At 72.3% G+C, this 40,798-nt stretch carries 38 protein-coding genes, 1 tRNA gene and 1 pseudogene; 24 read left to right on the top strand and 16 right to left on the bottom strand.

From position 1 onward, the window contains the following. The first annotated feature begins 145 nt into the window (after positions 1-145). Together ACTVAJ_RS27640 and ACTVAJ_RS27645 are read left to right on the top strand one after the other, a co-directional pair. Positions 146-775 carry a class I SAM-dependent methyltransferase gene (locus ACTVAJ_RS27640; RefSeq protein WP_470391221.1) on the top strand — a complete coding sequence of 210 codons (630 nt, stop codon included), beginning with the start codon at positions 146-148 and terminating at the stop codon, positions 773-775. Between the two features lie 286 nt (positions 776-1,061). Continuing rightward, entirely contained in the window at positions 1,062-4,097 is a 3,036-nt protein-coding gene (locus ACTVAJ_RS27645; RefSeq protein ID WP_470391222.1) for a transglycosylase domain-containing protein, read from the top strand. Between the two features lie 85 nt (positions 4,098-4,182). On the opposite strand, the gene ACTVAJ_RS27650 is transcribed toward ACTVAJ_RS27645, so the two are convergent. The 4 genes from ACTVAJ_RS27650 to ACTVAJ_RS27665 form a co-directional block, all read right to left on the bottom strand. Beyond that, the gene (locus ACTVAJ_RS27650) at positions 4,183-5,223 is read right to left on the bottom strand and encodes a prenyltransferase (protein WP_470391223.1); all 1,041 of its coding nucleotides are present in this window, start codon (positions 5,221-5,223) and stop codon (positions 4,183-4,185) included. Beyond that, positions 5,223-5,933, bottom strand: a complete 711-nt coding sequence (locus tag ACTVAJ_RS27655; protein ID WP_470391257.1) for a class I SAM-dependent methyltransferase — start codon at positions 5,931-5,933, stop codon at positions 5,223-5,225. Before ACTVAJ_RS27655 ends, ACTVAJ_RS27650 begins: the two co-directional genes overlap by 1 nt. A gap of 10 nt (positions 5,934-5,943) precedes the next feature. Continuing rightward, positions 5,944-7,284, bottom strand: a complete 1,341-nt coding sequence (locus ACTVAJ_RS27660; protein ID WP_470391224.1) for a glycosyltransferase family 4 protein — start codon at positions 7,282-7,284, stop codon at positions 5,944-5,946. 169 nt (positions 7,285-7,453) lie between these two features. Beyond that, on the bottom strand, positions 7,454-8,482 hold the full coding sequence (locus ACTVAJ_RS27665; protein ID WP_470391225.1) for an MBL fold metallo-hydrolase: 1,029 nt from the start codon (positions 8,480-8,482) through the stop codon (positions 7,454-7,456). A 360-nt stretch (positions 8,483-8,842) separates the two neighbouring features. On the opposite strand from ACTVAJ_RS27665, the gene ACTVAJ_RS27670 reads away from it, so the two are divergent. Continuing rightward, the gene (locus ACTVAJ_RS27670; protein WP_470391258.1) at positions 8,843-9,478 is read left to right on the top strand and encodes a TetR family transcriptional regulator; all 636 of its coding nucleotides are present in this window, start codon (positions 8,843-8,845) and stop codon (positions 9,476-9,478) included. A gap of 151 nt (positions 9,479-9,629) precedes the next feature. On the opposite strand, the gene ACTVAJ_RS27675 is transcribed toward ACTVAJ_RS27670, so the two are convergent. Beyond that, positions 9,630-11,075: an RNA polymerase sigma factor gene (locus ACTVAJ_RS27675; RefSeq protein WP_470391226.1), complete on the bottom strand. Its 1,446-nt coding sequence runs from the start codon at positions 11,073-11,075 to the stop codon at positions 9,630-9,632. Positions 11,076-11,242: 167 nt separating this feature from the next. Further along, on the bottom strand, positions 11,243-12,241 hold the full coding sequence (gene nadA / locus ACTVAJ_RS27680; protein WP_470391227.1) for a quinolinate synthase NadA: 999 nt from the start codon (positions 12,239-12,241) through the stop codon (positions 11,243-11,245). Positions 12,242-12,409: 168 nt separating this feature from the next. Between nadA and ACTVAJ_RS27685 the strand changes: the two genes are divergently transcribed. From ACTVAJ_RS27685 to ACTVAJ_RS27710, 6 genes are all read left to right on the top strand, one after another. Then, complete coding sequence (locus ACTVAJ_RS27685; protein ID WP_470391228.1) at positions 12,410-13,108, top strand: NUDIX hydrolase; 699 nt, start codon at positions 12,410-12,412, stop codon at positions 13,106-13,108. 62 nt (positions 13,109-13,170) lie between these two features. Beyond that, complete coding sequence (locus tag ACTVAJ_RS27690; RefSeq protein WP_470391229.1) at positions 13,171-13,842, top strand: HAD family hydrolase; 672 nt, start codon at positions 13,171-13,173, stop codon at positions 13,840-13,842. Positions 13,843-14,000: 158 nt separating this feature from the next. Then, positions 14,001-15,116 carry an ABC transporter ATP-binding protein gene (locus ACTVAJ_RS27695; protein WP_470391230.1) on the top strand — a complete coding sequence of 372 codons (1,116 nt, stop codon included), beginning with the start codon at positions 14,001-14,003 and terminating at the stop codon, positions 15,114-15,116. Beyond that, positions 15,113-15,874, top strand: coding sequence for an ABC transporter permease (locus tag ACTVAJ_RS27700; RefSeq protein WP_470391231.1), 762 nt, complete (start codon positions 15,113-15,115; stop codon positions 15,872-15,874). Before ACTVAJ_RS27695 ends, ACTVAJ_RS27700 begins: the two co-directional genes overlap by 4 nt. 2 nt (positions 15,875-15,876) lie before the next feature. Continuing rightward, positions 15,877-16,557: an ABC transporter permease gene (locus ACTVAJ_RS27705; RefSeq protein WP_470391232.1), complete on the top strand. Its 681-nt coding sequence runs from the start codon at positions 15,877-15,879 to the stop codon at positions 16,555-16,557. A gap of 32 nt (positions 16,558-16,589) precedes the next feature. Continuing rightward, positions 16,590-17,492 (top strand): ABC transporter substrate-binding protein, encoded by a 903-nt coding sequence (locus ACTVAJ_RS27710; protein WP_470391233.1) that lies wholly within the window; start codon positions 16,590-16,592, stop codon positions 17,490-17,492. 526 nt (positions 17,493-18,018) lie between these two features. Here the strand turns inward: ACTVAJ_RS27710 and ACTVAJ_RS27715 are convergent. Both ACTVAJ_RS27715 and sppA read right to left on the bottom strand, forming a co-directional pair. Continuing rightward, positions 18,019-18,477 carry a flavin reductase family protein gene (locus ACTVAJ_RS27715; protein WP_470391259.1) on the bottom strand — a complete coding sequence of 153 codons (459 nt, stop codon included), beginning with the start codon at positions 18,475-18,477 and terminating at the stop codon, positions 18,019-18,021. A 20-nt stretch (positions 18,478-18,497) separates the two neighbouring features. Beyond that, the gene (sppA, locus tag ACTVAJ_RS27720; protein ID WP_470391234.1) at positions 18,498-20,225 is read right to left on the bottom strand and encodes a signal peptide peptidase SppA; all 1,728 of its coding nucleotides are present in this window, start codon (positions 20,223-20,225) and stop codon (positions 18,498-18,500) included. 157 nt (positions 20,226-20,382) lie between these two features. Here sppA and ACTVAJ_RS27725 point away from each other — a divergent pair, with 157 nt between their 5' ends. The 4 genes from ACTVAJ_RS27725 to ACTVAJ_RS27740 all read left to right on the top strand — a co-directional run bounded on the left by ACTVAJ_RS27725 (position 20,383) and on the right by ACTVAJ_RS27740 (position 25,463). Beyond that, positions 20,383-21,081 carry a hypothetical protein gene (locus ACTVAJ_RS27725; protein ID WP_470391235.1) on the top strand — a complete coding sequence of 233 codons (699 nt, stop codon included), beginning with the start codon at positions 20,383-20,385 and terminating at the stop codon, positions 21,079-21,081. 138 nt (positions 21,082-21,219) lie between these two features. Then, entirely contained in the window at positions 21,220-22,542 is a 1,323-nt protein-coding gene (locus ACTVAJ_RS27730; protein WP_470391236.1) for a M16 family metallopeptidase, read from the top strand. Between the two features lie 41 nt (positions 22,543-22,583). Next, the gene (locus tag ACTVAJ_RS27735) at positions 22,584-23,930 is read left to right on the top strand and encodes a M16 family metallopeptidase (protein ID WP_470391237.1); all 1,347 of its coding nucleotides are present in this window, start codon (positions 22,584-22,586) and stop codon (positions 23,928-23,930) included. Between the two features lie 354 nt (positions 23,931-24,284). After that, a complete protein-coding gene (locus ACTVAJ_RS27740; protein WP_470391238.1) occupies positions 24,285-25,463 on the top strand; it encodes a serine/threonine-protein kinase in 1,179 nt (392 codons plus the stop codon). 180 nt (positions 25,464-25,643) lie between these two features. Here ACTVAJ_RS27740 and ACTVAJ_RS27745 read toward each other — a convergent pair. Together ACTVAJ_RS27745 and ACTVAJ_RS27750 are read right to left on the bottom strand one after the other, a co-directional pair. Continuing rightward, positions 25,644-25,717: transfer RNA gene (locus ACTVAJ_RS27745), tRNA-Leu, on the bottom strand. Between the two features lie 82 nt (positions 25,718-25,799). Next, positions 25,800-26,282, bottom strand: a complete 483-nt coding sequence (locus ACTVAJ_RS27750; protein ID WP_470391239.1) for a peroxiredoxin — start codon at positions 26,280-26,282, stop codon at positions 25,800-25,802. A 328-nt stretch (positions 26,283-26,610) separates the two neighbouring features. Between ACTVAJ_RS27750 and ACTVAJ_RS27755 the strand changes: the two genes are divergently transcribed. After that, the gene (locus ACTVAJ_RS27755; protein WP_470391240.1) at positions 26,611-27,735 is read left to right on the top strand and encodes a CDP-alcohol phosphatidyltransferase family protein; all 1,125 of its coding nucleotides are present in this window, start codon (positions 26,611-26,613) and stop codon (positions 27,733-27,735) included. 16 nt (positions 27,736-27,751) lie between these two features. Next, positions 27,752-28,147 (top strand): DUF3618 domain-containing protein, encoded by a 396-nt coding sequence (locus ACTVAJ_RS27760; RefSeq protein WP_470391241.1) that lies wholly within the window; start codon positions 27,752-27,754, stop codon positions 28,145-28,147. A gap of 284 nt (positions 28,148-28,431) precedes the next feature. Here ACTVAJ_RS27760 and ACTVAJ_RS27765 read toward each other — a convergent pair whose 3' ends face one another. Beyond that, positions 28,432-29,664, bottom strand: a complete 1,233-nt coding sequence (locus ACTVAJ_RS27765; protein WP_470391242.1) for an alanine racemase — start codon at positions 29,662-29,664, stop codon at positions 28,432-28,434. 169 nt (positions 29,665-29,833) lie between these two features. Between ACTVAJ_RS27765 and purU the strand changes: the two genes are divergently transcribed. The 8 genes from purU (at position 29,834) to ACTVAJ_RS27805 (ending at position 34,332) form a co-directional block, all read left to right on the top strand. Then, complete coding sequence (purU, locus tag ACTVAJ_RS27770; protein WP_470391243.1) at positions 29,834-30,724, top strand: formyltetrahydrofolate deformylase; 891 nt, start codon at positions 29,834-29,836, stop codon at positions 30,722-30,724. A 390-nt stretch (positions 30,725-31,114) separates the two neighbouring features. After that, the gene (locus tag ACTVAJ_RS27775; RefSeq protein ID WP_470391244.1) at positions 31,115-31,597 is read left to right on the top strand and encodes an Asp23/Gls24 family envelope stress response protein; all 483 of its coding nucleotides are present in this window, start codon (positions 31,115-31,117) and stop codon (positions 31,595-31,597) included. Positions 31,598-31,599: 2 nt separating this feature from the next. Beyond that, positions 31,600-31,917: a hypothetical protein gene (locus ACTVAJ_RS27780; protein WP_470391245.1), complete on the top strand. Its 318-nt coding sequence runs from the start codon at positions 31,600-31,602 to the stop codon at positions 31,915-31,917. Positions 31,918-31,963: 46 nt separating this feature from the next. Beyond that, the gene (locus tag ACTVAJ_RS27785) at positions 31,964-32,137 is read left to right on the top strand and encodes a hypothetical protein (protein ID WP_470391246.1); all 174 of its coding nucleotides are present in this window, start codon (positions 31,964-31,966) and stop codon (positions 32,135-32,137) included. Between the two features lie 8 nt (positions 32,138-32,145). Beyond that, complete coding sequence (locus ACTVAJ_RS27790) at positions 32,146-32,505, top strand: Asp23/Gls24 family envelope stress response protein (protein WP_470391247.1); 360 nt, start codon at positions 32,146-32,148, stop codon at positions 32,503-32,505. 1 nt (position 32,506) lies between these two features. After that, the gene (locus ACTVAJ_RS27795; RefSeq protein ID WP_470391248.1) at positions 32,507-33,112 is read left to right on the top strand and encodes a DUF6286 domain-containing protein; all 606 of its coding nucleotides are present in this window, start codon (positions 32,507-32,509) and stop codon (positions 33,110-33,112) included. Position 33,113: 1 nt separating this feature from the next. Continuing rightward, positions 33,114-33,704, top strand: coding sequence for an Asp23/Gls24 family envelope stress response protein (locus ACTVAJ_RS27800; protein ID WP_470391249.1), 591 nt, complete (start codon positions 33,114-33,116; stop codon positions 33,702-33,704). Positions 33,705-34,083: 379 nt separating this feature from the next. Further along, the gene (locus ACTVAJ_RS27805; RefSeq protein WP_470391250.1) at positions 34,084-34,332 is read left to right on the top strand and encodes a hypothetical protein; all 249 of its coding nucleotides are present in this window, start codon (positions 34,084-34,086) and stop codon (positions 34,330-34,332) included. A 31-nt stretch (positions 34,333-34,363) separates the two neighbouring features. Here ACTVAJ_RS27805 and ACTVAJ_RS27810 read toward each other — a convergent pair whose 3' ends face one another. Continuing rightward, positions 34,364-35,029: a DNA-binding response regulator gene (locus ACTVAJ_RS27810; RefSeq protein ID WP_470391252.1), complete on the bottom strand. Its 666-nt coding sequence runs from the start codon at positions 35,027-35,029 to the stop codon at positions 34,364-34,366. 93 nt (positions 35,030-35,122) lie between these two features. Between ACTVAJ_RS27810 and ACTVAJ_RS27815 the strand changes: the two genes are divergently transcribed. Further along, positions 35,123-36,025 carry an oxidoreductase gene (locus ACTVAJ_RS27815; RefSeq protein WP_470391253.1) on the top strand — a complete coding sequence of 301 codons (903 nt, stop codon included), beginning with the start codon at positions 35,123-35,125 and terminating at the stop codon, positions 36,023-36,025. Positions 36,026-36,087: 62 nt separating this feature from the next. Here ACTVAJ_RS27815 and ACTVAJ_RS27820 read toward each other — a convergent pair whose 3' ends face one another. From ACTVAJ_RS27820 to ACTVAJ_RS27835, 4 genes and pseudogenes are all read right to left on the bottom strand, one after another. Beyond that, positions 36,088-36,723, bottom strand: coding sequence for a hypothetical protein (locus ACTVAJ_RS27820; RefSeq protein ID WP_470391254.1), 636 nt, complete (start codon positions 36,721-36,723; stop codon positions 36,088-36,090). A 300-nt stretch (positions 36,724-37,023) separates the two neighbouring features. Then, positions 37,024-38,685: an ATP-binding cassette domain-containing protein gene (locus tag ACTVAJ_RS27825; protein WP_470391255.1), complete on the bottom strand. Its 1,662-nt coding sequence runs from the start codon at positions 38,683-38,685 to the stop codon at positions 37,024-37,026. A gap of 416 nt (positions 38,686-39,101) precedes the next feature. After that, positions 39,102-40,514 (bottom strand): L-serine ammonia-lyase, encoded by a 1,413-nt coding sequence (locus tag ACTVAJ_RS27830; RefSeq protein WP_470391256.1) that lies wholly within the window; start codon positions 40,512-40,514, stop codon positions 39,102-39,104. A gap of 72 nt (positions 40,515-40,586) precedes the next feature. Next, positions 40,587-40,798, bottom strand: a pseudogene (locus ACTVAJ_RS27835) (serine hydroxymethyltransferase); the annotation flags it as partial.

Genomic DNA, 40,798 nt, shown 5'->3' on the forward strand with positions numbered 1-40,798 from the left:
GCTGCCACGGTTTTTCTTGGAGGGGGTCGTCCTTGTGGGGACGGCCCCCTCTTTTGTGTGCGCGGGTTCGTGCGATTGTGAATTCTATGTTCGAAACCCCCTGGTCGGGGGAGGAGGCCTCCGTGCGGGCTGGGAGAATCGAACCATGACGACGATTCCCGCCGAACTCCTGGCGGCCGCCGAGGCGGCCAAGGGCTTCATGCCCACCGATGAGGGCACCGCCCTCTACGAGACCGCGCTCGCCCACGCCCATCTCGGTCCGATCGTGGAGATCGGAACCTACTGCGGAAAGTCCACGATCTTCCTCGGTGCCGCGGCGCGCCGGACGGGTGGGAGGATCCACACCGTGGACCACCACCGGGGATCCGAGGAGCACCAGGTGGGGTGGGAGTACCACGACGCCACCCTCGTGGACGAGGTCACCGGGAAGTTCGACACCCTTGCGCACTTCCGGCGCACGATCACCCTGGCCGGCCTCGACGACGAGGTCATCGCCCTCGTCGGTCGCTCGGCCGACGTCGCCGCTGTGTGGGGTGCCGCCCTCGGGATGCTCTTCATCGACGGCGGCCACAGCGAGGAGGCGGCCCAGACCGACTACGCGTCCTGGAGCCCGCACGTCGCCCCGGGCGGTGCGCTCGTGATCCACGACGTCTTCCCGGACCCCGCGGACGGTGGCCGCCCTCCGTACAACATCTACTGCCGCGCCCTCGAATCGGGCCAGTTCAAGGAGGTCCGGGTGGTCGGCTCCCTGCGTGTCCTCGAACGTGTGCTGTGACCGCCCTCCTTCCCCAAGGGAGGGGAGCCCTGGCCCAGGCCGCCCGAACGCCCCGCGGACGTGCGGATCCCGCGGCCTCGACGAGGTGATGACACGCCGGTCGAACGTTAAGCCTTCGGTAAGAACTTCCGGCTGGCTCGGCTGACCGACGATCACGCTGTTACGCCCCGGTATCGTGTGGGAGAGGGTTGAGCGAGCGTGGCGGTATTCCCCGAGTCACCGCTTCAGTCCTGATTCTTACCGAACCGATCCGGGGCACAGGCGCGTCAAACATCTGGACGGCACCGTGCCGGACGTGATTTGCCATGGGGGCGGGGAACTGAGCGAGAGCACACACGGCGACGGCGGGGCGGACGGGCAGCGTCCTGAGACTGAGAAGCCGGACACCAACACCTCTTCCGAAGAGCTGCCCACTGATCCGACGTCCGAGGGTGGCCTACCCGTTACCGACGAGGAGCAATCCTCCGAGGAGGTAACCCCGACGGATCCGGGCGTTTTCAAGACCAGCGGCTCCTTCCTCCGCGAGCGGGTGGCCCAGCATCTGGAGGAACGGGGTTTCGGCTCCGGCGATGAGTCCGAGGACACCGACGACCCGGACGCCTCCGAGAGCGCGGCCGGGTCGTCCGCCGACACCGGCGGAAACGGGGGGTCGACACCCGACGAGGGCGACGGCGAGCCCGCCGCCGTGGAAACGGAGGCCGCGGTCTCTCCCGCCGATGCCGCGCCCTCCGACGACCACGCGCCCTCCTCCGAGGAGCCCGACGACACCGCGTCGTCGGCCGACGACGTTCCCGCCGCGGCCGGGCAGGCCCCCGGCGGGGCCTCTCCGGAGAGCGGGGAGGACACGGCGGAGAGCGGCCCCGCGACGCGCCCCCTCCCACCGGCGGACGAACCGACGGTCGAGGACGAGTCGATGTGGCCGACCCCCCGGCGGCTCTCCGACGTCATGTCCCAGGACGGCGACCGGACCGAGACGACTGAGACCACCGGGGCGGTCGGCGCCGCCGGTGCCCAGGCCGAGCACGGGGACCGGTCCGGGGTTCCCGTGCCGGTGCCCGTCACCGCCCCGGGACAGAACACCGGCGGGGGACGGGAGCAGGAGCAGACCACCGGGGCCTCGGCCGCGGCCGCCTCCGGTGCGGTGGCCACCGAGGCCGAGGCCAGAGCCGGTGCCGGGGGCACGAAGGGGAAGAAGGCCAGGAAGAAGGCTCCGCTGTGGTGGCGGATCCTCCGGGTCTGCCTCGTGCTGATCGGGGTCGGCATCATCGCCGGGTGCGGTGTGTTCGCCTACTTCTACACCACGGTCGAGGTCCCCGACGCGGCCCAGGCCGACGCCGTCGACGAGGGGTCCACCTTCTACTTCGCCGACGGTGAGACCGTGTTCGCCGAGCGCGGCGTCGCCCGCGAGATCGTCTCCTACGACGAGATGACCGCCGGTGGCGACCACGTGGTCGAGGCCGTCATCTCGGCGGAGGACCGGGGCTTTTGGACCGAGCCGGGCGTCTCCGTGCGCGGTACCACGCGCGCGGTCTGGTCGACCGTCACCGGCCAGCAGGTCCAGGGCGGATCCACCGTCACCCAGCAGATGGTCCGCAACTACTTCGAGGGCGTCTCCAACGACAGAACCGTCGCGCGCAAGATCCAAGAGATCATCATCGCCATCAAGATCGACCAGAGCGAGTCGAAGGAGTGGGTGATGCAGCAGTACCTCAACACCATCTACTTCGGTCGCCAGGCGTACGGGATCCAGGCCGCGGCGGAGGCCTACTACCACAAGGACGTCGACGAGATCACGCCGGAGGAGGCCGCCTTCCTGGCCGCCGCCATCCAGCAGCCGACGCCCTTCGGCCAGGCCGACGTCGAGACCACGCCCGAGATGGAGCAACGCTGGCAGTACGTCGTCAACGGCATGGTCACCACCGGGGCCATCACCCAGGACGAGGCCGACGCGATGGAGTTCCCGGCCCCCGAGCCGGCGCGCCAGACCACCGACCTCAGCGGCTACCGGGGCTACATGTTCCAGGAGACGATGAGCGAGCTCGAGCGGCTCGGCTACACCGAGGACATGGTCAACCGGCAGGGCTACCGGATCGTCACCACGTTCGACCAGGACATGATGGAGGCCGCCTACACGGCCGTCGACGAGAGGGTGACGCAGGAGGAGCTCCCCGAGGGCATCAACATCGGCCTGAGCACGGTGGACCCGGCGACCGGCGAGGTCCTGGCCTTCTTCGGCGGACACGACTACAACGCCAACCAGTACGACAGCTCGTTCCTGGGCACGGCGCAGGCCGGGTCGGCGTTCAAGCCGTACGTGCTGGCCACCGCGCTGGAGCAGGGGCACAGCTTCGACTCCACCGTGGACGGGCGCGGGCCGCAGACCATCAACGGGTCCCGCATCCAGAACGCGGGCAACTCCTCCGGCGGCATCATGACGATCCGCCAGGCGACCGAGGTCTCCAACAACCTGGGGTACATCAACCTCGCCCAGGAGGTGGGCTTCGAGGAGATCCGCGACACCGCCTACGCCGCGGGCCTGCCGGAGGGCAGCATCCTCGACGACCAGCTCGTCCCGGTCATGGCGCTGGGCCCGAACAGCGTCCGGCCGGTCGACCAGGCCAGCGGGTACGCGACCTTCGCCAACGGCGGGACGCACGTCGAGGCGCACGTGGTCCGGGAGATCGTCAACCGCGAGGGCGAGAACGAACGCCCGGAGGTGCAGAGCAACCAGGCCGTCTCCGAGTCCACCGCGGCGGACCTCACGTACGTCCTGGAGGGCGTGGCCAACAACGGAACCGGCCGCAACGCGAACCTGTGGGACCCGGACCACCCCGTCGCGGGTAAGACGGGGACCGTCAGGGACGAGGTCAACGGCGGTACCGCCGCGGCCTGGTTCGTGGGGTACACACCGCAGCTGTCGACGGCCGTCGGGGTGTACAACGACGCCAACCGCGGTTTCACCGTTCCCGGGGAGAACATCTCCAGCACGGGTCTGCCGTCGCAGATCTGGAACAGTTACATGACGGCGGTGATGGAGAACTACGAGCCCGCGTCCTTCCCGGACCCGGCCTTCGGCGGGGACGACGAGTACTGGGCGCCCGAGGTGACGCCCGAGGCCCCGCAGGCCCCGGTCGACGACGCGCCCACCACCCCGGAGGTCCCCCAGGTTCCGGAGGTGCCGGAGGTTCCGGAGGTGCCGACCATCCCGGACCCGCCGGACCCGGGCAACCCGGGGGAGCCCACCAACCCCGAACCGGGTGATCCCGGGGGCACGACGGAACCGGAGGAACCGGAGAACCCGTTCTTCCCGGGGGGCGACTGAGACGCCCGATGACGGAGGAGGGCCCCGCACCGCGAACGCGCGGTGCGGGGCCCTCCTCATGTCAGGGGCGGTCGGCCCGGCGTTCCTACGCCTCGTCCCAGGTGTGCAGGAAGACCCGTGAACCGTCGGTCGCGCCGGTCAGGGCGTCCACGGCCAGGATCACGGCGGCCGACGTCCACGTGCTGCGCTCCACCGGCCAGCGCACGTCCTCCGCGAACTGGTAACCGGTCCAGTAGGCGCCGTCCCGTGCGTCCCGCAGGTGCTGCACGTCCGCCAGTACGCGTGTCCCGGCCTCCCGCTCTCCCATGGCCGCCAGGGCCAGGACCAGTTCGGAGGACTCGGCCGCGGTCACCCACGGCTGGTCGCTCACGCACCGCACACCCAGGCCGGGGACGACGAACCGGTCCCACCGCTCCTGGAGCCGTTCCTTGGCGGCCACCCCGCGCACGGCACCGCTGAGGATCGGGTAGAACCAGTCCATCGAGAACCGCTCCCGGTTCGCGAACAGGTCCTCGCGGTCGTTGATCAGCGCCTCCAGCCGGTCGGCGGCCGCCTCCCAGTCCGGGCGCCCGCGTCCTAGCAGGGCACCCAGGGCGGCGCCGCAGCGCAGGGCGTGGTGGACGCTCGAACACACCGTCAGCAGCGCGTGGTCTCCCGGGGAGCCGTCCTCGGAGCGCGCCCACAGGATCTCCCCGTGCTCGCCGCGCAGACCGAGTACGAACTCCAGTCCGCTCTCCAGCGCCGGCCAGGTCCGTTCGGCGAACGCCACGTCCCCGGTGACCAGGAGGTGGTGGAGGAGCCCGACCGCCGGATAGGCGGCGTGGTTGGCCTCGCGCAGGTCGGTGACGGGCACCCCCTGCCGGAACTTGGCGGCCCACCCGCCGTCCGGGTGCCGGCTCCGCACCAGCCACAGGTAGGCGCGACGGGCCGCCTCGGCGTGCTCGGGGACGGCCCGTCCGGTCACGGTCAGGGCCATGGCGCACTCGACGTGGTCCCACACGTCGGTGTGGCCGCCGGGAAACCAGGGGATCGCCCCGGTCGGCTCCTGCGCGCGCGCCAGATAGTCGGCCGAGCGCAGGAGCTGGTCGGAGGTGACGATCCCGGGCAGGGCGAGCTCGGCGCGCATCACGGCTTGCGCACGTACACGACGACGCTCTTGCCGATGACCGGGTTGAGCAGGCGCTCGGCGACGCGGGTCACCTTCGGGGCCTGGAGCATGTCCCACACCAGGAGGTCGTGGTAGGCCCTGGCCATCGGGTGGTCGTCATTGGAGGTGCCCACGGCGCACTTGATCCACCAGTACGGCGCGTGCAGCGCGTGCGCGTGGTGGTGCGGGCCGATCTCGAAACCGGTGGCCTTGAGCTTGGCCTCCAGTTCGGCGCGCGTGTAGATGCGGATGTGGCCGCCCTCGTTGGTGTGGTACTCCTCCGACAGGGCCCAGCACAGCCGCTCGGGAAGGAAGCTCGGCACGGTGACGGCGGCGATTCCGCCCGGCCGCAGGACCCGGAACAGCTCCTTCATGGCCGCGGTGTCGTGCGGGATGTGCTCGAAGATCTCGGCGGCCACGACCCGGTCGAAACTGGCGTCGTCGAAGGGCATGTCGAGGGCGTCGCCCTTGACCGTCTCCGCGGTGGCCTCCTCGGGCGCCTCGCCCTCGGCGCGCATGGCGGCGAACATCGTCTCGACCTCGGCCAGGTCGCTGACGTTCTGGTCGAAGGCGACGACGTCGGCACCGCGGCGGTAGATCTCGAAGGCGTGGCGGCCGCCGCCGCAGCCCAGGTCGAGCACGCGCTTGCCCGGGCCGACGGGGAACAGGTTGAAGTCGACGGTGATCAGTGGAGGCTCCCTACAGGTGTGATGCGCGGTCAGGGGTGGTGTGCGCGGGCCCCCGGCCAGAGCCCCTGACGGCGTCGATGGTGGAGGCGTAGCGCTGGGCCGTCAGTTCGGCGACGGCCCGCCACGTGAACCGCTCCTGGACGCGTCGCCAGGCGGCGGCGCCCATGCGGGCCCGTTCCCGGTCGTCGTCCAGGAGGGCGGCGAGCTCACTCGCCAGGACCTCGGGGTCGCCCGGGGGGACGAGCCGTCCGGCGTCGCCGTCGGTGCCCACGACCTCGGGCAGGGCTCCGGCGCGGCTGGCGACCAGGGGGGTGGCGCAGGCCATGGCTTCGACGGCGGGCAGGGAGAAGCCCTCGTAGAAGGAGGGGACGACGGCCACCTGGGCGCTGGCGACGAGTTCGGCGAGGGCGGTGTCGTCGATGCCGCTGACGAACTCGACGCGGTCGCGCAGGCTCAGTTCGTCGACGAGGCGGTCGGTGGGGCCGCCGGGTTTGGGCTTGCTGACGATGGTCAGCCGCACGTCGCGCTCGGTGGCCAGCTTGGCGGCGGCGCGCAGCAGGGTGGCCACGCCCTTGAGGGGGCTGTCGGCGCTGGCGGTGCACACGATGCGTCCGGGCACGCGTTCGGTGTCGGGGCGGGGGTGGAAGTAACGGGTGTCGACGCCGAGGGGGGTGACCTCCATGGCGGCGGGGTCGACGCCGAACTCGCGGGCGATGTCGTCGGCGGAGGAACGGGAGGGGACGAGGATCGGGTCGAGTCTGCGGGCGACCCTGGCCTGCATGGCGACGAACCCGTACCAGCGGCGTTTGGACAGTTTCTGGAGTCCGCGGGCCTCGTCGAGTTCGATGCGGCGGTCGACGCTGATGGGGTGGTGGATGGTGGTGACCAGGGGGAGCCCGGCGGACTTGATGCCGAGCAGGCCCCAGCCGAGGGTCTGGTTGTCGTGGACGACGTCGAAGTCGGCCAGGCGCCGGCGCAGTTCGCGGTTGGCGCGCAGGGAGAAGGTGAGGGGTTCGGGGAAGCCGGCGGTCCACATGGTGGCGACCTCCAGGACGTCGATCCAGTCGCGCCACTCGCGCAGGGGCGGGGCGGTGAACGGGTTGACGTCGTTGTAGAGGTCGAGGGAGGGGACCCGTTCCAGGGTGACGCCCTCGTCCAGCACGGGGTAGGGCTGGCCGGAGAACACGGTGACCTCGTGTCCGAGCGCGGCCAGCTCCCGCGACAGGTGGCGCACGTAGACCCCCTGGCCGCCGCAGTGCTCCTTGCTGCGGTAGGACAGCAGTGCGACGCGGAGGGGGCGGTCGCCGGACGGGTGCGGGTTCGGTCCCGTGCTGGTGCCCGACTGGGTCAAGGGTCCACCTCTTCGTTGGGTCGCGGGCCCGGTCGCCGTCGCGCCGTCGGACAGCCTTCGACGGCGGGGCGTCCCGGTGGTGGGCGCGCGTGTTCACCGGTGAACAGGCGCCCCATATGTTACTCGGGAGTTTTGTACGGGTCGGCGCCGGGCTGGTTGGTAACGGATCCTATGCGTGGCTCGTCTGGCCGGTGACGGCGACCCAACGGGGACGGTCGTCGGCCCCGGTCCGGGCGGCGCGTCCCCGCTCCTCCAGGGTGCGCAGGTGGGCGGCGGTCTCGGAGGCGGCCATGTGGCGGGCCAGGAGGCGCATGTCCTGCCAGGGGCGCTTCCAGCGCAGCCTCGAGGTGAGTTCCCACAGGGTGGCCGGCCCCTCCTCCAGGAGTGCGGCCATCGCGTCGAGGCGCTCCTCGTGGTGGGCGGCGATCGTCGCGGTGCGGTCGGGCAGGCCGGTGAACCGCCCCTCGTGTGAGGGAAGGCACAGGAGCCGGTCGGCTCCGGGGAGGGCGCCGACGGCCCGCTGCGAGGCCAGGAAGGCGCCGAGCGGGTCCCCGTCGGGTGCGTGCAGGGGGAACTGGCCCACGTGCGGGGTGATGCCGGGCAGGACGTGGTCGCCGGTGAAGAGCACGTCGGCGTCGCCCAGCCGCAGGCACAGGTGTCCGGGGGTGTGCCCGGGGGTCCACACGGCGCGCAGGTCGCGTCCGGGCAGGTCGACGGGGTCGCCGTCGGCCAGGGTGCGGTCGGGGGTGGCGGAGGGGGCGATCACGTGGGGGTCGGCGAGGAAGGCGTCGACGTCCTCGTCGGGGAACCCGGCGGCGCGGAACTGCTCGGCCACGGAGTCGGCGCGTTCGCCCGGGCTGGCGGTGCGCAGCTGTTCGGTGACGGCGATGTCGGCGGGGTGCATCGCGATCCAGGCGTCGGAGGAGTCGCGCAGGCGGGCGGTGAGCCCGGCGTGGTCGGGGTGGAAGTGGGTGAGGACGGCGCCGCGGATCTCCTCGACCGTGTGTCCGGTCTGTTTGATGCCCCGGACGAGCCCGTCCCAGGAGTCGTCGTGGTTCCAGCCGGTGTCCACGAGTACGGGCCCCCGGTCGCCCTCGACCAGGTAGACGAGGGTGGCGCCCAGGGGGCTGTGGGGGATGGGCACCGGCAGGCTCCACACGCCGTTGCCGAGGTCCTCGACCGGGGGGACGTCGTTCATGCGGGGGCGACCTCTCCACTAGAAACCGAATCTGATTCGATTCTAGGCCGGGCGTCCTCGGCGGGTGCGTGCGGGGAGAGGTGGAGCGAGGGCGGCGGAACGTGTTCGGTTCATCACTCCGGCGACAAATAGAACATATTCTACAAATGTGTTCGGGTGATCCGAAAACCCTGGCCATCTCCTCGTATTGCTACTGCCACGTCGGGCAATGAGGCGAGGATCATGGGTTCGAAGCACTCCCCGAACGGGAAATCGTTAGATAACGTGTTCTCGGTCGGGGCCCCGGGGCGGGTGCCGGCCCCACCAACGGCGGCGCGGCGAGCGGACGGCGCGCGACTGATGACGAACGGGAGAGACCCTGTGGCGGTGCAGGCGCCGACTGGAACCATGTCGCGAAGTCAGACCCAGCGCCGCAAGCGCATCGTGCAGACCGCCGCGGCCCTGGCCGTGCGCGGCGGCGTCGACGCCATGCAGATGCGCTCGGTCGCCGAGCGTGCCGGGGTCGCCCTCGGCACCCTCTACCGTTACTTCCCCTCCAAGATGGACCTCGTCGTGGCGGTGGTCACCGAGGAGCTCGACCTGCTGGAGGGCGGAATCGTCCGTCGTCCGCCCAGCGCCGACACCCCCGCGGGCCGTGCCGTGGACGTCCTGCTGCGCGCCACCCGGGGCCTGATGCGCGAGCCGGAGCTGGCCGACGCGCTCGTCCGGTCACTCATCATGGCCGAGGTCAAGGTCGAGCTCGACACGCGCATCTCCGACCTGGTGTGGCGTGTGGCCACGGGCAACCTGGAGGGGACCGCTCCCGCCGGGGAGGCGGCCGGGGACACCGACGGCGGGGCCCCGGTCGACCGCGACGAGGCCGGGTACGTACTGGCCGAATCGCTGACCAGTGTGTGGATCTTCGAGCTGGTGGAGATCCTCAAGGGCCGCCGTGACGTGGACGAGGCCGAGCGGCGCCTGCGCACGGCCGCCGACCACCTGCTCGCCTCGTACTGACGACCGTTCGCCCCGAGGGTCCGCGCGCGGTGCGCCCGGGTGCCGCCGGGGACGGGCGGTCCCCGGCGCTCCGGACGCCCGACCGGAGCGAGGACCGCGCCGCGGGCGTCTGCCGAGACGGTGCCAGGTGCGCGCCCGGACGAACGCGGCCTCAGCCGTCGCCGAAGAGGAAGCCCAGCAGACCGTCGAACAGTCCGCCTCCGGGCTCCTCGTCCCCGGGGGCGGAGGTGTCCTCGTCCTCCGGGCTCTGCGAGGGGGCCTCGTCCTGGGCGTCCTGCCCCTCCTCCGGTGACGGGGAGCCCGGTGTCCCGGAGGGCGAGGGTGCGGGCGTTGCGCCGGGCGGCTCGTGCTGGTCGGCCCCCGGGTCGGGCTCCTGTGTCGTGTGTCCGGACGGGGCCGCGTCATCTCCCTGCTGGTGCCCGCTGCGGGGCTCGTGCACCTGTCCGGGCGCGCCCGTACCGGTTTCCGCGGCCGGCCTGCCGTCCGAGGTGGTGGACACCGCCTCCACGTCCTGTGCCAGGGGGCTGCGCTCCGCCTCGGCGTTGTCGGTGCCGATGATCGTGGAGGGGGCGCCGAGCGCACTGGCCCACCACCACAGGGCGACCGCGAGGACCACGGTGACCACCCCGGAGACGGCGGGTAGCGGCCAGCGGCGCGGTGACGCGCCGTCGTCGTCGCGTTCCGGGGCGGTCGACGGACCGGGCAGCGGGGTGGTCGTCTCGGCGCGCACCGGATGGTCGCGGGTGGTCACCCGGTCCCCGGGCAGGGCGCGCGGCAGTTGGTCCGCGGCGGGTTCGACGGGTTCCGGGACGGGGTCCTCGGCGGCCCCGCCCACACGGGCGCGGTGCACGGGGTACCCGTCGCTGGTGAGCGGGTGCATGGCCGCTCCGATCCGCTCGCGCCGCTGCGCGCGGTCGGGGTCCACGCAGGTGCGCACGACCAGGTCGCGCAGCCCCGGGGGCGGCCCCGGCGGGCGCAGCAGCGCCAGGGCCAGGGACACCTCCTGGACGCGGGCGCGCCACGCGGCGGCCGGGGACTCGGCCGCCGCCCCGCCCTTTGCGTCGTCCCCGTCGAGGTCGGCCAGTCCGTCGGCGGCGCGGCGGATCGCGGATCGGGACAGTTCGCCGCACAACTGGGTGTCCAGGCCGAGGACGCGGGCGATGGCCGAGACCGGCAGCGCGTGGCGCAGGTTGAGCTCGACGAGTTCCCGGTGGCTGGCGGGCAGCCGGGCGAACATCCGGGCCACCGGTGCCTCGGCGGGTGCGGTGGCCAGCCTGGTGTAGGGGCAGGTCAGGGCGAATCCGCGGCGCTGGCAGGACGATCGGACCAGGGCGTAGAGCCAGGGGCCCCGGTCCGCGGGGTCGGCGAGTTCGTCGGTCAGCACCACCCCGGCGACCAGGCCGTCGTGGACGGCCTCGGTGACGCGGTCGGCGGCCTCCCGGGGGCCTGTGTCGTCCACCGGTTCGGTGGCGCGACCGGGATCGGCCCCGCCGCCCAGCAGGGACCAGGCGTACCGGTACAGGGCCGGTGCGAAGGCGTCGTAGAGCCGCTCGACAGCCTCCGGGGTTGGTTCGTCGCTTTCGGTGCCTCTGGTCACGATTCTCCCCCCGCTCCATCCGAGACGGTAGCGGGGGCGGGCGCGCGGCGCGGGCGTTTCGGTGACCTTCGCCATGAAGGTGAGGGTTCTGTTACCGCGGGCGGGGCGTGACCGGCCCGACACGGGCGCGGACCGGTCACACAGCGGTCAGGTCCCGCGGCCGTCCGCTACTCGCCGCCGCGGGAGGGGGAGCCGATGGCGATCATCCGCTCGACGGAGCGGCGGGCGCGCTCGGAGGTGTCGGCGTCGACGGTGATCTCGGTCGTGCCGTGGCGCAGTGAGTTCAACAGCTTGTCGGCGTCGATCATCTTCATGTAGTGGCACTCGGCGCGGCTGTTGACCGGCTCGAACTCGGTGGTCGCGTTGGCGTTGCGCAGCTGGTGCAGCATGCCGGTCTCGGTCGCGATGAGCACCTTCTTGGCGGAGGTGTTCTCCGCGGCGGTGAGCATGCCGCCGGTGGAGAGCACCTTGACGCGGTCCTCGGGGACGGCGCCGCTGCCCACGAGGTACAGCGCGGAGGTGGCGCAGCCGCACTCGGGGTGGACGTAGACCTCCGCGTCGGGTTCGGCGGCGACCCGCTCGCGCAGGGTGTGGCCGTCGATCCCGGCGTGTACGTGGCACTCGCCCATCCACACGTGGATGTTGTCCCGGCCGGTGACGCGCTTGACGTGGGCGCCGAGGAACTGGTCGGGAAGGAAGAGGATCTCCCGGTCCTCGGGGATGGACCGGATGACGTCGGCCGCGTTGGAGGAGGTGCAGCAGATGTCGGTCTCGGCCTTGACCGCCGCGGTGGTGTTGACGTAGGCGACGACGACCGCTCCGGGGTGCTCGGCCTTCCAGGCGCGCACGTCCTCGGCCGTGATGGTGTCGGCCAGTGAACACCCGGCGTTGGGGTCGGGCAGCAGGATCGTCTTCTCGGGGGCGAGGATCTTCGCGGTCTCGGCCATGAAGTGCACGCCGCAGAAGACAATGGTGCTGGCGTCGACACTCGCGGCCAGACGGGAGAGCGCCAGGGAGTCGCCGGTGTGGTGGGCGACGTCCTGGATTTCCGGGCGCTGGTAGTTGTGCGCGAGGATGACGGCGTCGCGCTCGTCCGCCAGGCGGCGGACCTCGGCGGCCCATTCCTGCCTGGTCATGGTGTCCGCCGTGGCGGTGACCGGTGCCATGTCCTACTACTTCCTTGAGGCTGTGGGCACGTCGTACGGGCTCCGTGCCGGTGGTGGTCGGTGCTGGTGGACGGTTTTTGTCTCTCAGGCACAAACCTGGTTTAGCTTAACATGGCGTGGAACGGAAGGGACAGGGTGGGCATTCCTAAAGGAAACGGGCAGGCCGTGATGCGTGGTGCTGACGGGGTCGAACCCCTCTCCGCGCACGAGGCCCTGGCCGTCGTCCTGCAGATCCGCGGGGGAGAGCTGTGCGTCCTGCTGTGGCGGCGGGCACTGCCCCCGTGCGAGGGAGAGTGGTCCCTTCCCGGCGGCAGGCTCGGCCCGGACGAGAGTCTGGGGGCCTCCATCCGGCGCCAGCTCGCGCAGAAGGTCGACGTGCGCGACCTGGCCCACCTCGAACAACTGGAGACCAGGAGCGATCCCGGGCGCCATCCCCGCCGACGCACCCTCGCCACCGCCTACCTCGGCCTGGTCCCCGCCCACATCGACCCCGTCGTCCCGGAGGACACCGACTGGCACCCGGCCGCCGACCTGCCGCCGATGGCCTTCGACCACGCCGCGATCGTCCACTCCGGCCGACTGCGCCTGCGAGCCAAACTGGGCTACACCAACGTGGGCTTCGCCCTGGCCCCGCCGGAGTTCACCATGTCGGAACTGTCGGGCTACTACCGGGCGGCCCTCGGTTACGACGTGGCCGCCACGAACCTGCGCCGCGTCCTGCTGCGGCGCGGCCAGATCGAGGAGACCGGTCGCTCCGTCCCCTCCGGCCGCTCGGGCGGCCGGCCCGCCGCGCTCTTCCGGTTCCGCGCCCGCCGGCTGGAGATCACCGACGCCTTCGCGGTCCTGCGCCCGCCGGAACGCGGTTAGCGAGACGGAGGACCAGAACAGGCACGGCCCCCGGCCCGGCGCGCCTTGTACACTCCCTGTTCGTGGCAATTCGTACTGTGGTGTTCGACGTCGGCGAGACGCTGGTCGACGAGACACGGATCTTCGCGCGCTGGGCCGACCGCCTCGGGGTTCCGCACATGGCGTTCTTCGGCACCATCGGCGGTGTCATCGCCTCGGGCGGCACCCTCACCGACGCGTTCGGTCTGGTCGTGCCCGGCTTCGACCTGGCGACCGAGAGCGCGCGCTGGCGTGCCGAGGACCCCCGTGGCGAGCGCGAGCACTTCGGTGAGCGCGACCTGTACCCCGACGTGCGCCCCGCGTTCGACACCATGCGCCGGGCCGGTCTGTCCCTCGTCATCGCCGGGAACCAGCCCCCCGAGGCCGGACCCGCGCTGGCCGCCATGGACCTGGGCGTCGACGGCATCGGCATCTCCGACGACTGGGGTGTGAGCAAGCCCGACCCCGTCTTCTTCGACCGCGTCCTTAAGCTCGCCGACGCGGCCCGGCCCGGGATCGGCGCGGACGAGATCCTGTACGTGGGCGACCGGGTCGACAACGACGTCCTGCCCGCGCGCGCGGCCGGGATGCGCGCCGCCCTGCTGCGGCGCGGTCTGTACGGTTACCGGCACGCCGCCACCCCCGAGGCGCGACGGGCCGACACCGTCGCCGACGACCTCCACCAACTCGCCGCCTGGGCCGCCGAGCGGACCTGAGCGCGCATTCCGAAGGCGCGGCGTCGGACATCTCACGTCGCACAGGTGTCCGAAGCGGTCCGGCGTGTCGCCCGTTTGATCTACCTTCGCCTGGGTAGCGTGCGATTCCGCGTACGCCTCCGACCACCACCCGCCCCCGAATGGAGGCAGCCCGGCCGATGATCACGTTCGAGGGCGCCAGCAAGCACTACCCCGACGGCACGGTGGCCGTCGCCGACCTGGACCTGACCGTCCGCACCGGGGCGACCACGGTCTTCGTCGGTCCCTCCGGCAGCGGCAAGACCACGTCGCTGCGGATGATCAACCGGATGGTCGAGCCCACCGGCGGGACCATCCGGATCGACGGTGAGGACATCCGGCGCCAGGACCCCGCCGTGCTGCGCAGGTCCATCGGCTACGTCATCCAGCAGGCGGGCCTCTTCCCGCACCGCACCGTCCTGGACAACATCGCCACCGTGCCCCTGCTCCTGGGCTGGCGCCGGGCGCGGGCGCGGGCGCGCGCCGCCGAGCTGATGGAACTCGTCGGGCTCGAACCGGCCCAGGCCCGCCGCTACCCGCACCAGCTCTCCGGCGGTCAGCAGCAGCGCGTGGGCGTCGCCCGCGCCCTGGCGGCCGACCCGCCCATCCTGCTCATGGACGAGCCGTTCAGCGCCGTCGACCCCGTCGTCCGGACCACCCTCCAGGACGAACTCCTGCGGCTCCAGCAGGAGCTGCACAAGACCATCGTGTTCGTCACGCACGACATCGACGAGGCCGTCCGGCTGGGCGACCGCATCGCCGTCTTCCGGCCCGGCGGCCGCCTCGCGCAGTACGACGCCCCCGAACGCCTGCTCGCCGAGCCCGTCGACGCGTTCGTCGAGTCCTTCATCGGCTACGACCGGGGTGTGCGCCGCCTGTCCTTCTTCCCCGCGCGCGACCTGTCCCCGCGCGAGGACACCGTGTTCGACGACCAGACCCGGGCCGAGGACGCGCGCGACATCGCCGAGGGCAACGGCAGCCCGTGGGTGCTGGTGGTCAGCGCCGACCGCGCCCCCCTGGGCTGGGTCGGCACCGACCAGCTCGCCCGGGTGCCCGCCGGGATCCCGCTCGGCGAGCTCGACCTGTCCCCCTACGGCCACACCTTCAACGTCGGCACCGACTCGCTGCGGGCCGCCCTGGACGCCGCGGTGCTCTCCCCGGCGGGCCGGGCGGTCGGCGTGGACGACGACGGGCGCGTGGTCGGCGTGGTCTCCCAGGACGACCTCGGCACGGCGATCTGGTCGGTGACCGAGTGAGCGCGGCCGAGGCGGCGAACGCGGGGGTCGCGGCCTGGGACTGGGTCACGGACGTCGCCCGTTGGGGCGCCGACAACTGGAGCCGGCCGGGTGAACCCGACCGCGGTATCCGGCCGCGGCTGGTCCAGCACCTGCGGCTGTCGTACGTGTCGATCGGTGTCGGGCTGGTCCTGGCCCTGCCCCTGGGGCTGGCGTGCGCGCGGTGGAAACGGCTCTACCCGCCGGTGCTGACCGGGGTGAACGTGCTGTACGCGGTGCCCTCGATCGCCCTGTTCTTCCTCATGCTGCCCTACACCGGGTTCAGCGAGTGGACGGCGGTCATCCCGCTGGCGCTGTACACGCTGGTCATCCTGTTGCCCAACGTCGTGGACGGGTTGCGCCAGGTGCCCGACCACGTGCGTCAGGCGGCGGTGGCGATGGGGTTCGGGCCGTTGCGCCGACTGGTGGCCGTGGAGCTGCCGGTGGCGGTCCCGGTGATCATCGCCGGACTGCGCGTGGCCTCGGTGGCCACCATCAGCATGGTCAGTGTCGCCTCCCTCGTCGGGTTGGGCGGATTGGGCCAGCTGATCCTCACCGACGGGTTCCGGCGCCAGTTCGACGCGCCCATCGTCGTCGGCATCCTGCTCACGGTCGCGCTGGCGCTGGTGACCGACGCCGTGCTCGTGCTGGCCCAGCGCCGGCTCACACCGTGGGCCCGCCGTGACCGGACCCGGACCCGGCGCGTCCGGACGGCCGCCGCGCCGGCGGGGGAGAGGTAACCGTGGACATCCTCATCGATCTGGGCCGGTGGTTCGCCGACCCCGCGCAGTGGTCCGGAGACTCCGGGATCCCGGCCCGGCTGACCGAGCACGTGTACTACTCGGTGCTCGCGCTGGTGCTGTCGAGCGCCGTCGCGGTGCCGCTGGGCCTGTTCACCGGGCACACCGGCGTGGGCGGGTTCGCTACGACCAGCCTCGCCAACTTCGCCCGCGCCCTGCCGACCATCGGGGTGCTCTTCCTCGTCGTGCTGTTCGCGGGGATCGGCCTGGTCCCGGTGGTGTGCGCCCTGGTCGCGCTGGCCGTACCGCCGATCCTCGTCAACACCCACGAGGGCGTACGCGGGGTCGAGCCGAGCCTGAGGGACGCCGCCCGCGGGATGGGCATGCGCGGCCGGGAGGTGCTCCTGCGGCTCGAACTCCCGGTGGCCACGCCGCTCGTGCTCATCGGTATGCGCACCGCCGCGGTGCAGGTCGTGGCGACCGCGACCATCGCCGCGTACGTCGGTGTGGGCGGCCTGGGCCGGTACATCGTGGACGGACAGGCCCGCCAGGACCTGACGATGATGCTGGGTGGTTCCGTGCTCGTGGTGGCGCTGGCCGTGGTCACCACGCTCCTGTTCGCCGGGTTGCGGAGACTGCTCGTCGCACCCGGACTGCGCGCCGAGACGGCGTCGGCGCGCTGAGGCGCGCACACCGTGAGAGAGAAGGTTGGGACATGCGGAACAGAATCGCCCTCGTCGGGCTCCCGCTGGCGCTGCTGCTGAGCGCGTGCGGTGCGAGCGACCCCTACGAGGAGGGCGGCTCCGACGGGGAGGGTGACGGCGGCGCCGTCGTGGTCGGGTCGGCCGACTTCCCCGAGAGCCAGCTACTGGCCGAGATCTACGGCCGGGCGATGGAGGCGGCCGGCGTCGACGTCGACTACCAGCTGGGCATCGGCAGCCGGGAGGTGTACTACTCGCAGATCGAGTCCGGCAACCTGGCGGTCTTCCCCGAGTACAACGGCGCCATCCTGGCCTACCTCGACGAGGACGCCCCCAGCGGCACCAGCGAGGAGACCAACGCGCTGCTGGCGGAGGCGCTGCCCGAGGGGCTGGAGATCCTGGACTCCTCGACGGCGGAGAACAAGGACTCGGTGACCGTCACCCAGGAGACCGCCGACGAGTACGACCTGGCGACCCTGGCCGACCTCGCCGAGGTCTCCGGGGAGCTGACGCTGGGCGGGCCGCCGGAGTTCGAGACGAGGCAGCAGGGCGTGGTCGGACTGGAGGAGGTCTACGGGATCGAGTTCGGTTCCTTCCGGTCGGTCGACGTGGCCCTGCTGACCCAGGCGCTCCTCGACGGTGACGTGCAGGCCGCCAACCTGTTCACCACCGACCCCCAGATCGCCGCGAACGGTTTCGTGGTGCTGGAGGACCCGGAGAACCTGTTCGGCGCGCAGAACGTCACCCCGCTGGTCAACTCCGAGCAGGTGGGTCCGGAGGCGCGTGAGGCGCTCGACGCGGTGTCCGCCGCGCTGACCACCGGATCCCTCACCCAACTCAACGAGCGCGTGATCGTCGACAACGAGAACGCGGCGGACGTGGCCGAGGAGTGGCTGGCCCAGGAGGGTCTGGCCTAGTTTTCTTTGCGCCTCCGCCTCGCTTTGGCCCGTGTCCGGGCGCCCAAGAGGCAGGGATTCTTCATCCTCGGCCACGCCTGACGCCCGTTCGGCCTGCCCCGTCGCGCGCAACCCCGTCGGCGCCCGAACGGTGACTCCCCGGGGTGGGCCTGGCCGGAGCTGTCGGCTACGAGGGAGGGCCGCACACGATGATCCGTGTGCGGCCCTCCTGCGTTCCGGGGGGTGGTGGCCACCTGTCCTGTCCGTGGACGGGGCCGGTGGTGGCGTGGACGCCGGTCGTCTCCGGGTCGACGCGCTCCCGCTCGCCGTCCTGTGCGCCGCCTCCGCGGTCACGCGAACGGGCGTGTCCGGCGCGACCTCCCCGGCCCCGGGCTCCGGAGCGACACTCAGTGCGGCGGACCCCGACGCGTCGTTCCGGGTTTTCGCGTGTGGGCCTCCGTGCCGTCCGTCGACCATCCGAGAGACGGGATGCGCGAAGGCGCGCAAGGCTCGGGATCCATCGCGTCCACGCACGCCGCCGAGGTGGTCAGGCCAACGAGTGGTAGCGGCCCGACCACCGGGCCAGCGCCGGACCCGTGCCCCCGACCTCGGGCAGCCCGGTGACGTCGGCGAAGAACACCACGTGGTCGCCGACCGCCACCCGCTGGCGGACGGAGCACTCCAGCGCGGCCAGAGCGTCGTCCAGAACCAGCGCGCGCGTGCGCTCGCCCCGGTGGTGCGGCTGCCCGGAGACGAGCAGCCGCGCGCTCGGACGCCCCTCGGCCGCGAAGCGGCCCGCCAGGGCACGCTGGCCCGCCCCCAGCACGTTCACCACGAACGCTCCGACCTCCCCGATCACCTCGGCCATGTACCCGTCCGCGTTCACACTCACCGACACGATCGGCGGATCCGCGGACACCGACCCGAAGGCGCTGACCGTCGCGCCGACGTCGTCGCGGCCGTCGGCGACGGTCACCACGGTCACACCGGTCGGCAGCAGCGCCATCACGTCGAGGAACGGCCCGGTCAACGAATCTCCCAACCGTCGGCCATCGACAGCGGACCGCCCACGGGCAGCCCCATCGCCAGGGCGGCGTTCTCCAGCGCCCCCCACGGGCTCAGCGTGGACTGCGGCTGGGCGGAGGCCAGGTCCTCGCTGGACTCGTGCGGACGGAACCGGTCGAGCGGGTGTGTGCGGGGGAAGGTCCGCAGCGGCAGCGGCCCCGCACCGGCCCTCTCCCGGGCCAGGCGCACCGCGGTCGCCAGTCCGCCCAGTTCGTCGACCAGGCCGCGCTCGCGGGCGTCCCGACCGGTCCACACGCGGCCCCGGGCCACCTCGTGGACCTGCTCGCGTGTCATGCCGCGCGCCTGGGCGACCTTGCCGACGAAGTCGTCGTAGATCTCGTCCAGCAGCGCGTTCACACGTTCCCACTCGGACTCGGTGAACGGGCGGTCGGTGTCGAACATGCCCGCGTGCTCGGCGCTGCTCACGGAGTCCGTGGTGACGCCGAACCGCTCCATCAGCGCCCCGAACACCGGCTTGCCGGTGATCACGCCGATCGAGCCGGTGATCGTGCCCGGCTGGGCGACCACCGCGTCCGCGCCCAGGGTCACGTAGTAGCCGCCCGAACCGGCGACGTCGCCCATGGCGGCCACGACGGGGATCCCGGCCCTGCTGGTCAGTTCGCTCTCGCGGCGGATCGCGTCGGAGGCGGTCGGGGATCCGCCGCGGCTGTCCACCCGGAAGACGACGGCCTTGACCCGCGGGTCGCGCCGCGCGGCCCGGAAGGCGGCCGCCACGGTGTCCGAGCCCATGACCGTTCCTCCGCCCAGCGGGGAGCGGCGGGACCTGCCCAGGGTGATCGTCCCGTTCGCGGAGATCAGCGCGATGTACCCGGGGCCCTCGCCCACGGTGGGCCGCGGCACGGGCGTGTGCTTGCGGTGGTAGCGGGCGACGTAGAGCAGTTCGGGCTCGTTCTTGCCGGGGTGCTCCTCGCGGACCCGGCCCAGGAGGTCCTCGTACACCTCGTCGCGGTAGGCCAGCGCGTCGACCAGACCGGCCTCGAGCGCCTCGCCGGGCATGAACGGGCCGCCCGAGACGAGCTCGCGGACCCTGTCCTCGGTCAGCCCGCGCGCCTCGGCGACGGCCTCGGTGATCTGGTCGCTCAGGGAGGTGACGATCCGGTCGGTGGCCTCGCGGTGGGCGTCGGTGAACCCGGTCTCGGTGACCCCGTTCAGGGCGTTCTTGTACTCGTGGCGCCTGCCGACCTCGTATCGGACGTCGAGCTTGTCGATGGCCCCCTTGACGAAGGTGCTGCGCATGATCAGGCCGGTGAGCCCCAGGATCCCGGTGGGGGACATCACCACCCGGGAGAACGCGCACGCCAGGTAGTAGGGGAGGTTGCCCGAGCCCAGTTCGCCGAAGGAGTCGGCCCAGGCGACCGCGGGCTTGCCCGAGGCCCGGAAGTCGGCGACCGAGTCCCGCAGCTCCTGCGTTCTGGCGAAGCCGAGCGGGCGGCCGTCGATGCGCACGATCAGGGCCGCGACCTTGGGGTCGCGCGCACCCCGGCGGATGCCCTCGACGACGTCGAGGAAGTGCTGCCGACGGCGGTTCATGAGCTGGCCGATCGGGTCGCCGGGGGCCTCGTCGGCGACCCCCTCGGTCAGGTCCAACTCCAGCACCAGCGGCCCGTGCGGGCCGGGGCGGAGACGGGAGAGGGACAAGGGCTCCGTGATCTTCGCGAGGTCCACCATGAACCCAGACTAGTGGCCGGTGCGCGGACTTTCCCCGTGCCGCCGCGCGGACCGCGGCCCCGTGCCCACGGGGCCCGGGGGTGTACACGGGCGGTCGCGGGGGCGTTAGGGTTCTGGATGTTCTGAACACGGGACGCACGGCTGAGAGGGACGACGCATGGCGGGCACGAAGGACGGGGCCGTCCACGGGCGACGGTGGCGGACACCCGCCGCGCGCACCGGTGCGGGAGTGGCGGCGGCCGCGGCGGCGCTGCTGGTGCTCGGCGCCTGTTCCGGCGGTGGCGGCGGTGGTGACGGCGAACCCGAGATGCGCTTGGGCGACAGCGGTCTCTTCGAGGGCCCCGAGCCTCCCGGCCCCGAGGGCTTCACCCCGGTGGAGGTCGCGGGCATCGCCGTCAACGCCCCCGAGGGCTGGGACGTCCAGAACGAGGGCGGCTCGCTGTGCATGACCCCGCCCGGGCAGGCCGCGTGCGCCTACGGGTCGGTGCGGCTCCTCCCCCGGGCTGCGGAGAACCAGCCCCAGGGGTGGCCGCTGGAGGGCGAGGCCTTCAGCGACGACGAGGGCTGGGCCGCCAACACCGACAACTGCCGCAGTCTCAACACGGCGGCCTCGGGCAGCATCGGGGTGGAGGACTCCGCGCTCAGCGTCTCCGATTTCTTCGACCACGCCGACGGCCTGACCTCCCACCACTCGGTGTGGGACGTGACCTGCGTCAACGGCGACACCTTCCAGGTGCGCATGTGGTTCCTGCCGATCAGCGACGTCCTGCTCTACGTCTGGTCGGCCGACGCCCAGCACGAGGCGGTCTACGAGGAGATCGCCGCGTCGATGGACACCTCCGGCTACCAGAACTGAGCCGAACCGTTCCGAACCCCCCGCCGTCGCGGACCGATCCGCCGTAGGGTGTCCAGCGGCTCGCCGGAGGCCGTAGGGTCGTAGTCGTCAAGTGACGACGGACAGTTCGGCTACGGCGCGAATCGGGGTGCAGCACTGGTGACCACCAATGGAGCGGCGGGACGTGTGGGGCAGTACACGCTCGACAACGGATTGCGCCTGGTGACCGCACCGGCGTCCACCGGGCGGGTCGCCGCCGTGAACCTCTGGTACGGGGTCGGCTCCCGCCACGAGGTTCCCGGGCGCACCGGGTTCGCGCACCTGTTCGAGCACCTGATGTTCCAGGGCAGCGGCAACGTCGTCAAGGGTGAGCACTTCGAGGTGGTCGAGCGGCTGGGCGGGGACATCAACGCCTCCACCTCCACCGACCGGACGAACTACTACGAGACGGTCCCCGAACACGCGCTCGACCTCATCCTGTGGCTGGAGGCCGACCGCCTGTCGACCCTGCGCGACGGGATGACCCAGGAGGTCCTGGACAACCAGCGCGACGTCGTCAAGAACGAGCGGCGCCAGCGTTACGACAACCAGCCCTACGGCACGGCCCTGGAGCGCATCCTGCGCCTGGCCTACCCCGAGGGGCACCCGTACCACCACCCGACCATCGGCTCCATGGCGGACCTGGACGCGGCCGACCTCGACTACGTCAAGTCCTTCCACAAGGTGCACTACGGCCCGGACAACTGCGTCCTGACCGTCGTCAGCGACCTCGACCCCGAGGACGTCCTGGCCCGGGTGGAACGGTACTTCGGCCCCATCCCGGCCCGGGACGCCGTGCCCGGGGCCCCCGACGCCTCCCTGCCCGCGCCGCTGGGCGGCCCCGTCCGCGACGCGGTCACCGAGACCGTGCCCGCCGCCGGGGTGTTCGCGGGCTTCCGCGTCGCCTCCTACGGCACGCGCGACTTCGACGTCATGCACCTGGCCTCGGCCGTGCTCGGGCAGGGCCAGGGCAGCCGTCTGTACCGCGCCCTGGTCGTCGACCGCCCCATCGCCGCCGACGACGGGGGAGCGGCCGCCGACATCCTGTCGTTCCGCTACACCGACAGCCTGCTGCTGGTGAACATGCTCGCCCGCGAGGGCGTCAGCGGCGACGAGCTGGAGACCGCGATGCGCGAGGAGATCGCCAAGCTCGCCACCGGCATCACCGAGGAGGAGCTGGAGCGCGCCCGCGCGGTCCTGGAGCGCGACCACCTCCAGTCGATCTCCAGCCCGGCCGGGCTGGCCGACGCCATCGGCAGCGCCACCCAGCTGCTCGGCGACCCCGAGCAGGTCTTCACCTGGCCCGAGCGCTGGGCCGACATCACCGCGGAGGAGGTGCGGTCGGCGGTGGAGCGCCTGCTCGTCGACGACAACCTGCTCGTGGTCCGCTTCGACCCCGAGACGGTCGGCGCGCAACCGGAGCCCGAGCCCGCCGCCTCCTAGTCCGGTCCCGTTACCGCAAGCCGCAGAAAGAGCCGCAGAGTATGACCCAGAGTCGCCCGGACCTCGGTTCCCCAGCGTCCTACTCGTTTCCCAAGCCCCAGCGGATCACCGTCGGGGGCGGCACGGTCGTCGCCGTCGACGTGCCCGGCCAGCAGTTGGCCTCCCTCCGCCTCGTGCACCCGTACGGAGGCGCCGCCGAACCACTCGACGCCATGGGCGTCAGCGCCCTCACCAGCGAGGTCCTGGAGGACGGCCCCGACGGCAACAGCTCCCTGGCCCCGGCCCTGGAGCGCCACGGCGCCGAGTGGGTCTCCCGGGTCACCTGGGACGCCTTCATCACCGGCCTGGACGTGCCGGCGAACCGTCTGGGTGAGGCGGTCCGCCTGTTCTCCGACGCGGTGCGCCGCCCCGCCCTGACCCAGGACGACGTCGCCCGCCGCCGCGACCAGCTCCTGGAGCGGTTCTGGCTGGAGTGCGCGTCGGCGTCCACACTGGCCATGCGCAGCCTGGGCGGGCAGCTGTTCACCGGACGCTACGCCACACCGCTGGCGGGCGGTCCCGTCCGTCTCGCCGACGTCACGCACGAGACGGTGGCGCGCTTCCACAACGACTTCGTCGCCTCCGTCGCCGGAACGCTCGTGGTCGTCGGTGACCTGAGCGGCGTGGACCTGGAGGCCCTGGGCAAGAGCGTGTTCGGGGACGTGTCCTCCGTGCCGGAACCGGAGCTGGTCGCGCCGGCCCCGCCGCCCGGGGAGCTGCCCCGCCTGCTCATCGTGGACCGCCCCGGATCGGTGCAGTCGGCCCTGGTCATCGCGCACCGGTCCCCGTCCCGGTCCCAGGTGGACCTGCCCCGCGCCGAGGGTGTCGGCGAGGTGCTCGGCGGGATGTTCACCTCCCGCCTCAACATGGAGCTGCGCGAGCGCCTGGGCTACACCTACGGCGCCGGCGCGCGCTTCGACCTGCGCCGCGACACCGGGGTCTTCTTCGCGTCCACGCAGGTGGAGGCGGACACCACCGCGCACTCGGTCACCTCGTCCCTGGAGCAGTTCGCCAAGCTGCGCGAGTCCGGTGTCACCGAGGAGGAGCTGTCCGCGGTCCGCGAGTCCAACGTCGTGGGTCTGCCGGTGAGCTACTCGACCGCGCGTGCCATCGCGGGCGCGCTCGTGGACATCGTCGTGCACGACCTGCCCGACGACCACGTCGACCGCAACCGTGCCGGGTACGAGCGGCTCACCCGGGCCGACCTCGACTCCGCGGCCGTGGAGTACCTGCGCCCGGAGGAGGCGGTCGTGGTCGTGGTCGGCGACGCCGAGCGCCTGCGCCAGCCCCTCACCGACATCGGTGTGGGGCCGGTCGAGGTGCGTACCCCCGAGTCGCTCTGGTCCTGAGGGCCGTGTTCGGGCGCGGTGCCCGCCGAGTCGCGGGCGCCGCGCCCCTCCTGGCCCCACGCTCCGGGCAAGGAACGGTCAAGGAGAGGTAGGTCACCGCATGTGTGGACGCCTACCGGACATAACGAAAACGAACCTATGTATCAGTGTTCCGGCAACGACCAGCGTCAACCCCGGGCACGACTGATATAACGAGTGATCCGTGCACCTACGTGGTGACAGCGACCGCAATGCTCCGCAGGAGGCCGCCATGACCGGTGAATGGACCCGTGGATAACCTTGTCCTCCCTAGACAACCCCCACACCCAGCGGCCCGAGGCGTCGCCCGAGGCGGCCCGCCCGGAGGATGCCAGCATGGCCGCAGCCGAGCCTGAGGGTCGGCTGCTCAAGGGGCGCTACCAACTGACCTCGGAGATCGCCCGGGGCGGCGTGGGTACCGTGTGGCGTGCCACCGACCTCGTCATCGACCGCGAGGTCGCGGTCAAGGAGCTGCGGCTGCCCGCCGACCTGAGCCGCTCCGAGCGCGAGTCGCTGTTGCAGCGGACCACCCGCGAGGCCCGCGTCGCCGGACGTCTCACCCACCCCAGCCTGGTCACCGTCCTGGACGTCGTGGACGAGGACGACCGTCCGTGGATCGTCATGGAGTTGGTCGAGGCCTCCACACTGGAGGCGATCATCCAGATGGGCGGCCCGCTGCCCTACCAGCGGGTGGCCGAAATCGGCCTCCAGCTCATCGACGCCCTGAAGGTGGCGCACGCCGAGGGCATCGTCCACCGCGACGTCAAGCCCGACAACGTGATGATCAGCGAGTCGGGGCGCGTGGTGCTGACCGACTTCGGTCTGGCCGCGTGGAACGGTGAGTCCGCGCTCAGCGCGTCCGGGCGCATCATCGGTTCGCCCGCCTACATCCCGCCGGAGCGGGCCAAGGCGGGGCCGGTGGGGCCGGAGTCCGACCTGTGGTCCCTGGGCGCCACCCTGTACGCGGCGGCGGAGGGGCACCCGCCCTACGACCGCAAGGGCTACATCAAGATCCTGCGCGGCGAGCAGTTGGACGAGCCCGCGGAGGCGGCCAACGCCGGACCGCTGGCCCCGGTGCTGGCCGGGCTGCTGCGGGTCGAGCCCAGCGAGCGGCTCACGGCGGAGAACGCCACCAAGATGCTGCGGATCGCGGCGCTGGCTCCGTGGGCGCCCGGGACCAGCCCCGAGCGCGCCTCCGACGGCCCCGCCACACCCGCGGAGCCGCGCCCCGGCGACGGGGAGGACCCGGAGTCCCACGGGTCGGCGCGTGAGCAGGCCCGTGAGCACTTCCGGGCGGGGGCGCACGTGCTGGCCGAGTCCATCAACGAGCGGCTGCGCCACAGCCCCGAGGCGATGAACTCGATCATGACCTCGATCCGCGACTCCACGGACACGCTCGGGCTGACCAGCTCCGGCAAGCACGCCGAGCGGAGCCGTCTGCCGGTGGTGATCGCCGTCGTCCTGGGGATCGCCGTGCTGTTGGCCGTCGTGCTGTGGGCGCTGCTGGGCCGGTAGCGCAGCAGAGGCTCCAGGGGCCCTCGTTCGGGCGTCGGTGGTGCACGACGAGGCGAGCCGTGTGGCGAGGTACGGGCGTCAGGCGTGGCCGGGGAGGAAGAACCCGTGCCTGCGGGCCTTCGGGACGCACACGGCCCCGGCGACGGGTCCTGCCCGTCCGCGGGGCCGCTGCGGGGCGAGTGGGGCCGGCGGGATTCGAACCCGCACTGTACAGCACCTAAAGCTGCCGTCTCCTGCCGTTGGACTACGGCCCCGTCGGGACAACTGTACCGGTGCCCGGAGGGGCGCTGGCTGCCGGGAGCCCGACCCGTGGCCGGGCACCTCCGGGCCGGGACGTCAGACGCCGAGCTCGCGCCTGATCCGGTCGACGTGGCCGGTGGCCTTCACGTTGTAGAAGGCCCTGGCGACCCTGCCGTCGGCGCCGACGACGATCGTGGAACGGATCACCCCCTGCACGAGGCGGCCGTAGTTCTTCTTCTCCCCGTAGGCGCCGTAGGCGCGCAGGGTGTCCTTGTCCGGGTCGCCGAGCAGGGGGAAGGTGAGCCCCTCCTTGTCCCGGAACTTCGCGAGCTTGTCCGTGGTATCCGGGGAGATACCCAGCACCGTGAAACCGGCGGAGTCGAAGTCCCGGAGGTTGTCCCGGAAGTCGCAGGACTCCGTGGTGCAGCCGGGCGTCATGGCGGCGGGGTAGAAGTACAGCACGGCGCTCTTGCCGGTGGAGGCCAGGACCTCGCTGAGCGTGACGGGCTTGCCGTCGGCGTCGGTGAGGGTGAAGTCGGGGGCCTGGTCGCCGGGCTCCAGACGGATCGGGTCGCTCACGTGGTGTTCCAATCTGTGGCTGGCGGGGTGGTGCGCCCCGCTGTCGTTCGCCCTCACACTACGGCCCCGGGGCGCGGGCCGCCGCTTCGGAGGCCGTGGTCGCCGGGGAGAGCGTCGTTCGGTTGCGATTGCGGTTCGGTTCCTCCGCGACGGCGGTGATCGGCGGTTTCATCGCCTATCGTTGACCGAACTCAGGAATTTTCGGTCCGGTCCGTCACCGACCCGGACCTGTACGTACACTCGGGCGACACGCCCGCTCCGGTAGGCGGCCTCGGAGCCCCACGGGACCGGAACAGACCCGCTTCGCGTTTGGGAGTCATTGCCGACGATGCCTGGATTCACACTCGACGAGGTCAGGACACGGACCCTCAAGGAGCGCGACTCCTGGTGGACGGTCCACCTCGTGGACCCGATGGCGGTCCGGCTCGTACGCCTGTTGGCCAACCGGACGTCGGTCACGCCCAACCAGCTGACGGTGGCCGCGCTCTTCCTGGGGCTGGGCGCGGCGGTCTGTTTCGCGCTGGGGTACCGGGAGGCGCTCGCCCTGGGCGCACTGCTGTACTTCCTGTGCTTCCTCGTGGACTGCGCGGACGGCAAGCTCGCCCGGCTCACCGACACCGAGTCGCTGTTCGGGTCGTGGATGGACTACGTCTCCGACCGGTTCCGCGTGCTGGTGTGCGCGGTCGCCCTCATGGGCGGCCAGTACGTCGTGGCGACGGAGAACAACCCGGACTCCGCCCCCGTGGTGTTCGTGTGGCTGGCCCTGGCCGTGGTCTTCCTGGACATGCTGCGGTACCTGAACGCGCTCCAGGTGTACAAGCTCCGCCGTGAGATGCGCTCCCACCTGGCCGGGGCGCTGGAGCGGGCGCGTGCGACGCTGTCGATGCTGGAGCCCGAGGAGGAGGACGGGGCGGACCTCACCGGGGGCCGGCGCGGCGGCGCGATGAGCGACGGCGGCGAGCAGGCGGTGCTGCGGCACGGGATCGACGTGTTGGAGCAGATCCTGCACAGCCAGAACGAGCGGGAGACGCGCAACCACCGGACGGCGGGCAAACAGCCCGACATGACCCTGCCCAAGGTGGACCTGCACCAGGAGTTCCGGACGCGGTTCCCCTGGTACACGAGGTTCTGGGGAGCGTTGAACGCCCGCCGGGTGCGGACCCACCTGTTCAGTGGGATCGAGTTCCAGATCGCGGTGTTCGTGGTCGCCCCGCTGGGCGTGGCGCTGACCGGGATGCCGGCGGTCATCGGCTGGACCGCCGCGGCGGCGGGCGTTTTGCTGCTCGCGTTCGAGATTGCCATCATCTATAAACTGTGGTTGTCCACGCGGGACTTCTTCCGTGTGGTCGACGGAATCGATGGTGCGCTGAGATTCTCCGGTCCGTCCGACGGCGCGGAGGACGAGAGCCGGGGCACCGGCTCGGACACGGACTCTCATTCGACCCTGCGCTGACTGAGGAAGGCACCCTATGACGGGACGCGACACCGAGCCGCGCCAGACCCCGGCCGACATCGAGGCCGAGATCAACCGCGAACAGCGGCGGTTGGCGGAAACCCTGGACGAGTTGGCCGTGCAGGCCCGCCCGGCCAACATCGCGCGGCGGCAGATCACCCGGGTCCGTGAGCACGGCACCCGGATCGCCGACGAGGCCCGGGCGCTGATGGCGGGCGGCGGCGCGGTGCGGGTGGAGAGCCACCTCGTCGAGCCCGAGGAGGGCAGCATCCTCCTGCGCGGCGACGAGGAGGTCGTGACCACCTACCAGTCGCGGCGCAAGCTTCCCCCCGAGGCGCTGATCCTGGCCGCGGGCGTGGGCACGGTCATCGCCGTGGGCGTGGTGGCCTGGGCGGTCCGGCGGCGCAGGTAGGCGCGGACGTTCTCCCGGAGCGGTCGCCCGGGGGCCCCGGCCCGGGTTCCCGGCAGGGCTCCGCGCGATGGGGCCAAGCGCCTGGCGGGGCGCGGCCGGCAGACGTGGCCGAGGGAGGTACCGCGCCGAAGGAGCCCGAGGGCGGTGACGGTCGGCGGGTGGGCGGAATCCCCGCCTCCGGGCGTTCGCACGCGGGCCGAAGCGGAGCGGCAGGACCACGACGAGCACGGCCCGGACGGTGACGGATCCGTCCGGGCCCTCGGCGTTTCCGGGGCCGGGCCGGGTCAGAGGAAGGTGCGGCCCTCGCCCCGGTAGGTGGGGACGCCGCCCAGGTACTCGCCGGTGTCGCCGTCGATCAGGTGCAGGGTGTCGAAGCGTTCGCACATCTCGCCCGCCTTGGCGTGGCGCATCCACACGCGGTCGCCGACCTCCAGGTCGCGCGCGGCCGTGCCCAGGAGCGGCGTCTGCACCTCGCCCGCGCCCTCGTTGGCGGTGTAGGAGAGCCCCTCGGGCAGGTGGGGCACGGGCGCGCGGTGCCGGTCGGCCGGGCCGGAGGCGGGGTAGCCGCCGCCCAGCACGGTGGCCACGGCGGGGGAGGGGCGGCGGACGACGGGCAGCGCGAACAGGGCGGCGGGGCGGCCGCCGAAGGCCCGGAAGTGGTCGAAGAGGTGGGGGTGGTAGAACCCCGAACCGGCGGCGAGCTCGGTGACCGCGCGCTCCCGGCCGGTGGTGTGCAGGCTGCCGGTGCCGCCCCCGTTGACGAAGCGGACGTCGGCGACCTCGCGGACGGCCCGGACGATGGCGGCCCGGCGCCGGGCGAGTTCGACGGCTGAGCGCCGCTGGACGGCGCGCAGCAGGTGTCCGAGGAGGGGCTGTCCGGGGGGCGCGTCGCCGACCCCGGCGATCTGGCCCTCGTAGGCCATGACGCCGTCGAGGAGGAGCTCGGGGCGGCGGACCACGGCGCGTGCGAGGGCGGCCGCCTGCGCCGGGGTGCGCAGGGGGGAGCGGTAGGTGCCCACGCGCAGGTGCGGACCGAGCGGTTGCCAGCTGGTGTCGATGTCCAGGCACACGCGGACGGGGGGCGCGTCCGGGCCGCGTTCGTCGGCGGCCTCGGCGACCGCGGTGCTGATGAGGTCCAGATGGGCGGTGCAGTCCACCATGAGGGTGATGGAGCGGGCGGCCTCGGGGCTGCGTGCGAGCCGGGCGAGGGCGTCCCGGTCGGCGGTGGGGTAGGCGACCAGGATGTCGTCGCTGACCGGGCCCTGTTCCTCGTCGGTCGCCAGCCAGAGTGCCTCGGGCAGGGTGAAGGCCATGACGCCCGCGTAGCCGGGAAGTTCCAGGGCTGCGCGGAGCAGGGGGCGGCTGCGCACGGATTTGCTGACGACCCGGATGGGGCGGTCGTGGGCGCGCCGGGTCAGTGCGGTCGCGTTGGCGCGGAAGGCGGCCAGGTCGACGACGGCGAAGGGGGCCTGGAGGTCACGTGTGGCCGCCTCGTACTTCTCGCGCGGAGGTGTCATGGCATCGAGGATGCCAGAACATGAATCAATTTCATATTCCCTGCGTTGGCCGTTCCCGGACGCGTGTGGCCGCCGCGACCCGGCCGAACCCGCGCGCGGTTCGACAGGTGCCGATATCCTGGAGCATCCTGGCTGATCAGCCGGTCCGATCCCTGGAGTGGTTCTTTCCATGAGTGAGCGCGAGTACGTCCTGACCCTTTCGTGTCCCGACAGCCGGGGCATCGTCGCGGCGGTGGCCAACCTGTTGTCCGACCACGGTTGCAACATCACCGAGAGTCAGCAGTACGGTGACCACTACACGGGACGCTTCTTCCTGCGGATGCAGTTCCTCGCGGAGCGCGGGACGGACGGCGCCGCGGTCGGCGAGGACGACCTGCGGGGCGCGTTCGCCGCGCTGGCCGGCGACTTCAGCGACGGGGCGGGCGACCCGGTGGTGGAGTGGAGCCTCCAGGCCCGCGACATCCGTCCGCGCATGATCGTCATGGTCTCCAAGTTCGGGCACTGCCTCAACGACCTGCTCTACCGCCAGCGCAGCGGGCTGCTGGGCGTCGACATCGCCGCCGTGGTGTCCAACCACCCCGATCTGGAGTTCCTCGCCGACTCCTACGGCGTGGACTTCCACCACCTGCCGGTGACCGCGGCGACCAAGGGGGAGCAGGAGGCGCGGCTCCTGGAGCTGGTCGACTCCTACGACGTGGACCTCATCGTCCTGGCCCGGTACATGCAGGTGCTCAGCGAGCAGCTGTGCGTCAAGATGTCCGGTCGGATCATCAACATCCACCACTCCTTCCTGCCGAGCTTCAAGGGCGCGCGCCCCTACCACCAGGCGCACCGGCGCGGGGTGAAGCTGATCGGGGCCACCGCGCACTACGTGACCGCCGACCTCGACGAGGGCCCGATCATCGAGCAGGAGGTGTCCAGGGTCGACCACACCCACAGCCCGGAACAGCTCACCGCGATCGGCCGGGACCTGGAGTCCGTGGCCCTGGCGCGCGCGGTCAACTGGCACGCCCAGCGCCGTGTCCTGCTGAACGGGGACAAGACGGTCATCTTCGACTGAACGGGTGCGGCTCCCCACGGCGGCACGCCGGGGGCGGGATCGTTTTCGGACGCACAGGGGGGCGCCTTCGGGCGCCCCTTCGCTTTCCCCTCCACAGGGATTCGCGGCGCGGTTTTGGGGCAGGGATGGTACTGCCGTTACCTTTCTGAGCAGGAAATCATCACCCAATGCATCTTGGCGACTACGAACAGTACGTATATGGTGTGTTGAGGTAGATTCCCGTCGGCTCGCGGGCGGACACGGTGACCGGGTTTCGGTCGCCGTCTCCGGGGCGTTGTCTTCCGGCTGAGGGGGCGTCACGGATGGTCGCGTGTGAGATGGCGACCCAGTCCGTCGTCCCCGGCGCCGGCCGCGAGCACGGGTCTTGTGCACACTGCGTAGGGGGGACCGGTGTCGGAGACCAAGAGTGAGGCGAGAGTACCCGGAGCCCGTGACGCGGCCCAGGGTGAGCGCGGTGCCGCCGGTGGCGGACACACGCACATCGCCGACGGCGTCGTCGCCAAGATCGCCGGGATGGCCGCGCGGGAGATCGGCGGCGTCCACGCCATGGGCGGCGGTGCGGCACGTGCGGTCGGAGCCGTACGCGACGTGATGACCCGGGGCGGTGACGGCGGCTCGGTGACCCGAGGGGTCTCGGTCGAGGTGGGCGAGCGCCAGGCCGCCGTCGACATCGACCTCGTCGTCGAGTACGGCGTGGCCATCCAGGACCTGGCCGCCGCGGTGCGCCGCAACGTCACGGCCGCCGTGGAGCGGATGACCGGGCTGGAGGTCACCGAGATCAACATCAGGGTCGACGACATCCACCTGCCCGACGACGGTGACGACGGGGACGCCGAAACGGCCGGGGGCGGTAGCGCGCCCCGGGTCCAGTAACGGTGGACGAGGCCGTCGCACCAGGGGAGACCGCGGCGCGCCTGGCCCGGGCCGCGGTCCGCTTTCCGGACGTGGTGGCGCTGTCCGCGGGCGCGTTCGGGACGATCAGCACGCCGACGCGCGGCGGTCTGGTCAGCGGCGTCGCGGTCCGGTCCGGGACGGCCGAGGTCGGGCTCGTCGTACGGTTCGGGCGCCCCATTCCACAGGTCGTCGATGAGGTGAGGGAGGGGTTGGCCCCGCTCGCCGGAGAACGTGTCGTCCACGTGTTCGTGGAGGACGTGGTGGCCGGGCTCGGAGGCGGCGCCCCGTCCGGCGACTGAGGTCGCCGCGGGCGCCGGAGGCGGTTGGACACGAGAGGGGGAGGCCATGTGGCCGATCGTGGGGTTGGCGTTCGGGACGGTGCTGGGTCTGGCCGGGGCATTCGGCGGGTTCGCGGCCTTCGTTCTGGTCCTGGGTCTGGGGGTCGCCGGGTTCGTCGCCGGACGGGCGGTGGAGGGCGAGATCGACCTCGCCCAGGTGTTCACGCGGCGTTCGGTGTAGGAGCGCGGGTGGAACGGGTACGCGACGGCCGGGTGAGGGTCCCGCAGCAGCGGAGCGTGCCGGGGGCGGAGGGTGCCCTCGGCCGCGACCCCGGCGGTTGGACGGACATTCCGCCGCGGGTGGTCGAGCGCGTCGCGGCGCGGGCGATCCGGGAGGTCCCCGGAGCCGAACCCGCGCGGTCACGTGTGGCCAGGGCCCGGCTGGGCGGCGGCGTCGTGCGGTTACGGCTGCGGATCGCGGTGCCTTACCGGGGGTCGGTGACCCAGGTCGCCGAACGGGTGCGTTCACACGTCAGGGAGCGGGTCGAGTGGACCACAGGAGGACGGGTCCACCACGTCGACATCGAGATCGCGGAGTTGGTGTGCTGACATGACCACCGTGGAAGAGGTCCTGGGCCGTCCCGACCAGGGGATCGACCGGCGGGCGAAACGCGTGGCGGTGCACACGTTCCGTCCCCGCAGGTCCTGGCCGGCGGTGATCACGGGGGCGGTGATCCTCGTGCTGGCCGTGGTGTCGGCCGCCGAGGTCATCTCGGCTCTGGCGGGCAGCCCGCTGCGGATGATCCCGGTCGGTGCGGCGACGGACTACGCGGAGACCACCACGTGGTCCGAGCCGTCGGTCCAGATCGCCTCGGCGCTGCTCGCCGCGATCGGGCTGGCCCTGATCGTCGTCGCGCTGGCCCCCGGCAACGGCCGGTGGACGGCGCTGCGCACCGACGACCCGGCGTTGGTGGTCGGACTGACCCGCCCGGCCCTGCGCCGGACGGTGTCGTCGGCCGCGCAGGAGGTCAGCGGGGTCGACTCGGTGCACGTGGTGCTGCGCGGGCAGCGGATCCGGGTCCACGTGCGTACGGGCACACCCGACCGGGAGGGGCTTCCCTCCGAGGTGACCGCGGCCGTGGAACGCCGGTTGGAGGAGTTGGCCCCGCTGCGCAGCATGCGGATCGTCACGCACGTGCGCTACGCGGAGGACTGACATGGGTCGGGACATGAACCGCCGGTCGGCCAGGGGCAACCGCGTGGGTCTGGTGGTCGTCGGAGTACTGCTGGCGGTCGTGGGGCTGGCGGCGCTGGCCGCGGGCCGGGGCCTCCTCGGAGCGGACCTGGCGGGCGAGGCGATCGCCGGTGAGCGGGTCAGGGAGTTGCTCGACCGCCGCTGGGTGCCCTACGCGGCGGTCGCGGTGTCCTTCCTCGCCGGGTTCCTGGCCCTGCGGTGGCTGCTGGTCCAGGGCATGAACGACACGGTCGGCAGGGTGGTGCTCGACCGCGGTCCCGGCGGGCGCGTGGAGATGAGCGAGAGCGTGGCGCGCGGAGCCCTCGAACAGGAGGTCGCCGAGTACCCGGGGGTGCGCCGGGCGCGGGCCCGGCTGACCGAGTCGGGTGAGGCGCCGCACCTGCGGCTCGCGCTCCTGCTGGAGGAGGACGCGGACGTGACGCGGGTGTGGGAGCGGGTCCGCTCGGAGGCGCTCGAGCACCTGGGCGAGGCCCTCGACCTGGAGCGGATCCCCACGGTCATCCGGATGTCGGTGGCCGCTCCGGCGCGGGCCCCGCGCCGCGGCCTGGTGTGAGGGGAGCGCCTACCCCCCGATACCGGGACGAAGGCCTCTGGCGGGGGCGCGGTGCCCCTGGCACTCTCGATCCATGGTCGACGATCGCTGTGTCCACGACTTCCTGCCCGGCCAGTGCGGGCTCTGCCGTCCCGCGGCCCCGGGACTGACCGACCGTGTGACGATCACCGAGGGTGGGACCGTGTTCCACCGGTCCCGGTGGTGTGAGGCCCTGATGGACGGACAGAGCAAAGCGGGTCGGGTGGGTCTGGAGGTGCACGACCCCCAGGTGGTTCCGCTCGAATGGGTGCGGTACGACCGTCAGCCGTGCGAGCAGTGCTTTGCCGACCACACGCCGGAAGACTCCGAAGCGCGTTGACCGTGTCCGTACGCTGGTGCCATGCCGGGGCAGCGGAGGGGACGTGAACGCGAGGCGGGCCGGAGGCGGGCCCGGGAACGGCGTGAGCGCGGGGGCCGGTGGGTGGTGCTCTTCGAGACCGGCGACCACCAGGAGTTCCGTGCCTACCTGAAGGGGGCGCAGGTCGCCCGTTTCCCTGCGGACGACGTTCGTCTGGACACCCTGTGCGGGCGGGAGCCGACATCCGTCCGGTACCGGGTGAGCGTGCTCGTGCCGCGCGGCGGCGGGTGAGGGCTGGGCCCGTGTCGGCGGCGGACCCCGCTCAGCCGATCAGCCCGTGTTCCCCGGCGCGCACACCGGCCTGGAACCGTGACCCGGCGTCCAGGGTCCTGAGGAGGTCCGCCACGCGCCTGCGGTAGGTGCGCAGGGACAGCCCGAGCCGGCGGGCGGCGGCCTCGTCGGTGAGTCCGCCGGCGAGGGCGCCCAGGACGGTGCGCTGTCCGTCGTCGACGAACGGCCTCTGCCGGTGCAGGTAGGTTCCCAGGTCGGCCGCGGTGTCCCAGGCGGCGCGGAACAGGGCGCGCACCCCGTCGACGAGCGTCGCCGACGTCGTCACCGTGAACTCGCGCTCACCCGCTGCCGCGGCGCCCGCCAGGATGAGGACGCGACGGTCGATGATGATCGTCTCGTGGGGGAGTTCGGTGGTGCAGATCCGCACCCGCGCGCCCCGGTCCGCGAGCTCGAACAGGTGGCGGCGGGACTCCTCGTCGGCGAGGGCGACCGGGGTGAAGAGCTTGCGGACCGCCACCCCGTTCGCACGCGACACGGTCATCCCGCGTGCGGCCTCCGCCCGTGCGCCCGGCCGGGACCAGGTGTTCAGGTCGACCGCGGCGCAGACGAACTCCGACCGCGCCCCGGCGAACAGGCGCTTGGCGCGGGCGGCCAGTTCGGCCTCGCCCCGGAGGGTGATCGTCTGCTCGTGCGGCACCCCGCCAGTCTCCCAGACCGCGGTGGCACGCGCACGTGGCAGCTTCCTGCCAACCGCTGGTCCGCCCCGCCCGCCCGGCGACATGCTCGTCCCATGACGACGAACGCGACGGCCGACCTGAGCGGCCACCTTCTTCTCGGCGGCGACCTGCGGATCAACCGGCTCGGTTTCGGAGCCATGCGGCTGGCGGCGAACGCGCTCGACGGACCGGCCCGGGACCCCCGCACGGGGATCGCCGTCCTGCGCCGGGCCCTGGAACTCGGCGTGGACCACATCGACACGGCGGGCTTCTACGGGCGCGGTGGCGTCCACGCGCACGAGCTCATCCGCGAGGCGCTCTTCCCGTATCCGGACCACCTGGTCATCGCGACGAAGGTCGGGCCGCTGCGCGACGCGTCGGGGACGCCCGCGAGCGAGGCGACACCCGAACAGCTGCCCGGCCTGGTCAAGGAGGACCTGCGCAGACTCGGCCTGGACCGGCTCGACCTGGTCTACCTGCGGGTCGGAGGGATGGCCCCGCCCGGCGGAGCCCCGGTCGCCGACCGGTTCGCCGCGCTCGCCGCGCTGCGGCAGGAAGGGCTGATCCGGCACCTGGGTGTGAGCAACGTCGACGCCGCGCAGTTGGCGCAGGCGCGGTCGATCGCCCCGGTCGCCGCGGTGCAGAACCACTTCCACGTGCACCACGACGGTGACGCGGACCTGCTGCGCCAGTGCGAGGAGTCGGGCATCGCGTACGTGCCGTTCTTCCCGCTGGGCGGTGGGCGGGCGCCGATCGACGCGGCGCGGGTGAAGCCGGTCGCGGCCAGGCACGGCGCGACGGTCGCGCAGACCGCGCTGGCCTGGTTGCTCGCCGCCTCGCCCCGGCTCCTGGCCATCCCGGGCACGGGGGCGGTCGACCACCTGGAGGAGAACGTGGCGGCGGCGGGGGCCCGCCTCACCGAACGGGACCTGGCCGAACTCGCCGGGCGGGCTCGGACCCCCGTCGACCGGGGATGAACGGGACCGCAGCTCGTGCACTGGCGGTTCCCCTGCCCGGGGAGGCCGCGACCGCGCCGCACTCACTCCCAGCCGTGGTCGTCCTCCTCCGATCGGGTGATCCGCTCCGCCTCCATGACGACCTCGTCCCTGAGCGTGCGCATGTAGTAGTGCTTGTCCTTCATCAGCGCCAGACCGTAGAAGAGCTGGTCGAGCAGCGGGTCTTCCTCCAGCTCGTCGGGGATGCGGCAGGAGCCCCCGGTCAGCTCGACGTCGAACTCCCGGACGGCGGGTTCGCTCTCGCCGCTCTCCGACCTGGTCCGGCCATGGGCGCTGAACGTCCAGCGGTTCAGGCCCTCGGTCCGCAGGACGTAGTACTCGGAGCCGCGGCGGTGGAACTGGAGCGGCAGCCTGACGGCGAGCGTGTGGTGGACGCGTCGCCACGGGGGTTCCGGGCCGAAGTGGTGCAGGTCGGAGAAGAGCGTCTTGCGCAGTTCCTCGTACGACCGGGCCAGACGGGTGAGGCCGTCGGTCACCGAGAGCAGGTCCAGCCGGTTGTCGCACCAGTCGATGTTGGAACGCCTGCTCTCCCACTCGGAGAGCACCCACTCATGGAGTTCCCGGTGCAGGGGGCCCGGGAGGGGACGGGCGTCCTCGATGGTCTCGATGGCGAACCGGATCCCGTTGTGGAGCTGGGCATAGCGCTCTCTCAAATCCATGTGACCACGCTTTCCGTTCCGGCGGCGGGGGCGTTCCCCGTCCGTCTGACGCGGTGGGCGCGGCCGCGGTTCGGGCGGGTCCGCCAGCACGTCGATGACGTTCACGGTGCGGGCGCCGCGCGAGGCCCCTGAGGGGGCGGCGAACGACCGTCCGCCGCCCCGTCGCCGGTCGCGAACCCGCGGGCGGACACCGTCGGGAACCCTGTGCCGGGGAACCCCGTGGTCCTTCGGCGATCCCCGCGAGCACGACGCGGGTACGGCGCCGCACCCGACCGGCGCGGGTGCGGCGGAACGCCGGATTCACCCCGGGGACCCGCCCGCCAGCAGGGCGCGCACCCCCTCACCGGTGGTCTCCACCAGCTCCTCGCCCACGAACAGCCACCGGGTGATCCCGATCGAGTCCAGGAACGCCAGGTCGTGGCTGGCCACGATCAGCGCGCCCGCGTAGGACTCCAGGGCCCCCGTCAACTGCCGCACGCCGGACACGTCCAGGTTGTTGGTGGGCTCGTCCAGCAGCAGCAGGTGTGGCGCGGGGGAGGCCAGCAGCAGGGCCGCCAGCGCCGCCCGGAACCGCTCACCGCCCGACAGGGTCCCGGCGGCCTGGGCAGCCCGCGCTCCCCGGAACAGGAACCGGGCCAGCTGGGCGCGGATGCGCTGCGGCTCCACATCCGGTGCCAGGCGCTCGACGTTCTCGGTCACCGTCAGGGCGTCGTCCAGCACGTCCAGCCGCTGGGGCAGGAACCGGGCCGGAACGAGCACCCGCGCCGACCCCCGCGCCGGTTCCAGCTCCCCGAGCAGGGTGCGCAGCAGGGTGGTCTTGCCCGCCCCGTTGCGGCCCACCAGGGCGATCCGCTCGGGGCCGCGCACCCACAGGTCCGCGCCCGACAGCGCCCCGTGCACCGGGGTCAGCCCCTCGGCCCTGAGCACCCCTCGGCCCGAGGGCACCGCGGTCTCGGGCAGCTCCACCCTGATCTCGGCGTCGCCGCGCACGGCCCCGGCGGCCTCCTCCCGGCGCTCCCGCGCCTCCTGGAGACGGTCCTCGTGGACGTCCTTGAGCTTGGCCGAGGACTCCTGGGACCAGCGCCTGAGGTTGCCCGCGGCGATCTTGGGGATGCCGCCCTGGGCCTGTGCCCTGCGGTTCTGCTTCAGACGGCGGGCCAGTTTGGCACGGGTCTCCTCCAGTTCTCGCTTCTGGCGCCTCATGTCGGCGTCGGCGGCCCGCAGGGTGCGCTCGGCGGCCTCCTGCTGCACCGCCAGCGCCTCCTGGTAGTCCGACCAGCCGCCCCCGTACCAGGTGACCGCCCCCGAGCGCAGCTCGGCGACGCGGTCCACCCGCTCCAGCAGGTCGATGTCGTGGCTGACCACGATCAGCGTGCCGGTGCGCCACCCGTCCACGGCGTCGTAGAGCCGTTTGCGGGCGAACAGGTCCAGGTTGTTGGTGGGCTCGTCCAGCAGCAGGACGTCGGGCCGCTCCAACAGCAGGGCGGCCAGACGCAGCAGGATCGCCTCGCCGCCGGAGATCTCCCCGACGGTGCGGTCCAGGCCGATGCCGTCCAGGCCGAGCCCGCCCAGGGTGGCCAGGGCGCGCTCCTCGACGTCCCAGTCGTCGCCGACCGTCGCGAAGTGCTCCTCGGACACGTCGCCGGACTCGATGGCCTCGAGCGCCGCCCGGGTGTCGGCGATACCCAGGACCCGGTCGACGCGCAGGTCGGTGTCCAGGGTGGTGTTCTGCGGCAGGTAGCCCAGGCGCCCGTGGACGGTGACCGCCCCCGACACGGGACGCAGCGTTCCGGCCAGCAGGCGCAGCAGCGTGGATTTCCCCGAACCGTTGGTGCCGACCAGGCCGGTGCGGCCGCGGCCGACGGTCAGGGACAGGTCGTCGAAGACGGGCGTGCCGTCGGCCCAGGCGAAGTCCAGGGCGGAGACGGCCACGGAGGCATCGCTGCCAGTGGGGTGGGACATGGTTCTCTCGCAGTACGGAAGCGAAGTGACAGGGGCTTCGTATGCGAGCACCACGCGGCCGCGGCCGACAGGAGGGGTGGGAGGGTCCCGTTGGGGGACGGCTCGTGCACCGAGGTTCCATCCACGCGGTTCCACCGACGGCCCGGGGCCGTGGCGGGCGGCCGACGGAGGGCCGTGCCGCGTGATGATCGCGAACCTCAGATGCGCAACGTCCACCTCATTCGTAGACAACAGGACGGCCGTCACTGTACACGCTCCACCACCCCGTGCCAACAACCGCGACCACGTCCGCTCCGGGAGGTCCCCGCGGCGTCGGCAGGCTCCCGGGGCCGCGTACGTCGGCTGAGGATGTCCGGCGACTCGGGCCGACCGGTGTGCCCCGTCCCCTCGAACCCACTGCCCGGGGCGCTTCTCCGTCAGCACTCGATGACGTTGACGGCGAGGCCGCCGCGCGAGGTCTCCTTGTACTTGTCGTGCATGTCGCGTCCGGTGTCCCTCATGGTCCTGATGACCTTGTCCAGCGACACGAAGTGGCTGCCGTCGCCGCGCAGCGCGATCCGTGCCGCACTGATCGCCTTCACCGAGGCCAGGGCGTTGCGCTCGATACACGGCACCTGTACCAGTCCGCCGATCGGGTCGCAGGTCAGCCCCAGGTTGTGCTCCATCGCGATCTCCGCAGCGTTCTCCACCTGGGCGGGGGTCCCGCCCAGCACCTCGGCCAGCCCGGCGGCCGCCATCGACGACGCCGAACCCACCTCGCCCTGGCAGCCGACCTCGGCCCCCGAGATCGACGCGTTCTGCTTGAACAGGATGCCGATCGCCGCAGCCGTCAGCATGAACCGCACGACGCCCTCGTCGCCCGCGCCCGGGCTGAAGTGCAGATAGTAGTGGAGCACCGCCGGAACGATCCCCGCAGCGCCGTTGGTCGGGGCGGTCACCACCCGGCCCCCGGCCGCGTTCTCCTCGTTGACCGCCAACGCGTACAGGGTGATCCAGTCGCTGCCGCGCATCGGGTCGGAGTCCACCGAGGTGGGCGGCAGCAGCCCCGAGTCGTCGCAGACCCCGCCCAGCTGCCGGTACAGCCGGTGCGCGCGCCGCGGCACCCTCAGCCCGCCGGGCAGGCTCCCCTCGGTCAGCACGCCCCGGCGCACGCACTGGCGCATCGCGGTCCAGATCGTGAGCAGTTCGGTCCGGATCTCCTCGGCGGTGCGTCCGAACGCCCGCTCGTTGGCGAGCATGATCGCGCTGATCGACATCCCCGTCTCCGCGCACAGGCCCAGGAGTTCCTCGGCCGTGGCGAAGGGGTACGGCTGCACGGTGTCGTCCACGGTGATCCGGTCGGCGCCCGCGGCCCGCTCGTCGACGACGAACCCGCCGCCCACGGAGTAGTACACCTTCGACGAGATCTCGGCACCGACGGAGTCCAGCGCCACGAACCGCATGCCGTTGGGGTGGTCGGGCAGGCTCTCCTTGCGTCGGAAGTCGACGTCCACCGCCGGGTCGAACGCGACCGTCGGCCCCTCCGGTCCGCCCAGGGACAGCGTCCGCTCGGTACGCGTTCGCTCCACGAACCCGGGGACCGCGTCCACGTCCACGTGCTCGGGCGTGTGCCCCATCAGCCCCAGGATCACGGCGGTGTCGCTGCCGTGGCCCTTGCCGGTGAGGGCGAGGGAGCCGTACAGCTCCGCCCGCACGTGCGCCACACCGGACAGCTCGCCACGCGACCGCAGACCCTCCACGAAGGTCAGGGCCGCCCGCATCGGGCCGACCGTGTGCGAACTCGACGGTCCGATACCGATCGTGAACAGGTCGAAGACACTGATGGCCATGGCTGTCCTCCTCGTTGAGCACAGGTACGGCTGGGCCGCGCGGGGCGCGGACTGCGCCCCGCGCGGTCGGTCCTACAGGTGGGGGTAGAGCGGGTGCTGGTCGGCCAGGGCCCGCACCCGGCCCCGCAGCGCCCCGGCGTCGAACTCGGGCTTGAGCGCCTCGGCGATGATGTCGGCGACCTCGGCGAAGTCGTCCTCGCCGAACCCGCGTGTGGCCAGCGCCGGGGTGCCGATCCGCAGCCCCGAGGTCACCATCGGCGGACGCGGGTCGTTGGGCACCGCGT

The organism is Nocardiopsis sp. KDC1DS13DA1, assembly GCF_055632325.1.

Excerpts from the sequence above, each read along its gene's own strand:
- ACTVAJ_RS27640 (WP_470391221.1), top strand. The coding sequence starts at position 146 with ATGACGACGATTCCCGCCGAACTCCTGGCGGCCGCCGAGGCGGCCAAG.
- ACTVAJ_RS27650 (WP_470391223.1), bottom strand. The coding sequence starts at position 5,223 with ATGCGCGCCGAGCTCGCCCTGCCCGGGATCGTCACCTCCGACCAGCTC.
- ACTVAJ_RS27665 (WP_470391225.1), bottom strand. The coding sequence starts at position 8,482 with ATGAACGACGTCCCCCCGGTCGAGGACCTCGGCAACGGCGTGTGGAGC.
- nadA (WP_470391227.1), bottom strand. The coding sequence starts at position 12,241 with ATGGCACCGGTCACCGCCACGGCGGACACCATGACCAGGCAGGAATGG.
- ACTVAJ_RS27685 (WP_470391228.1), top strand. The coding sequence starts at position 12,410 with ATGCGTGGTGCTGACGGGGTCGAACCCCTCTCCGCGCACGAGGCCCTG.
- ACTVAJ_RS27695 (WP_470391230.1), top strand. The coding sequence starts at position 14,001 with ATGATCACGTTCGAGGGCGCCAGCAAGCACTACCCCGACGGCACGGTG.
- ACTVAJ_RS27710 (WP_470391233.1), top strand. The coding sequence starts at position 16,590 with ATGCGGAACAGAATCGCCCTCGTCGGGCTCCCGCTGGCGCTGCTGCTG.
- ACTVAJ_RS27715 (WP_470391259.1), bottom strand. The coding sequence starts at position 18,477 with ATGGCGCTGCTGCCGACCGGTGTGACCGTGGTGACCGTCGCCGACGGC.
- sppA (WP_470391234.1), bottom strand. The coding sequence starts at position 20,225 with ATGGTGGACCTCGCGAAGATCACGGAGCCCTTGTCCCTCTCCCGTCTC.
- ACTVAJ_RS27725 (WP_470391235.1), top strand. The coding sequence starts at position 20,383 with ATGGCGGGCACGAAGGACGGGGCCGTCCACGGGCGACGGTGGCGGACA.
- ACTVAJ_RS27735 (WP_470391237.1), top strand. The coding sequence starts at position 22,584 with ATGACCCAGAGTCGCCCGGACCTCGGTTCCCCAGCGTCCTACTCGTTT.
- ACTVAJ_RS27740 (WP_470391238.1), top strand. The coding sequence starts at position 24,285 with ATGGCCGCAGCCGAGCCTGAGGGTCGGCTGCTCAAGGGGCGCTACCAA.
- ACTVAJ_RS27755 (WP_470391240.1), top strand. The coding sequence starts at position 26,611 with ATGCCTGGATTCACACTCGACGAGGTCAGGACACGGACCCTCAAGGAG.
- ACTVAJ_RS27760 (WP_470391241.1), top strand. The coding sequence starts at position 27,752 with ATGACGGGACGCGACACCGAGCCGCGCCAGACCCCGGCCGACATCGAG.
- ACTVAJ_RS27765 (WP_470391242.1), bottom strand. The coding sequence starts at position 29,664 with ATGACACCTCCGCGCGAGAAGTACGAGGCGGCCACACGTGACCTCCAG.
- purU (WP_470391243.1), top strand. The coding sequence starts at position 29,834 with ATGAGTGAGCGCGAGTACGTCCTGACCCTTTCGTGTCCCGACAGCCGG.
- ACTVAJ_RS27785 (WP_470391246.1), top strand. The coding sequence starts at position 31,964 with ATGTGGCCGATCGTGGGGTTGGCGTTCGGGACGGTGCTGGGTCTGGCC.
- ACTVAJ_RS27795 (WP_470391248.1), top strand. The coding sequence starts at position 32,507 with ATGACCACCGTGGAAGAGGTCCTGGGCCGTCCCGACCAGGGGATCGAC.
- ACTVAJ_RS27800 (WP_470391249.1), top strand. The coding sequence starts at position 33,114 with ATGGGTCGGGACATGAACCGCCGGTCGGCCAGGGGCAACCGCGTGGGT.
- ACTVAJ_RS27805 (WP_470391250.1), top strand. The coding sequence starts at position 34,084 with ATGCCGGGGCAGCGGAGGGGACGTGAACGCGAGGCGGGCCGGAGGCGG.
- ACTVAJ_RS27815 (WP_470391253.1), top strand. The coding sequence starts at position 35,123 with ATGACGACGAACGCGACGGCCGACCTGAGCGGCCACCTTCTTCTCGGC.
- ACTVAJ_RS27820 (WP_470391254.1), bottom strand. The coding sequence starts at position 36,723 with ATGGATTTGAGAGAGCGCTATGCCCAGCTCCACAACGGGATCCGGTTC.
- ACTVAJ_RS27825 (WP_470391255.1), bottom strand. The coding sequence starts at position 38,685 with ATGTCCCACCCCACTGGCAGCGATGCCTCCGTGGCCGTCTCCGCCCTG.
- ACTVAJ_RS27830 (WP_470391256.1), bottom strand. The coding sequence starts at position 40,514 with ATGGCCATCAGTGTCTTCGACCTGTTCACGATCGGTATCGGACCGTCG.